44 protein-coding genes, 1 tRNA gene and 3 rRNA genes (2 of these 48 cut by a window edge) are annotated in these 57,671 nt (G+C 44.0%); 44 read left to right on the top strand and 4 right to left on the bottom strand.

Annotation, left to right across the window (positions count from 1 at the left end; all coding sequences use genetic code 11):
• A protein-coding gene (locus PWYN_RS14410; protein ID WP_036652776.1) for an O-antigen ligase family protein crosses the window boundary here: on the bottom strand, nt 1-494 show its start. The gene continues 2,302 nt to the left of window position 1, outside the view; 494 of the gene's 2,796 nt are visible here — the first part of the coding sequence; the start codon lies at nt 492-494; its stop codon lies beyond the left edge, outside the window.
• A gap of 96 nt (nt 495-590) precedes the next feature.
• Here PWYN_RS14410 and PWYN_RS14415 point away from each other — a divergent pair, with 96 nt between their 5' ends.
• The 22 genes from PWYN_RS14415 (at nt 591) to PWYN_RS28710 (ending at nt 28,774) form a co-directional block, all read left to right on the top strand.
• A complete protein-coding gene (locus PWYN_RS14415) occupies nt 591-1,394 on the top strand; it encodes an ABC transporter permease (RefSeq protein WP_036652779.1) in 804 nt (267 codons plus the stop codon).
• Entirely contained in the window at nt 1,391-2,701 is a 1,311-nt protein-coding gene (locus PWYN_RS14420) for an ABC transporter ATP-binding protein (RefSeq protein ID WP_052087957.1), read from the top strand. Before PWYN_RS14415 ends, PWYN_RS14420 begins: the two co-directional genes overlap by 4 nt.
• 4 nt (nt 2,702-2,705) lie before the next feature.
• Nucleotides 2,706-3,701 (top strand): class I SAM-dependent methyltransferase, encoded by a 996-nt coding sequence (locus PWYN_RS14425; protein ID WP_036652782.1) that lies wholly within the window; start codon nt 2,706-2,708, stop codon nt 3,699-3,701.
• Nucleotides 3,701-5,248: a hypothetical protein gene (locus tag PWYN_RS14430; protein WP_036652785.1), complete on the top strand. Its 1,548-nt coding sequence runs from the start codon at nt 3,701-3,703 to the stop codon at nt 5,246-5,248. Before PWYN_RS14425 ends, PWYN_RS14430 begins: the two co-directional genes overlap by 1 nt.
• A gap of 5 nt (nt 5,249-5,253) precedes the next feature.
• On the top strand, nt 5,254-7,572 hold the full coding sequence (locus tag PWYN_RS14435) for a glycosyltransferase (protein ID WP_036652788.1): 2,319 nt from the start codon (nt 5,254-5,256) through the stop codon (nt 7,570-7,572).
• A 31-nt stretch (nt 7,573-7,603) separates the two neighbouring features.
• The gene (locus tag PWYN_RS14440) at nt 7,604-8,746 is read left to right on the top strand and encodes an acyltransferase family protein (protein ID WP_036652790.1); all 1,143 of its coding nucleotides are present in this window, start codon (nt 7,604-7,606) and stop codon (nt 8,744-8,746) included.
• Between the two features lie 360 nt (nt 8,747-9,106).
• A complete protein-coding gene (locus tag PWYN_RS14445; protein WP_036652792.1) occupies nt 9,107-10,027 on the top strand; it encodes a glycosyltransferase family 2 protein in 921 nt (306 codons plus the stop codon).
• An 18-nt stretch (nt 10,028-10,045) separates the two neighbouring features.
• Nucleotides 10,046-10,789 (top strand): sugar phosphate nucleotidyltransferase, encoded by a 744-nt coding sequence (locus PWYN_RS14450; RefSeq protein WP_036652795.1) that lies wholly within the window; start codon nt 10,046-10,048, stop codon nt 10,787-10,789.
• A gap of 22 nt (nt 10,790-10,811) precedes the next feature.
• On the top strand, nt 10,812-11,363 hold the full coding sequence (gene rfbC, locus PWYN_RS14455) for a dTDP-4-dehydrorhamnose 3,5-epimerase (RefSeq protein WP_036652799.1): 552 nt from the start codon (nt 10,812-10,814) through the stop codon (nt 11,361-11,363).
• 43 nt (nt 11,364-11,406) lie between these two features.
• Nucleotides 11,407-12,429, top strand: coding sequence for a dTDP-glucose 4,6-dehydratase (rfbB, locus tag PWYN_RS14460; RefSeq protein ID WP_036652800.1), 1,023 nt, complete (start codon nt 11,407-11,409; stop codon nt 12,427-12,429).
• Nucleotides 12,430-12,437: 8 nt separating this feature from the next.
• The gene (gene rfbD, locus PWYN_RS14465; protein WP_036653872.1) at nt 12,438-13,301 is read left to right on the top strand and encodes a dTDP-4-dehydrorhamnose reductase; all 864 of its coding nucleotides are present in this window, start codon (nt 12,438-12,440) and stop codon (nt 13,299-13,301) included.
• 116 nt (nt 13,302-13,417) lie between these two features.
• On the top strand, nt 13,418-14,377 hold the full coding sequence (locus PWYN_RS14470) for a glycosyltransferase family 2 protein (protein ID WP_036652802.1): 960 nt from the start codon (nt 13,418-13,420) through the stop codon (nt 14,375-14,377).
• A gap of 184 nt (nt 14,378-14,561) precedes the next feature.
• Nucleotides 14,562-15,461 (top strand): glycosyltransferase family 2 protein, encoded by a 900-nt coding sequence (locus PWYN_RS14475; protein WP_052088015.1) that lies wholly within the window; start codon nt 14,562-14,564, stop codon nt 15,459-15,461.
• Nucleotides 15,458-16,864 (top strand): undecaprenyl-phosphate glucose phosphotransferase, encoded by a 1,407-nt coding sequence (locus tag PWYN_RS14480; RefSeq protein WP_036652810.1) that lies wholly within the window; start codon nt 15,458-15,460, stop codon nt 16,862-16,864. Before PWYN_RS14475 ends, PWYN_RS14480 begins: the two co-directional genes overlap by 4 nt.
• Nucleotides 16,865-17,198: 334 nt before the next feature.
• Nucleotides 17,199-18,059, top strand: coding sequence for a phosphatidylinositol-specific phospholipase C/glycerophosphodiester phosphodiesterase family protein (locus PWYN_RS14485; protein ID WP_036652813.1), 861 nt, complete (start codon nt 17,199-17,201; stop codon nt 18,057-18,059).
• A 646-nt stretch (nt 18,060-18,705) separates the two neighbouring features.
• Complete coding sequence (gene pcrB, locus PWYN_RS14490) at nt 18,706-19,425, top strand: heptaprenylglyceryl phosphate synthase (RefSeq protein WP_205622749.1); 720 nt, start codon at nt 18,706-18,708, stop codon at nt 19,423-19,425.
• A 272-nt stretch (nt 19,426-19,697) separates the two neighbouring features.
• A complete protein-coding gene (gene pcrA, locus PWYN_RS14495; protein ID WP_036652814.1) occupies nt 19,698-22,043 on the top strand; it encodes a DNA helicase PcrA in 2,346 nt (781 codons plus the stop codon).
• 74 nt (nt 22,044-22,117) lie between these two features.
• A complete protein-coding gene (ligA, locus tag PWYN_RS14500) occupies nt 22,118-24,121 on the top strand; it encodes an NAD-dependent DNA ligase LigA (protein WP_036652816.1) in 2,004 nt (667 codons plus the stop codon).
• A gap of 181 nt (nt 24,122-24,302) precedes the next feature.
• On the top strand, nt 24,303-26,030 hold the full coding sequence (locus PWYN_RS14505; protein WP_036652818.1) for an alkaline phosphatase: 1,728 nt from the start codon (nt 24,303-24,305) through the stop codon (nt 26,028-26,030).
• 11 nt (nt 26,031-26,041) lie between these two features.
• A complete protein-coding gene (locus PWYN_RS14510) occupies nt 26,042-26,731 on the top strand; it encodes an ABC transporter ATP-binding protein (protein ID WP_084146718.1) in 690 nt (229 codons plus the stop codon).
• Nucleotides 26,728-27,918 (top strand): ABC transporter permease, encoded by a 1,191-nt coding sequence (locus PWYN_RS14515; RefSeq protein WP_036652820.1) that lies wholly within the window; start codon nt 26,728-26,730, stop codon nt 27,916-27,918. The genes PWYN_RS14510 and PWYN_RS14515 overlap by 4 nt, the downstream gene beginning before the upstream one ends.
• A gap of 13 nt (nt 27,919-27,931) precedes the next feature.
• Nucleotides 27,932-28,774, top strand: a complete 843-nt coding sequence (locus PWYN_RS28710) for a hypothetical protein (protein WP_240479741.1) — start codon at nt 27,932-27,934, stop codon at nt 28,772-28,774.
• A gap of 63 nt (nt 28,775-28,837) precedes the next feature.
• Here PWYN_RS28710 and PWYN_RS14525 read toward each other — a convergent pair whose 3' ends face one another.
• Nucleotides 28,838-30,109, bottom strand: coding sequence for a molybdopterin-dependent oxidoreductase (locus tag PWYN_RS14525; protein WP_052087958.1), 1,272 nt, complete (start codon nt 30,107-30,109; stop codon nt 28,838-28,840).
• A gap of 186 nt (nt 30,110-30,295) precedes the next feature.
• Here PWYN_RS14525 and PWYN_RS14530 point away from each other — a divergent pair, with 186 nt between their 5' ends.
• Entirely contained in the window at nt 30,296-31,651 is a 1,356-nt protein-coding gene (locus PWYN_RS14530; protein WP_036652825.1) for a radical SAM/SPASM domain-containing protein, read from the top strand.
• Between the two features lie 621 nt (nt 31,652-32,272).
• On the opposite strand, the gene PWYN_RS14535 is transcribed toward PWYN_RS14530, so the two are convergent.
• Entirely contained in the window at nt 32,273-33,529 is a 1,257-nt protein-coding gene (locus PWYN_RS14535; protein ID WP_036652827.1) for an MFS transporter, read from the bottom strand.
• Between the two features lie 402 nt (nt 33,530-33,931).
• Here PWYN_RS14535 and PWYN_RS14540 point away from each other — a divergent pair.
• From PWYN_RS14540 to pssA, 12 genes are all read left to right on the top strand, one after another.
• A 16S ribosomal RNA gene (locus PWYN_RS14540) occupies nt 33,932-35,489 on the top strand.
• A gap of 95 nt (nt 35,490-35,584) precedes the next feature.
• Nucleotides 35,585-35,660: transfer RNA gene (locus tag PWYN_RS14545), tRNA-Ala, on the top strand.
• Between the two features lie 232 nt (nt 35,661-35,892).
• Nucleotides 35,893-38,820: ribosomal RNA gene (locus PWYN_RS14550) — 23S ribosomal RNA — on the top strand.
• A 125-nt stretch (nt 38,821-38,945) separates the two neighbouring features.
• A 5S ribosomal RNA gene (rrf, locus tag PWYN_RS14555) occupies nt 38,946-39,062 on the top strand.
• Together the 16S, 23S and 5S rRNA genes with 1 tRNA gene alongside form the textbook arrangement of a ribosomal RNA operon.
• A 426-nt stretch (nt 39,063-39,488) precedes the next feature.
• Entirely contained in the window at nt 39,489-40,658 is a 1,170-nt protein-coding gene (locus tag PWYN_RS14560) for a GNAT family N-acetyltransferase (RefSeq protein ID WP_036652829.1), read from the top strand.
• 359 nt (nt 40,659-41,017) lie between these two features.
• Complete coding sequence (locus PWYN_RS14565) at nt 41,018-41,479, top strand: CtsR family transcriptional regulator (RefSeq protein ID WP_036652831.1); 462 nt, start codon at nt 41,018-41,020, stop codon at nt 41,477-41,479.
• A 30-nt stretch (nt 41,480-41,509) separates the two neighbouring features.
• Nucleotides 41,510-42,034 (top strand): protein-arginine kinase activator protein McsA, encoded by a 525-nt coding sequence (locus PWYN_RS14570; RefSeq protein ID WP_036652834.1) that lies wholly within the window; start codon nt 41,510-41,512, stop codon nt 42,032-42,034.
• Nucleotides 42,035-42,062: 28 nt separating this feature from the next.
• Complete coding sequence (locus PWYN_RS14575; RefSeq protein ID WP_036652837.1) at nt 42,063-43,130, top strand: protein arginine kinase; 1,068 nt, start codon at nt 42,063-42,065, stop codon at nt 43,128-43,130.
• Nucleotides 43,131-43,166: 36 nt separating this feature from the next.
• A complete protein-coding gene (clpC, locus tag PWYN_RS14580; protein WP_036652838.1) occupies nt 43,167-45,632 on the top strand; it encodes an ATP-dependent protease ATP-binding subunit ClpC in 2,466 nt (821 codons plus the stop codon).
• 247 nt (nt 45,633-45,879) lie between these two features.
• Nucleotides 45,880-47,250, top strand: coding sequence for a DNA repair protein RadA (gene radA, locus PWYN_RS14585; RefSeq protein WP_036652840.1), 1,371 nt, complete (start codon nt 45,880-45,882; stop codon nt 47,248-47,250).
• A 15-nt stretch (nt 47,251-47,265) separates the two neighbouring features.
• On the top strand, nt 47,266-48,342 hold the full coding sequence (gene disA, locus PWYN_RS14590; RefSeq protein ID WP_036652841.1) for a DNA integrity scanning diadenylate cyclase DisA: 1,077 nt from the start codon (nt 47,266-47,268) through the stop codon (nt 48,340-48,342).
• A gap of 63 nt (nt 48,343-48,405) precedes the next feature.
• Nucleotides 48,406-49,143: a CDP-diacylglycerol--serine O-phosphatidyltransferase gene (gene pssA, locus PWYN_RS14595; RefSeq protein ID WP_036652843.1), complete on the top strand. Its 738-nt coding sequence runs from the start codon at nt 48,406-48,408 to the stop codon at nt 49,141-49,143.
• 109 nt (nt 49,144-49,252) lie between these two features.
• On the opposite strand, the gene PWYN_RS14600 is transcribed toward pssA, so the two are convergent.
• Nucleotides 49,253-49,648: a nucleoside triphosphate pyrophosphohydrolase family protein gene (locus PWYN_RS14600; RefSeq protein ID WP_036652846.1), complete on the bottom strand. Its 396-nt coding sequence runs from the start codon at nt 49,646-49,648 to the stop codon at nt 49,253-49,255.
• A 214-nt stretch (nt 49,649-49,862) separates the two neighbouring features.
• On the opposite strand from PWYN_RS14600, the gene PWYN_RS14605 reads away from it, so the two are divergent.
• From PWYN_RS14605 to PWYN_RS14645, 9 genes are all read left to right on the top strand, one after another.
• Nucleotides 49,863-50,951: a PIN/TRAM domain-containing protein gene (locus PWYN_RS14605; protein WP_036652848.1), complete on the top strand. Its 1,089-nt coding sequence runs from the start codon at nt 49,863-49,865 to the stop codon at nt 50,949-50,951.
• Nucleotides 50,952-51,030: 79 nt separating this feature from the next.
• Entirely contained in the window at nt 51,031-51,729 is a 699-nt protein-coding gene (ispD, locus tag PWYN_RS14610; protein WP_036652851.1) for a 2-C-methyl-D-erythritol 4-phosphate cytidylyltransferase, read from the top strand.
• On the top strand, nt 51,726-52,214 hold the full coding sequence (gene ispF / locus PWYN_RS14615) for a 2-C-methyl-D-erythritol 2,4-cyclodiphosphate synthase (RefSeq protein WP_036652853.1): 489 nt from the start codon (nt 51,726-51,728) through the stop codon (nt 52,212-52,214). The genes ispD and ispF overlap by 4 nt, the downstream gene beginning before the upstream one ends.
• A gap of 51 nt (nt 52,215-52,265) precedes the next feature.
• Nucleotides 52,266-53,729, top strand: a complete 1,464-nt coding sequence (gltX, locus tag PWYN_RS14620) for a glutamate--tRNA ligase (RefSeq protein WP_036652856.1) — start codon at nt 52,266-52,268, stop codon at nt 53,727-53,729.
• Nucleotides 53,730-54,253: 524 nt separating this feature from the next.
• A complete protein-coding gene (gene cysE, locus PWYN_RS14625; protein ID WP_036652859.1) occupies nt 54,254-54,946 on the top strand; it encodes a serine O-acetyltransferase in 693 nt (230 codons plus the stop codon).
• Nucleotides 54,947-54,967: 21 nt separating this feature from the next.
• Entirely contained in the window at nt 54,968-56,374 is a 1,407-nt protein-coding gene (gene cysS, locus PWYN_RS14630; RefSeq protein ID WP_036652862.1) for a cysteine--tRNA ligase, read from the top strand.
• Entirely contained in the window at nt 56,371-56,814 is a 444-nt protein-coding gene (locus tag PWYN_RS14635) for a Mini-ribonuclease 3 (RefSeq protein ID WP_036652865.1), read from the top strand. The genes cysS and PWYN_RS14635 overlap by 4 nt, the downstream gene beginning before the upstream one ends.
• A gap of 39 nt (nt 56,815-56,853) precedes the next feature.
• The gene (gene rlmB, locus PWYN_RS14640; protein ID WP_036652867.1) at nt 56,854-57,615 is read left to right on the top strand and encodes a 23S rRNA (guanosine(2251)-2'-O)-methyltransferase RlmB; all 762 of its coding nucleotides are present in this window, start codon (nt 56,854-56,856) and stop codon (nt 57,613-57,615) included.
• Between the two features lies 1 nt (nt 57,616).
• Nucleotides 57,617-57,671, top strand: the beginning of a protein-coding gene (locus PWYN_RS14645) for an NYN domain-containing protein (protein ID WP_036652869.1). It continues 470 nt past the right edge of the window; the window shows 55 of its 525 coding nt (coding positions 1-55); its start codon is at nt 57,617-57,619; its stop codon lies off the right edge, out of view.

Below are 57,671 nucleotides of genomic sequence, written 5' to 3' on the forward strand. Positions count from 1 at the left end.
AGCCTCCATGATCCAAGCCAATTCAGGAGTCCGAAGCCTACTATGAAATAAGCTATAGCAAGCAGAGCATTTTGAATGACAACATTTAGTTGCTTTTGCTTAAAGAGATATAACGTTATAATGAAAACTGCTGCATACATACTCTGAATGAACAGCATATCCATCGCCATATAGCGCGATACAGCGACAAAAAGTGATAAGGCATAGGTGACCGGAAGCAAAAGTGCGGCTACTGCCAGTACATCACGCTGCTCTAAAAGCTGGAACTTCTTATAATACAAGCCGATCCATACTAGCAACATCAGAGCACCAAGCATTGCTGACACATATAAAGGTTTCTCGAAGTCTATCAACAGTCCATTAAACAATCCTACCTGAAACGGGGTCCATAATAAAAATAGAATAAAAGCGATAACCAGAGCCCATATAGCACTAGGTATCTTTTCAACATTTCTCGACTGTAAAGCATTTTTACCGTATACTGGTTTCGACACGTTATGATCTCCTTTTTCTGTAGGTACGAGGATATTTTAGCATATGAAGGTAGAGTGAGCCAGTTCTATAAACTAAAACGAAAGAAGCGACATAAAATGTTTTTACGAACAACCTTACAAAGCATTGTTTCACATAGGTATTTGATTAAAAATTTTATGATAAAAGACTTGAAAACTAGATATGCTGGATCTGCAATAGGCTTTTTGTGGTCAGTAATTCATCCATTATCTACCCTTGCTGTATACTCTCTAGTTTACTCTTGGATGCTTAATATGAGAGTGGGTCTTGAATTTGGGACTGATAACTTTACTATTTGGCTTTTTGCTGGATTACTTCCTTGGATATTTTTTGCTGAAACTATAAGCCGCTCTACATCTATAGTGTTTGATAATGCCAACTTGATAAAAAAGACGGTTTTTCCATCTGAGGTTTTACCAGTCTCTCTTCTATTTTCTAATTTAGTAAATTTTCTGATTGGCTTTTTTATTTTGATCTGTGGGATATTTATTACGGGGGGACATATATCCATAGCCTCTTTTCTGTCTATTTTCATTTATATTATTCCTCTAATGTTGATGACTTTAGGGTTTAGCTGGTTATGTTCAAGCCTGAATGTATTTTTTAGAGATTTAGGACAAATTATTAGTGTTGTTCTTAATATTATCTTTTATGCAAGTGCTATTATATACCCACTTAATGTTATCCCCCAGCAAGCGAGGGGATGGTTTTTTTGGAATCCGTTAATTCATGTTATACAGGGTATAAGACTTAGCTTATTTAAAGGTGAGATTATAGGGGATTTAGAATTAATATATTTATATTGTTTTGCAATAGTTCTATTTATGTTAGGTCAATTTATATTTCAAAAAACAAAAAAAGGATTTGTTGATGTAATATGATAAACGATTTTGCAGTTGAAATAGACAAAGTAAGTAAGACCTACAAAGTCTATGAAAAGCCTTATCATAGACTGGCAGAAATGTTTAATTTGAAGAAGTCTCATCAGGAAATTCATGCATTAAAAGATATTTCTTTTAATGTTCTTAGAGGACGCACATATGGTATTGTGGGTCCCAATGGTTCAGGGAAAAGTACATTACTGCAAATTATTACTGGGATTCTTCAACCTTCACGGGGTTCAGTAAAAGTGAAAGGAAGAATTTCTGCATTATTGGAACTAGGTGCGGGTTTTAATCCGGAGTATACAGGAATAGAAAATATTTATTTGTACGCCTCGATTTTAGGAGTGGAAAAGGTTGAGATCGATAAAAAAATTGATGACATTATTAACTTTGCTCAAATAGGAAACTTTATTAACCGTGCTGTTAAAACATATAGTAGTGGCATGTTTGTACGACTTGCTTTTGCAGTAGCTATTAATGTAGAACCGGACATCTTAATTGTTGATGAAGCATTGGCAGTAGGAGATGAAAGTTTTCAAAGAAAGTGTTTTCGTAAATTTGAGGAAATGAAAGAAAAGGGAATAACAATACTATTCGTTACTCACAGCCTTGGGTTGGTAAAGCAATTCTGTGATGAAGCAGTATTAATTTATAAAGGTGATTTAATTACTCAGGGCCATCCTAATGATGTTATAAATGTCTACACAAAACTTATAGCTGACATGGAAGAAAACATGGGACTAAAAGAGATAATAACGGATAAAGAATCAATCGGAGAAAATATCCAAAATTCAGAAACTGAAATTGCCGAAATCCAACCAGAGCAGAGTATATCTTCTGAATTTCGTTATGGAAATGGTGAAGGGAAAATAATATCCTTTAAATTACTCGGAGAAGTAGGGAACATATCGAGGATATTTAATCAAGGAGAAAAAATTACTGTAATTATGCAAATCAAGTATGGTAAATATACTCCTTCTTCTTTAGCTGCTTATACGGTTAAGACGATATCAGGAGTTGAGGTAACAGGAACTAATACTAGTTATGAAAACATTGATCTTCTTGATAGAGAACAAGGAGATGTGTTAAGTATTAAATTCACTCAAAAAATAGCTCTGAATGCGGGAGACTACGTAGTTTCGCTGGGGTTTATCGAATTAGTAAATGATAATATCATTGTAATGGATCGCAGATATGACGTACTAACATTTAAGGTAACAGAAACTAAAAAGGCTACAGGCCTTGTTGATCCAAATGTTGATGTTTCTGTTGTTGTAGAAACTACAATTGCAAACGTGGAGTGATAAAATGAGAACATTTTTCAAAGATGATAGCAAACACTCAATTAGAAATGGAATAATTGACTTCTCTGAAAGTCTACATTACTATTCTGATCTCGATCAGGAAAAAATGAAAAACATAATTGCAAGTTCACGTATTCATGGATGGAGAAAGACGATATTTGAGGAATTCTCAGATAACAAGTTTCTTTTAGACATTATTTCTGATGAATCAAGAGCGGATTGGCAGTATCTTCTCCCACTTGATCATAATTCCATTGCTTTAGATATTGGAGCTGGATGGGGCACCATATCAATACCTTTAGCAAGAAATATAAAACATGTTGTAGCTCTTGACGGAACAATTGACAGACTAGAGTTTCTAGCATTAAGAGCATTACAAGATAAAATAGAAAATATAACCGTTGTTCATGCAGATGTATTTCAGCATCCATTCAAAAAAGAGCAATTCGATATTGTATCTTTCAATGGTGTCCTTGAGTGGGTAGGTGTTGGAGATGATGCAGATCCGATGCAAAAGCAATTGGAAGCGCTGAAGATAGCCTATGGTTTATTAAAAAAAGGTGGATATCTGTATATAGGGATTGAGAATGCTCAAGGACTTAAATATTTCTTAGGAGAACCGGATGATCATACTAATATCAAATATATTAGTTATTTAGATAGGGAAGAAGCTAATAGTCTGAGTCAAAAACACAATATGCGCCCTTACAAAACCTACACGTATTCTAAAGAGGGATATCATAATCTTCTCAAAAATGCCGGATTCGATGAAATTGAATACTACTATCCTCGCCCAGATTATAAAAAGATTGAAATGCTACAAAACTTGGGAGATTCAAATGTTTCTGATTTTGTAGTGGAATCAATTCGAAATACTAAGCCTAATGATTCAATAAACGAACGTGTTAATGATTTGGAGAAAGTACTCAATGATTACGGGAATTTAGAACCCTTTCCTGCTTCATATAGTATTGTTGCTCGTAAGGAGACTGATAAATAATGATTCCGCAAATTAAGGATTATCTAGATGTAAATTGGGATAGATTTTTTGATACAAAACCTGTTAATCTTCAAATGTTACTAATTTCAAATCCACAAGGAAAAAAAATAACGCATGGCAAATGCACGTTGCTTATTTTTAAAAATAATGAATCACAGCCTTCAATAGTTAGTAAGTTCATGAGAACAAGAGATGGTGAGGTAGGAAAAATAACTCAGGAAAATCGTTTTCTTCATGTTCTGAAAGAATGTGCGATATCACCAGATCCCCTTGATCTTGTTGAGATTAATGGGAGGATCGTAGCATTCGAACAATATAGAAATGGCACCTCGTTGAAAAAAGTAATGCAGAAAAAAGTAAATAAGCTAAGTATAAGCTCCATTGATGAAATTTTAGATGATATCTCCGATGATTTTGAAAAAACAGCTGTATTATTAAAAGTACTTAATTCCCCATTAAGAGACTCAGAATGTACTAATAATTCATATTTTGACAGAGCTATAAAAGAAGTAAACGCTTTGTATGAATTATTGGATCTCTCTAACGTGCATATTAAACAAATCAATACAATAATTGAGAGTTACAATGAAAAAGAGAAATCTAGCAAATTAGTTCATTTTGATTTTACGCCATCGAATATATTAAAAGACAACAACAGTTTTTCTCTAATAGACTTTGAATTCAGTAACCTATCAAAACATGGTTTTTTAGATCCTTATCGGTATATATTTTATTACTCTTATATGTTGTACGAACTAGGTATTTGTAACTATCAGTCCTATGAAGAAAATTTCTATGATTTTTTTAAAAAAAATGAGAAATTTAACAAATTAATTGAGGGTTTTTTTAATAAAACAATTGATGGTGATAAATACTGCGATAAAATATTTTTTGAATATATGATCTTATTTCTTTTATCGAATGTTCAATTACAAATTGATGAAACCAATTTTATTGATAAGAAATTTATAGAACAGAGTAGTAATTTAATAAATTTATCTCTTAATATAATTAATAATGTGGATATAAATATCAACTCATATAATAACAGTAGTTCTTCAGAACAGTATAATGAATTAACAAGATATAAATCTGTGATTAAGGAAAAAGATAAACAGCTAGATCATAACATCTCGTATATTGCAGAGTGTCACCAAGCAATTAAAGAAAAGGATAGCCAACTTGAAAAAAATGTGGAGTATATTTCCGAATGCCATCAAGCAATTAAAGAAAAGGATAGCCAACTCGAGAAAAATATAGATTATATTTCCAAATGCCACAAAGTAATTGAGGAAAAGGACAATCAACTTAAAGACAATGTGAAGTATATCGCAGAGTGTCATCAAACAATTAAAGAAAAAGAAAATCAACTTGAAGCGAATTTGAATTATATCGCGAATTGCCATCAAGAAATTGCTATTCAGAATGATCAGTTGCATAAATTAGAACTTGAATTGCAATTCTACAAGAAATCAAGGGTACAGCAGGTACAAAATACAACCAAAAATGAACTTATAAAAATAGTGAAAAAAATTAGAAAAAGGTGAAAAAAATGCTTGAAAAGGCATGTGATGTTGTAATTCCCGTCTATAATGCAGCTTTAGAACTTGAAGAATGTATCAACTCATTATTACTTCATACTAACTTATCCAATAACAGAATTATTATTATAAATGATTGTAGCCCAGATCCACTAGTAAATAAATATTTGGGTACAATAAACCAAAGTGAACAAATCATAATTCTCCAGAATGATGAAAATCTTGGGTTCGTTGGTACGGTTAATAGAGGAATGTCATCCTCTACGAATGATATTGTTTTGTTGAATAGCGACACAATAGTAACAAAGAATTGGTTGGATAAAATAATTGAAGTTGCATACTCTGACCCATCTATAGCTACCGTCACCCCTCTCACAAATAATGGAAGCATATGCTCTATACCTCATTTCTTAGAAGATAACCCAATTCCTTTAGGTTACACTATAGACTCTTTTGCAGAATTTATTGAGAGGACCTCATTAAGAAAATATTTCGAGATTCCTACCGCAGTCGGGTTTTGTATGTTTATTAAGAGAAATGTAATTAGTGAAGTTGGTCTATTTGACCAAGAGAATTTTGGTAAAGGATACGGAGAAGAAAATGATTTTTGTTGTCGAGTTATCGAGCATGGATATAAGAATATATTAGATGATCACACTTTTATTTTTCATAAGGGTTCTATGTCTTTCCAGGGTGAGAAACTTGCACTTCTAAAAAAGAATTTAAAAACATTAAACAAAAAATATCCTTATTATGATAGAAATATACATGAATTTATAACTAGAAATCCTTTGAAAGTAATACATGAAAATATAAATTTGCGATTAAATTCTTATGTTGATTCTCATGAAACTAAGGGAAATTTATTATTTGTACTCCATAATTTCTTTGACGAAAGTTATACTCAACCCATTGGTGGGACGGAATATCATGTGAAGGATATAGTTGAGGGGCTTGATGACTTTTTTGCCTATGTATTAGTAACAAATGGGCATGAAATTGTATTGAAACAATATTTTAAAGGTAAAATGTTGTCTAAATATAATTTCCCGTTAGAGGAACCAATCACTCTACAGCATTTTCACCACAGGGAATATAGTGACATTGTCGAGAAGATAATTAATTCTTTCGAGATTAGTATTATTCATATACATCATTTAATTAGACATACGTTTGACGTTCCTTATATTGCTAGTAAATATGGAATCAAAACTATTTTCAGTCTTCATGATTATTATTTATTTTGCCCTAGAGTCAATCTTCTAGATGTTAATAATGAGTATTGTAAAGATGTGAGATCTCAAGATAAGTGTAGCTCTTGTCTTAGAGAAACATATGGATTTCATACTACCTTCATCAATAAATGGAAAGAAGAAGTAGAAAGCATGATGTCCCGTGTGGATTTATTCGTTACTCCTTCTGAATTCACAAAGACGATGTTTGAAGAAGAATTTAATTCAATTAAAGATAAACTAATAGCTATTGAGCATGGTATTTTGAGAGTGGAATTGAATAAAGTAGATCATGAATGCAATAGTAAGTCATGGAATATAGGGTTTCTTGGAGGATTATCACCAAATAAAGGCAGCGATTTAATTTATCAACTAGTTACTAAATTTCCAAAGAACAAGGTGAATTGGCATCTTATTGGAGGGTTAGGAGATCAAAAACTCAACTTGCTTAACCAGAACAATGTCCAAAAGCATGGACCCTATGCAAGAGAAAATTTAAGCGAGATAATTAAAAATATTAACTTAGATATAATATGTTTACTCTCTCCATGGCCAGAGACGTATTCGTACACACTTACGGAAGCTTGGAATCATGGAATTCCTGTTATAGTTACTCCCGTAGGTGCGCTTAAAGAAAGAGTTGAGAAGGCCGGCGGAGGATGGGTTGCTGATTCATTATCATTAGAAGATGTAATCAGTAAGTTGAACCAGGTTATTAATAATGAAACAGAGTACTTGGATATAAAGAATAGTATTAAAAGAACTAGAATAAAAACACAGTCTGAAATGATTGAACAATATCATCAATTATATGAAGGATATTCATCTCTTCAGTATGAAAGATACAATAATGGATTTGATAATCATAGTTTAATGGGCTCTCTTAAATATTATCATCCAATATCCGATTCATCCGAATCAATAGGTCAATACAATAATCATATTCAATCTTTAGAAGCTGAATTAATAGCCATGAAAGCAACGATTGGATGGAAGGTATTAACGATTTTGCGTACAAGGAATAGATTCGCTCTAAAACTAGGGAAAAAAGGTATATATATAATATTAAGATTGAAAAACAGTATGAAGAAAAGATAATTAATACTACCAGAAGAAATAGGTGTAACTAATGATATTTGGAGGAAATGAAAGACTATCAACCATAGAAGAATTGTATGACAAGAGAAACAACTCATTTGATGTAATTCGTTTCATTTTCTCCGTATTAGTTATATATTCTCACTCTTTTATTCTTTTTAGGGGACCTGGGAATGGTGGAGATATGTTTGAACTCATTACACAAAATCAATTATCTGGGGGATCTTTGGCAGTAAAAAGTTTTTTTATAGTTAGTGGTTTTTTGATCATGCAAAGTTTAGTAGGGAGCCAATCGTTAACCCATTATTTTAAAAATAGAGCACTCCGAATTTTTCCTGCTTTTTTTGTATCACTTTTCGTGATGTCTTTTATTGTTGGACCATTGATTACTAACCTTGAATGGGCTGATTATTTTTCTTCTAAGCCAAATAGTCCTTATTCTTTTGTTTTGAAAAATATATTGATGAATATTAATGGGTATGCTTGGACAATTCGTGATCTATTTAGCAATGTACCTTTTCCGAGTTCTGTTAATGGATCTCTATGGACCCTAAAACATGAGTTCGCAATGTATTTAATATTACCTATTTTGGGTTATTTCTTCTTTCTAAGATTTAAAAGTATTTTTATGCTAGCTACTGGTATCACTGTATTATTAAGTTTTTTGAATATAAAGAAGAACTATAATCCACTGAACTTGAAGGGAGATATTTACTGGGTATTAAGCAGTAGTGAATATAACTCCTTTATACAGCTTGCCCCATACTTTTTGGTGGGCTCCCTATTATATTTATATAAGAAAGAGATTTTCTTGAATTTCAAATTTTTTCTGCTCACCGTGATAATTGCTTTTTTGAGTGTAATCGCAGGGGTTATAAATTATACTTTAATATTTGTTTTACCTTACGCTTTAATATATGTAGCTGTGAATTTTAAATTTTCTAAATTCAGGAAGTACGGAGATTTCTCTTATGGAATGTATATATATGCATTTCCTATACAACAGCTTGTAGTTTATTTTTGGCATGATGATTTAAATATTACTACTTATTTTTTAGTGAATTTCTTATTAACATTTATAGTGTCTTTTCTATCTTGGCACTTAATTGAAAAAAGAGCATTGAATCTGAAGGTAGGGGGTATCAAGTTGAAAAATGAACTAGCAAAAATGTAAAATCACAGTTATAATACTATGCATCTTTTTTTCTGGTTCAAGAACTATATAATAATGTATTAATAATAATTAAAATATTTTCGATAATTATGCATCCAAAAGCGGAGAATTATGAAAATACGTTAGATTAAGCCATCTTTGAATTCTACATATTTATATTATTAAATGTCGAATATAATTATGGAGATATCTAAGGGAATATAGCAAAAGAAGTAGAATAGGAGCGGGGATTTATTTAACTTATGCTTTATATTTTTAGTTAGCTTTTTCGGCTTCTCACTTCTTAAACCGCTATTGGGCTTTTGCTTAGGATTCTATCTCCAAAAATTTTTGCGATGAAAACTAAAGGGTGCTAATAGAATGAATATTCAAGTCTTATTATCAACTTTTAATGGGCAGAGATATATTGTCGATCAAATTGAAAGTATTCTTTCACAAACTTATAAAAATGTGAAATTATTAATACGGGATGATGGTTCAAATGATAATACTGTTAAATATATTGAGAGGTATTTAGATAAATATCCAGAAAAAATATGCCTCATAAGAGGTTCCAATATTGGAGTTATTGAAAGTTTCCTACAACTTCTGAGAAATGCGGATAGTAATAGTTCATATTATGCTTTTTGTGATCAAGATGATGTATGGTTAGATCACAAGTTAGAATCTGCTATCAAAAAAATACGTGAGGCTGATGAAGGAAAACCTATATTAGTATTCTCACCTACCTACCTGACCGATTCTAATTTACAGAAAATTAAGATATGGCCAGGAAAGCTTGCTAAACCTGCATCTTTTTATAATGCTTTGATCGAGAATATAGCTGTTGGCACTACTATAACCATCAACAATTTAGCGAGAGAGTTACTTATTTCTAAACAGCCCACTATGAATAAACTTATTATGCATGATTGGTGGTCTTATTTATGTATCTCAGCGTTTGGTGAAGTTATATATGATGAAAAACCATCTGTTTTTTATCGACAACATCAAAATAATTTGATTGGTGGAAATAAAACATTAGTAGAAGTTGTATTCAGAAAGTTGAAAAGTTATAAAACAAACAAAGGAAGTAGATTATTGCATTATCAAGCATTAGAATTTCTTAAATGTTATGGGTTTGAACTGGAAGAGGAAAAAAAACGACAACTTAATTTATTTGTGGGCCCAAGAAAAACTTATATCTCACGTATTCATTATTTAAGAAGAAGTGAGTTATATAGACAAACGTTTCAAGAAAATTTACTGTTTAAAATTTTAATAATAATTGGTTATATCTAAAAGTTTAGGGGGATTAGAATGAAAGGCATAATCTTAGCAGGTGGTACAGGCTCGCGCCTCTTCCCCTTAACCAAAGTAACTAATAAACACCTTCTTCCCGTTGGTAAATATCCTATGATTTTTCACTCTGTCTTTAAGCTCAAACAAGCTGGGGTTAACGACATTCTCATCGTAACAGGGAAAGACCATATGGGTGACGTAGTTAATTTACTAGGTAGTGGTCGAGATATGGGCGTGTGTTTTACATATAAAGTTCAGGATGAAGCTGGAGGCATTGCCCAGGCACTTGATTTGGCTGAGCATTTTGTTGGTAAAGATCAAATGGTAGTTATCCTAGGGGATAATGTATTTGAAGATGATATCACTCCTTATGTTCATAACTTTCAAGAACAGAAGATTGGTGCCAAAATTCTAATTCAGGAAGTTCAAGATCCTAAGCGATTCGGAGTGCCTGAACTTCAAGGAGAACGGATTATCTCTATTGTGGAAAAACCAGAACAACCGAAATCTAATTATGCAGTAACGGGTATTTATATGTTTGATCATAAAGTATTTGATATCGTTAAAACCCTAAAGCCCTCTAATCGAGGTGAATTAGAAATCACTGATGTTAATAATGCATATATTAATCGTAATGAACTGTCATTTGATATTCTTCAAGGTTGGTGGACGGATGCAGGGACGCATTCCTCATTAGCGCGGGCTAATGAGTTATCACAGGGATTGAACTTTGGAGATGCATTCGGCAAATTAAAACTCTAAGCATAGGGAGGAACTCTATATTATGAAAGTCACTCCTCTTAAATTACAGGGTGCAAGTATACTGGAGCCAATCGTCCATGGAGATAATCGTGGCTATTTTATGGAAAGCTACAACGAACAAATCATGCACGGATTCGGTATAAATAACCACTTCATCCAAGACAACCAATCTCTTTCCGCAGAAGTTGGAGTACTTCGTGGCCTGCACTATCAGTTAAATCCCAAAGCTCAAACCAAATTAATTCGAGTACTGTCCGGTGTTATCTATGATGTTATTGTTGATATCCGTCGTAATTCGCCAACATTCGGTCAATGGGTTGGTGTTATTTTAAGCGAGTACAATAAACGACAGTTGCTTGTACCAAAAGGTTTCGCCCACGGATTCTGCACCTTAGTTCCAAACACACAAGTGTTGTATAAAGTGGACGAATATTATTCCCCTGAGAATGATCGCGGCATATTATGGAATGATCCAGCTTTAGCTATAGATTGGCCGGTTTCGACACCGATCCTTTCAGATAAAGATCAGCGTCATCCATTATTAAAGGATGCTGAACTGAACTTTGACGTATAGCAGAAGGTAATACCATTTATTGATTAAAAAGGTGGGCGTACAAATGAAACTGTTAGTTACCGGCGGAGCCGGCTTTATAGGCAGCAACTTTGTAATATACATGCTGCAGCAGCATCCGAAATACCAAATTGTTAACGTAGATGCGTTGACCTATGCAGGGAATTTAGAGAACCTGAAATCAATTGAAGACAATCCTAATTATTCTTTCGTAAAGGCTGACATAACCGATGTACAGGCGATGGATGCACTGTTCAGCCAAGGAATTGATGTAGTGGTCAACTTTGCGGCTGAATCTCATGTGGACCGGAGTATTTTAGAGCCAGAAGTGTTTGTGAAGACGAATGTGCTAGGTACGCAAGTCCTGTTGGATGCGTCGAAGAAGTATAGTGTAACAAAGTTTGTTCAAGTATCTACGGATGAGGTATATGGATCACTGGGAGCTACGGGTTTATTTACGGAAGAGACCCCACTAACTCCGAACAGTCCGTATTCTGCTAGTAAAGCGGGTGGGGATTTACTCGTACGTGCATACCATGAAACTTTTGGGCTGCCGGTTAATATCACTCGCTGCTCTAACAATTACGGTCCATACCAATTTCCTGAAAAGTTGATTCCCCTTATGATTTCCCGTGCTCTGGCGGATCAGGCCTTGCCGGTGTATGGCGATGGGATGAACATTCGGGATTGGTTATATGTTGAGGATCACTGCAGCGCTATTGACCTTGTTATTCATGAGGGTGTGAATGGTGAAGTCTATAATATCGGTGGTAACAATGAACGGACCAATGTGCATATCGTGAACACTGTTCTACAGGAACTGGGCAAACCGGATTCACTAATTACTTATGTCCAAGATCGTCCTGGTCATGATCGCCGTTACGGCATAGATCCAACCAAAATGACAACCAAGTTAGGTTGGAAACCGAAACACACCTTCGAGACAGGTATAAAAGAGACGATACAATGGTATCTGAATAATAAAGAATGGTGGACTCGCATTCAATCGGGCGAATACCAGAAATACGCTGAGCTGCAGTATGGTAGTCGTCTAGGGGACTCCTTATAATGCCAAAGATGAAGGTACTCGTTACAGGTTCAGCCGGACAGTTAGGGCAGGATGTTGTTTTACTTCTGCAACAGGAAGGCTATGAGGTGCTTGGCTGCGATCGTCAAGAGATGGATATAACCAATCTGGATCAGTGCGTAGACATTATTGGTAGATTTGCTCCTGACGCTGTTATTCATTGCGCTGCCCATACAGCGGTAGATGCGGCCGAAAACGACATAGATGCGGCGTATCTAATTAATGCTACAGGAACTCGGAACGTCGCGCTTGCTGCCGAAAAGGTAGGATCTAAGCTGGTTTATATCAGCACAGATTATGTTTTTGATGGGATGGGAACTGAAGCCTACCATGAGTATGATAACACCGATCCGAAGAGCATATACGGTAAGTCAAAACGGGCCGGGGAGATATTGGCACAAAGCCTATCATCCAGGTATTTTATCGTCCGCACCTCTTGGGTGTACGGCAAGTATGGCAACAATTTCGTAAAGACTATGCTGAAGCTTGGTCAGGAAAAACCACTGCTTCAAGTCGTAGATGACCAAAAAGGCTCGCCGACCTACACAGTAGATTTAGCACATTTCCTATTAGAGCTTATTCAAACCGAAAAATACGGTGTTTACCACGCTTCCAACAGCGGAGCCTGTACTTGGTACGAGTTTACGGGTGCTATTTTTGAAGAGGCGCAAGATATCCTTGATTTGAACTTCACAGCCAAGCTTGAGCCATGTGATACAGAGCAGTTTCCTCGCCCTGCTCCACGTCCGCGCAACTCAGTAATGGAGCATTTGTCCATTCGGACGAACGGATTTCAGGATATTCGCCATTGGCGAGAAGGTTTAAGGGATTTTTTGTTAGAGCTAAAAGATTAAAACTTAATCTGAACTCTCGAATCGTGAATAACGGTACGGGAGTTTTTTTCTCTTTTCTGTATAATAGAGCTATAAGCTGTGTTCTGTTATTGAAACTATGAATTCGAGGAATATATATGAAAAACAAAACCGTTAGTATACATATTGTCACCTATAACAGTGCAGAGGACATCATAGAATGCCTAGTTGCAGTGTTAGAGCAGGACTACCCGATAGAGCAAGTCGTAGTTGTTGATAATGCTTCTTCGGATGGATGTGCGGAGAAAGTAAAAGTTTTCTTTAATAGCAACAACTCTGGTTCCAAAGGAACCCATCTTGTCCTCATCCAAAACCAAATCAACACCGGCTTCGCCCCTGCCCACAACCAGGCCATTTCCGTTACAAATACGGACTATATTCTAGTGCTTAACCCAGACTTAACTATTAATCCTGACTATGTGTCTAGGCTTGTAGATCGCATGGAGGCTGACCCACAAATAGGCAGTGCAACAGGAAAGCTTTTACTGAAGGCAGATCATCAAATCGTAGACAGCACAGGACTGAGAATGAACAGATCTCGTAGGGCCTTTGATCGTGGAGCTGGAGAGCCCTCTGATCACTGGAGAGAGTCAGGTCCAGTATTCGGCGTATCTGGGGCAGCGGCAATGTACTCCCGGCGTATGATTAACGATATCAGTGTCGAGGGAGAGTTTTTTGACGGTGATTTCTTTGCCTATAAAGAGGACGTGGACGTGGCTTGGCGAGCGCAATTGCTAGGATGGCAGGGATTTTTTGATGGGGAAGCCGTGGGATACCATGAGCGTGGATGGAAAGCGTCAGGTCGAGATAGTAAGCCTATGTTCATTCGTCGAATTTCATATATTAATAGATATAAGATGATATATAAAAACGAGCAGCTGCGAACTTTATTCATGACGTTAATCATATCAATACCTTATGAAATGGCTGCCCACGGCTATATGTTGCTCAAGGAACCGGGATTAATCAAAGCGTGGAAATCATTTTTTGCGCAAAGTCCTGCACTTAAGAGAAAACGGAAATATATACAAGCTAGGGCAGCGGGAAAAAATCAATAAATAACAGTATCTCATCCTCACATAATGGTTGACATCTGGTAATCTCCCCCTGAAAAGGTCACTCCTCTCAGGGGGAGATTGTGTTATAATTATTGTCGATAGATTACTATTTTGTCAGGAGAGTAATGCATTGAATGTAGATGTCAGTATAATTATCGTCAATTACAACACATGCCGCCTGACGATGGATTGCCTAAGGTCGGTTTATGAATCGGATACGAATTACTCCTATGAGATTGTTTTAATAGATAATAATTCTCGAGATGAATCGGTAGAGATGATCAGCACAGAGTATCCAGGTGTTATATTGATTGCGAATGAAGAAAATACCGGATTTGCCCGTGCCAATAATCAGGGAATAGAGATTGTCTCTGGACGTTATGTGCTGCTGCTGAATTCAGATACGGTAGTGCGGAAGGATACACTTGAGACGATGGTTGCCTTAATGGACGGAAGGCCGGATCTCGGGGCTTCTGGTTGTAAAATTATTTTGCCGGACGGGTCGCTGGACAAAGCGTGTAAAAGAGGTTTTCCTACACCGGCGGCTTCCTTTTATTATGCTTTTGGATTCAGCAGGCTTTTCCCGGATCGTCCGAGGTTCAATGGCTACCAGTTGGGTTATCTGGATCCTGATCTGGATTACCCCGTAGATTGTCTGGTGGGTGCGTTCATGCTGCTCCGGCGGGAGACGATCGAGCAAGTAGGTGGGCTGGACGAGAATTTCTTCATGTACGGTGAGGATTTGGATTGGTGCTTCCGCATTAAAGAAGCCGGCTGGGGCATTTATTATTATCCGCAGACGACCATAATTCATTTGAAGGGCGGCAGTGCCAGACGCAGACCGTTCAAGATCGTTTACGAATTCCACAGAGCAATGATTTTATTTCATAGGAAGCATTATAGTAAGCAGTACAACAGTATGATTAATGGAGCAGTATATGCAGGAGTTGGAGTAAAGTTTGCGATCTCCCTTTTGCGAAATGCATTAACCTTTCCAAGACAGGTACCTCTTCCGTCACAGAGCCTTTCTACTATCGGGCAAGCCGATTCCCGGAATGAATCAAACACAGAGGTGAGATTATGATTCGCCGTAATCAAAGGTTCTTAACACAGATTTATATGGTCGCAGACTTTCTGGTCATTCAGATGTCCTTTCTGGCAGCCTGGTGGCTCAAGTTCAAAAGCGGTTGGATGCATTTTGTGAATCCGCTGCCCGTAGAGTCTTACGCCTATTGGAGTCTTATATATGGTGGCATTTCAGTGATGATTGGTATTGTCCTGTCCCTTTATTTACCTAAGCGCAAGAAACGTTTTGTTGATGAATTTTTAAAGATCTTTCAAGTGCACATTATGTCTATCTTTTTCCTGCTCGGTCTGATGTTTTTTGTAAAAGAAATAGACATTTCCCGGGCTTACCTAGCCCTTTATATGGGATTCTTACTGCTGTCGATTATGTTATATCGATATGTGGTGAAGACGATGCTCAAATCCTTGCGTGAAAAAGGCTTCAACCGCCAATATGTTCTAATTCTTGGTGCAGGTACACTCGGTAAAAGATTCTATAATAATCTGGAACAGTATCCGGAATTGGGATATGAAGCCATAGGTTTTCTGGATGATTACCTTACTTGGGACGGGATTGAAGAACATCGTTATAAGCCAATTCTGGGAACGGTCGATCAGTTGTCCGGGATGCTTGAGATGCTGCCTGTGGATGAGGTGATATTAGCTCTTCCGCTGGATGCCCATTCCAAATACCCATCTATTATTGCCGCTTGTGAAAAGGCTGGGGTACGTACACTAATTATTCCCGATTTCTTTGATTATCTGCCAGCTAGACCCTACTTTGATAACTTTGCAGGTATGCCTATGATTAATGTGCGTGATATTCCACTGGATATGGCTGGTAATAAAATGGCGAAGCGATTATTTGATATTATATTCTCTTTATTCGCCATTATCATGATGTCTCCGGTGATGTTATTTGTTGCTTTGGGTGTGCGTTTGACCTCGGCAGGAGCGGTTATTTTTAAGCAGGAGCGAGTCGGCTTGAATCGACGCTCGTTCATGATGTATAAATTCCGCTCTATGAAGATGCAGCAGGATGGCGAAGAGGATACAGGCTGGTCAACACCGGAGGACCCACGCAGAACTCGATTTGGCACCTTTATTCGCAAGACTAGTCTAGATGAGCTGCCACAGTTCTTTAATGTCTTGATGGGGCAAATGAGCGTCGTAGGGCCCCGGCCGGAGCGTCCCTTCTATGTTCAGCAGTTCCGCGGTGAAATTCCCAAGTATATGGTTAAGCATCATGTTCGTCCTGGTATTACAGGCTGGGCTCAGAGCAATGGGTTGCGCGGTGACACCTCTATTGAAGACCGGATTAAGCATGACATTTTCTATATTGAGAATTGGTCGCTGCTGTTCGATATTCGTATTATCTTCAAAACGATCCGTAATGGGTTTAAGAATAATAACGCCTATTAAGGATCAAAACCAAAAAAAGTGGTTGACCGTTTGTGAAACAAACCGCTACGGGTTCGGAGGGTTCTTGCGATCGCTGTTAAAGCCTGATTTCTTGATTGTAAAATGATTTATAGGTTGAAAATCGGGCTTTAAAGGCGAACACTGCCGTTTCTCCAGAATCCCTCCGACCCTCCGCTCTGTTCGCTCGTAAAGTCAACCTCTGATTTTAAGATTGAGCCCTTATTAATTCTTTATCGTACATGGTGGCCTGACTTTGGTTAAAAGATCCCCGTTTTGCCTTCGGCAGAACGGGGTATTGTTTTGTTAACTAACTTAGAAAAGGAAACCACACACTATGAATGAGAAAAGACTAATTCCATCCCTCATTATTGCAGCATCACTTGTGGTATTGCTAATGATTACATTCGGAAATCAGGAGGAGGTTTCCGGAACTGACTTCCCGGAATATCGTATAGTAGCGCATGCTATGGGCGGTATTAACGAACTGCCATATACCAATACCTTTGAAGCGTTTATAGCTAATTATGAGCAGGGCACTCGTCTATTTGAAACCGATTTACTGTTGACGGGTGACGGGAAGCTGGTCGCGCGTCATGAGTGGACTACCCATATGAGTGAGATGCTCGGACAGTTGGAGATTCTACCTGCAAATAAACAAGGAGTTGTCCTGAATTATCGTGAATTCATGAATACTCCGATACAAGGAATGTATTCTCCTTTGGACTGGGAGATGATCCTTGATCTGCTGCAGCACTACCCCGATGCTTATATTGTGACAGATACGAAGGAAGCGGACCCGGTTCTGATGATCAAGGAGTTTGAAATTTTGACGGAGGCAGCCAGCCGTCGGGATCCAGCATTGCTGGAGCGTATCATTCCGCAGATTTACAGCCGTTCTATGCTGGCGCAGATCCATGAGATCCACCCTTTTTCTCATGTTATATATACTCTTTATGAATCCCAGGACAGCGATCAAGAGGTGATTGATTTTGTGAAGGATAGCGGAGTGGATGTAACCATGCCGGAAAACAGGGTCACCAGAAAATTTGTGAAGGCGCTTAAAAATTCAGGAGCACGGGTATATGTTCATACCATTAATGACGTTCAGCAAATACAGAAGTTGTCCCGGATGGGTGTGGATGGATTTTACACTGATTTTGTAGCTGAGAATGATTTGAATCCTATTCATAGATAGTGGGAAAAATGCGAAAAAATGTTCGCATTTTTTTCTGTCTGCAAATTGACAGGTATGCAATGCTAGCATAGACTAGATCTATATCTTTTGCGTGGCAGAAGACGTTTTGTCCAAATATAAAAATCTATGTGTTCCACATTATAAATTATCCTTCTATTTTGGCTCAAAACTAAAATCAGTTCTTGACAGGTGACGAGAAAGACAGAAATCCATTACGCCCAATAGAGGGGTTTTCTCCCTCTATTTCTGCACTCGCCACCCCGTTTGGGCAATTAGAGGGAATTTCGCCCGCTAATTTTGAAGATATACCTTTTTGGGACGGTATGGAAAAGAATATAGGGGTATTTTCCCTTTAATCTCATATTCATGGCGTTTCGGTCGGTATTAGCGGGCATTTTCCCCTCTAATTCACCGAAGGACTGGTCCGCAACCCGGATTCGCTACCTGTAAGACGTAGTTGCCCCAAACCCGGTGAAACATCAGGCGAAGTTAAATCGAAATCGTTCCCGGCCACAGTGACGTAAACGGAAAATCAAGCACTCATTTCGAGAAAGAGCCTCTATTTTTACGAGAAACGTCTGTCGTCCCATAAAGACGATGAAGTCGTTTCTTCTTATGCCTATATGAATATTAAGGATGGAAAAGAATGCAATCAATTCAACAAATGATCAAGCCTTGGCGGCATGTATTCAAGCTGGATCCTGATCGGCTAATTAGCGACGAAGATCTCCAGTCCGTCTGCTTGTCGGGCAGCGATGCCATCTTAATAGGAGGCTCTACAGGAGTAACCTATGAGAATACCGTGGATCTTCTAACCAGAGTACGGCGGTATAAGCTTCCTTGTGCTCTTGAGGTTTCTCATTTGGAAGCTGTTGTGCCGGGGTTTGATTTGTATATGATTCCTATGGTGCTTAATTCACCGGAACCGGCTTGGATACTCGGCCACCATCGACAGGCTATTGAACGGTACGGGAGTTTCATTCCATGGGAAAGGCTGCTTACAGAAGGTTATATTGTGCTGAATGATGACTCATCCGTGGCGCGTCTGACAAGTGCGGAGACTGAACTTACCGCAGAAGCAGCCGCAGCTTACGCACAAATAGCCGATAAGCTAATGAAGCTGCCGATTGTTTACCTGGAGTATAGCGGCAGGTTTGGAGATATGGATACGGTGCAGACTGTCCGAGAGAATGTGGAATACAGTCAGCTCTTCTATGGCGGCGGCATAACCGGTGAAGCTGAAGCAACGCAGGCTGCAGCCCTTTGCGACACCGTTGTTGTTGGCAATATCATCTACCGTGATATACAGCAGGCACTGCGTACTGTGGCGGCTGTCAAGATGACGAAACCTCTCACTTATTTATAGTAGTTTTATGAAGAGCACTTAGTGGATTGAACTTAAAAAATTGACAAAAAGGTTGGAAGTAACGGAGGGGAATTTTGGGACTGGAAGAGCGGTAGCGTCCGCCTTTGTATCCGGATTTCAGCCGCTAAAAGCGGTACAAATCAAGAAATCTGGAGACAACAGCGGCTGGAAGTACAACATTCACCGTAGTTACGCCCCAAATTAAAGTGGATAAATGTTAAGTTCAACTTATATAGTGGATTAATTTACAACTGGAAAGGAGCATGTCCTACATGCAACCTGTTAACATACAAGAAGCCGTTAGTCGTCTGAATCCCCCTCAGCGGCAGGCGGTAGAAATCACCGAGAATCCTCTGCTGATTATGGCTGGAGCGGGCAGCGGCAAGACACGGGTACTTACACATCGCATAGCTTCGTTGATTGCCACCCGCAAGGCTCCGCCTTGGGCGATTTTAGCCATAACGTTTACCAATAAAGCCGCAAGAGAAATGCAGGAACGGGTATCCAAATTGGTTGGACCCGAGGGCCGGGATATTTGGGTATCTACGTTTCACTCCATGTGCGTACGTATTTTGCGGAAGGATATCGAACGTATCGGCTTTACCTCCAACTTTTCCATCCTGGATTCTACAGATCAATTGTCCGTTGTTCGCAATTGTATGAAGGAACTGAACATCGACACCAAAAAGTTCGAGCCGAAGGCCGTACAAGCTGTAATCAGCGCATCCAAAAATGAACTCATCACCCCTGCTCAGTATGAGCAAAAGGTCGGAGATTACTTTGAAGGCCTTATCGCTAAGGTTTATAAAATGTATCAAAGACGCCTGAAGAGTAACAACTCGCTCGATTTTGACGACCTCATTATGAAGACCATAGAATTGTTCCAAGAAGTCCCGGAGGTACTGGATTTCTATCAAAAGAAGTTCAAGTATATCCATGTGGATGAGTATCAGGATACGAACCGGGCTCAGTATATGCTGTGCAAGATGCTGGCGGATAATCACCACCGTATCTGTGTGGTAGGAGATAGCGATCAATCGATATACCGTTGGCGCGGTGCGGATATCACCAATATTCTTAACTTTGAAGAAGACTATCCAGAAGCTAAGGTTATTCTGTTGGAACAGAATTATCGCTCTACCTCCAACATATTGAATGCCGCTAACGGAGTGATCGCTCTGAATACCGGACGTAAGCCCAAGAAGCTATGGACGGATGCGGATGAGGGGCCGAAGATCAAGGTGTACCGTGCAGACTCCGAGCATGATGAAGGGTATTTTGTAACCGGGGAAATCAGCAAAAATGTGAAAGAGGGCAGTGCTTACCAAAATCATGCCATTCTTTACCGAACCAATGCCCAATCACGGGTAATTGAGGAAATCCTGATTAAATCTGATATTCCTTATCAAATTGTGGGCGGCATTAAGTTCTACGACCGTAAAGAAATTAAAGATTTGCTAGCGTACTTACGCCTGCTGTCCAACCCTGATGATGATATTAGCTTAACCCGGATTATCAATGTTCCGAAGCGCGGTCTGGGCGACACCACAGTAGGTAAGCTGGCAGCAGCTGCGGGAGAGCGTGGAATCTCTATCTTCCGTGTTTTACAAACCGTGGATGATCTCGGTTTTGCCGGACGGACTCGTAACATGCTGGTTGAATTTTACGATATGATTGAAGCCCTGCACCGGATGGTAGAATTCCTGTCCGTGACGGAGCTGACGGAAAAAATTCTTGAGATGTCCCAGTACCGTCTGGAACTGCAAAATGAGAATACACTCGAATCCCGCTCACGGCTGGAGAATATCGATGAGTTCCTATCGGTGACCATGGAGTTTGAGAAAAATAATGAAGACAAATCACTGGTTTCCTTCCTTACCGATCTGGCCCTCATTGCGGATATTGATAGCGTGAATGATGAGGAAGAACGCAGTGATGCCGTTGTGCTTATGACGATGCACAGCGCGAAGGGACTGGAGTTCCCGACTGTATTTATTGTCGGCATGGAGGAAGGAGTATTTCCTCACAGCCGGGCCTTTCAGGATAATGACGAGCTGGAAGAGGAACGTCGTCTTGCTTATGTAGGGATTACCCGAGCCGAGAAGCAGCTGTTCCTCTCTTGTGCACGGATGCGTACACTGTTCGGACGAACAACGGCAAATGCGCCATCCCGCTTCCTGGAAGAGATCCCGGAAGAACTGAAAGAAGACACGGTCATGAACTCCGATCGCTTCCGGCGTGGAGGAACTGAAGTGGGCGGCGCCTATGGCGGACGTGGCTTTGGAGGTGGAAGCCGTGGCAACTTTGGCGGAGGGAACACTTCTACGGCCACACGAAACGGAGCAGGTTCCACTGGAGGGACCGGACCTCTTGCAGCAGGCCAGAACCGCGTGGTTGTTACCACTGGAGGACCTCAGCGTACTACGGGAACCGGAGCTACTGCATCATCCGGTGGTTTTAATGCGGGTGATAAGGTGTCTCACGGCAAGTGGGGCATCGGGACGGTGGTATCTGTCAAAGGAAGCGGCAACGATACGGAGCTGCAGATTGCTTTCCCCGCACCGGTTGGCATAAAGCGACTGCTAGCTGGGTTTGCACCGATTACCAAAGTGGAATAGCGGCTAATGGGGTTAACTGCCTCACTTTTGGAACACGATAAGGATAGGAATATATGGACGGAGGGTGTCCCTGAATGGACCAGATGCACACTTGGGTGGCTGAATTAAATAAATATAATTATCACTATTACACATTAGATACGCCGCTGGTTAGTGATAAAGAATACGACGCTATATATGATAAGCTTGTTGCCCTAGAGGCGGAGACGGGCACAGTCTTACCGGATTCTCCTACGCAACGGGTCGGAGGCGAATTACTCAAAGGCTTCACCCCACACCGTCATCTGGCTCCGCTCTGGAGTCTGGATAAAGCACAGAATATCGAGCAGCTTCGGAGCTGGAATGTCCGTGTGCATCGACTCGTGAATGAATATAATACTAGAAACCCTGAAAATCCACTGCCCGATCCATGTTATGCAGTAGAGCTGAAATATGACGGCTTGACCCTAAATTTGACCTATCGGGACGGTGTTCTTGTCCAGGCGGCGACCCGGGGTAACGGTGTCACAGGTGAAGGAATCCTAGCCCAAGTGAAAACGATCAAATCTGTTCCGCTGACGATTCCGTTTGAAGACGGTGTGATTGAAGTGCAGGGGGAGGGAATTATGAACCTGTCTGTTTTGGCAGATTATAATACCCGAGCGGCTGAACCGCTTAAAAATGCGCGTAATGGCGCCGCCGGTGCGCTCCGCAACCTTAATCCAAAGACAACAGCAAGCCGCCGGCTCAACGCGTTCTTCTATAATATAGGGTATGCGGATGGCGTGGAGTTCGCCGATCATCAGGAAATGATGGATTTTCTGCGGAACAACCGGTTTAAGGTGAATCCCTATCTTACGTATTACAGTAATTTTGACGATGTTACCGAGCAGCTCGCGGAGATCGAGGAAAGCCGTTCCGGTTTGGATTATCTTATTGACGGGGCAGTTATCAAGATTACGGATTTCCGTACAAGAGAAGCTCTGGGTTACACGGATAAGTTCCCTCGCTGGGCGGTAGCCTATAAGTTCGAAGCGGAAGAAACGACAACTATATTAGAGTCTGTCAGCTGGAATGTAGGACGAACGGGTAAAGTTACTCCGCTTGCACGAGTGGAGGCAGTAGAACTTGCCGGAGTTACGGTACAGAACTGCACACTGAACAATGTCGGGGATATTGAGCGTAAGAACTTAAAGCACGCATTGGGTACACGCGTCTTCATTCGGCGTTCCAATGATGTAATCCCTGAAATCCTTGGCAAGGTAACGGAAGAGAGTGATGGCGGAGAAATCATTTTCCCAGAGAATTGTCCGTCCTGCGGATTCCCGTTGGAGATGCGCGGTGCACACCTCTTTTGCAATAATAAGCTGGATTGTAAGCCGCAAATTATCAGCCGAATTACGCATTTTGCTTCACGGGATGCCATGGATATTGAGACCTTCAGCGAGAAGACGGCTGGACAGCTTCATGAAGAACTTAATGTGCGTGAACCGGCTGATCTCTATGAGCTAACCTTTGAGCAGTTGTTGAAGCTGGATCGCTTCGGCGACAAGAAAGCCAGCAACTTGATTCAGGCGCTGGAAGACAGCAAAGGCCGCGACCTTGCTTCATTTCTCTATGCTCTAGGTATTCCGAATACCGGGAAAGCAACGACTAAGATGTTGGCGGAGCATTTCCGTGACCTTACTGCTGTAATGGAGGCTAGTGCCGAAGAACTCACTGGATTACCGGATATCGGGGGTATTGTTGCGGAGAGTATCGTTAGCTATTTCAAAGATCCTTTTGTGGTCACAGCGATCAACCGTATGCTGGCACTCGGAGTAGAGGCTAAGGCCCCGGAAGCTCCGCGTCCGGTAAGTACAAATTCCTTTTTTAGCGGGAAGACTGTAGTCCTTACGGGTACATTGCACAAGCTCACACGCGATGAGGCAGCTGAACGTCTGGAAGCATTGGGTGCAAAAGTGAGCGGAAGTGTCTCCAAGAAAACGGATCTTGTGATCGCCGGAGAGAAGGCGGGAAGCAAGTTGGCTAAAGCACAGCAACTGGGCATTCAAGTTATTGAGGATGAAGATGAGCTGCTCCGCCTGCTGGAAAGTTAGAGAACAAGAAGCGAAACAATTTCATATCCCCATACAACGTCCCGGTTCACTTTCGTTTAGCAGCGAATAGAGCCGGGACGTTTTGCGTTTTGAAAATTTAATACAAACAACGGCTTGTTTTGATCATTCGTTAACCTTTGAGAGGTAAGCTTGATTAGATCTCGACAATAAGGAAAGGGGAATGAAATTGAATACATTCATGAAAAGTATGATTGTTGGCGGAATTGCTGTAGCCGTTGTATCAAGTACTACCCTTGTGGGAGCAGCACAGAATCCGAAAAAGGAAGTAATTCCTGCTAAGGCTACATCCAAGAACCTTATCGTTCTGATCGGCGATGGTATGGGTGCCGCTCAAGTCTCCGCCGCACGCTACTACCAGCAGTATACGAAGGGAATCAGTCACCTTAATATTGACCCTTACTATGTAGGGCAAGCCACTACATATGCGGATCGTGGTGAGGACGGAGGCAAAATTGTTTCAGGAATTGTTACGGATTCCGCTTCTGCGGGGACGGCTTTTGCAACAGGTCATAAAACATACAACGCGGGGATCAGCGTCTCTAACGAAGATGTATCGAAACCCTTTGCTTCTATAATAGAAGCGGCTGAGGTTAACGGCAAAGCCACAGGACTGGTTACAACAGCCCGGATCACCCATGCAACCCCTGCCGTCTATGCTTCCCATGTCCGCAGTCGTGATAATGAGTCTGCTATTGCCTCTCAATATCTCGATAGTGGTGTCGATGTCCTGTTGGGCGGAGGCAAGCAGTTTTTTGTAACGAAAGAGGAGAAGGGTAAACGGACGGATAAAAACATCCTAGCGGACTTCCAAGCCAAGGGTTATACCCTGGTTGAGAATACGGCCAGTCTGAACGCTCTTCCATCCCAAACTACCAAAGTACTCGGTTTATTCGGCAACTCCCACGTAGCTTATGTTCCTGATCGTACTGCTGAGATTCCAAGCTTGGCTGCAATGACCTCCAAAGCGCTGAACATCCTCTCGACAGATAAAGACGGCTTCGTGATGATGATCGAGGGTGGCCGTATCGACCATTCCGGACATGCTAACGATTTGCCGACACTGGTACAGGAAGTACTGGATTTCGATGCCGCATTCAAAACAGCGATTGAATATGCCAAAAAAGATGGCAACACATCCGTTGTCGTCACCGCAGACCATGAAACGGGCGGACTCTCCCTATCCCGAGATAATATTTATGAGATCAATATCGACCTTTGGGATAAACAAAAGCACTCTTCCGAAAGTTTAGCAGCTGCACTGGAAGCCGCGAAGACACCAGAGGAAATCCGCAGTATCGTAACTGCAAATACTTGGATTACTGATTTATCGGATGAAGAGGTTAAGCAAATTATGGCGGGTGACGGCTCCTCTTATAAACGTGAGGGGGCATACAATGCTGTAATTTCGAAGCGTCTGCTGGTGGGTTGGTCCGGTCATGGACATTCGGCGGTTGATGTAGGTGTGTGGGCATACGGCCCAATAGCGGATAAGATCAAAGGCCAAATAGACAACACACAAATTGCCACTGTTGGAGCAAGTATTATTGGAGTTGACCTCGCCAAAAGTTCTAAAGAGCTGCAATCAAAATATTTATTTCCTAAATTTAAAGTCAATCGCGAGAATGTAGTGCTTTACCCTGCTGAAGCATTAGTAACTGCATTAGGCGGTACCTTCAAGGGAGACACCTCTGCAGTCAACCTTTTGGTAGGGAAAAACACTGTCACTGTAAACTTGACTGCGCAAACTGCTGCCTTTAATGGTGCGGCTGCTTCCTACACCGTAGACATCGATAATGGCAAATTGTATTTACCGCTTGTTGCATTTAGCCAATTGACGGGCAAAACGCTGCTTTGGGATGCGTTGTCCGAACGGATTATATTGCGATAGGGGGAAATGTTTTGCTGCAAATTCGCAGTCTAGAGAAAGAGTTTAGAGTCGACGGCCGCACCGTCCCGATTCTGAATATTCCCGAATGGTCCATCGCCAAGGGTGAGAAGGTAGCGATCACGGGACCCAGCGGCTCCGGCAAGAGCACTTTGCTTCACTTGATCAGCGGGATCCTGCGGCCGGATAGGGGAGAAATTTATATAAATGAAACTCCCCTGCATAAGCTGAAAGAGGCGGAGCTGGATAAACTTCGAGCTTCCCAAATCGGTTATGTACTGCAGGATTTCCATCTTATACCCTCACTTACCGTAGAAGAAAATGTAGAAATTGCCCTGAAGTGGCGTTTGTCGGCTAAGCAAAAAAAGGATTTGATCGGGGGTTGGTTAGAGAAGGTGGGGCTGCAGAATCGCAGCACCCACCTTCCTTCCCAGTTATCCCGTGGTCAGCAGCAGCGCGTAGCCATTGTACGCGCTCTTGTTAATGATCCGCCACTTGTATTAGCAGATGAGCCTACCGGGAGCTTGGATTGGGAAACGGCGGATGAAATCTCGGAGCTTTTATTGAATTTAAGTGCTGCGGAAACGAAGACCTTAATCGTTGTAACCCATGATTTGAATATGGCGCGGCGGTTTCCTGTCTGTCTTGATATTTACGATGTGAATCGTATTCGAGGGTCTAAGCAGGAGGCGAGCATGGCATGAGTCTTTTTAAATTTACGCTCCGTAATGTTCTGCACCGGCGGTTTTTATCCTTGCTCACTATCAGCGCAGTTGCGGTTACCGTTGCTTTTATCTTATTGGTGTCACTGGCCCAAGACAGCGTGGAGCAGGGAGCGGAAAAGGGTTACGGTCCGTTCGATCTTGTCATCGGCGCCGAGGGGAGTGAAACCCAGCTTGTCTTGAACGCGTTCTATCATATCGGAGCTCCCACAGGTAATATTCCGCTGACTGTTCTGGAGCAAGCCAAGGCGGATGAAGGGGTGGATAAGGCCTACGCTATGACTACTGGCGATAACTATAATGGATTTCCGGTAGTTGGCATAGATCCCGAATACTTCTTAACTCGGTATGGTGACCGACACCTTGAGCAGGGCTCTATTTTTCGAAATACGGGTGAAGCTTTAGTCGGATCTTATGTAGCAACATCGCTAGGTCTTCAGGTTGGAGATACCTTCACCGGAGCGCACGGTCTTGTACAGGAGGAGCATGAAGATGAACACGAAGATGAACATGGAAGCTTCACATACACCATTGTTGGCATTCTGCCTCATCTGAACACTCCTGATGACCGGGCCATTTTTACGACAGTAGACTATGCTTGGGCTGTACATGGCTTGGAGGATAAGAACAAAGAGATAACTGCTATATTGGTGAAGCCTGGTAGTCTGCTTGGGGCACATGATTTAAAAGAAACTTTAGACGGGTCCAATGGAGTCCAAGCCGCTTACACCAGTAAGGCTGTATCCGATGTTGTAAATGCTGTGGATCAAGGCTCGCGTCTGGTTGGTGTGCTGACCTCTTTGTGTGTCGTTTTAGCTGCAATTTCTATTGTTTTGTCCTTGATTGCTGCGGTAGGCGAGCGAACCAAGGATGCAGGTTTATTGCGTCTTTTGGGTAAATCTAAAGGTTATGTGTGGATAACGTTGACCGGCGAGGGTTTGTTGATTACGACAACCGGACTGGTAATAGGTCTATTGCTAGGACATCTGGGAGCTTATATATTGAAAGATATTGTATTTGCTCAAGCGGGGATTCAAATCGATCCGTTTCATTTGTCGGATAATCACCTGAGGATAGTGATAGGAACCTTGTTGATTGGACTGATGTCCTCTGTAGGACCCGCATTCAGAATGTACCGGCTTAGCCCTTTAGCTCTTTTTAAATCTTAGGAGGGTTGTTCTTTTGAAAATAAGGGGAATAAGGCTGAGTCTTTGGGTAGCGGCAGTGGCTATCCTGCTCCTTCTTCAGGGATGCGGACAGGATAAGCAGGCCCCAAATGAAGGGGAATCCTTCGCAGCGGCTAGTGAGCTTACTGAAAATGAAGTTCATGCCACAATCAAGTCAGTATCACCGCAGACTTTAGCAACGGCTACGCACGAAGCTCCGAGCGATGAGAAAGCCATACAGGATAAGGTTAAAGTGGCGAGTCCAACCTCTTCACCGCAGCCTTCTTCGGTTCCTGAGGTGATTTCAGTACCTTCGACAAAACCTACGGCTGCGCCTATAACTGCACCATCAGCTGCACCATCAGTTGCACCGACATTGACACCAAAGAGATCAACGGTTGCGCAGACTTCACTGACTTCACCTACTGTAAAGCCCACATCGTCCTCTGAACCGAAAGCTAGCCCAGTAGGCACCGTGAAACCAAATATACAGGGTATAACAGGAGTCGGATGGTCGGAGTTCTTTGACGGTGAAGATCAGACCCGGCCTTCAGAACGCTTCTGGGATCTCCATGGCAGTGAAGTTACCATAAAAGGCTTTATGGGAGAGGTACTCTCCTTTGATAAACATTGGTTCCTGCTCATTCCGGAGCCGGGTGCTGAGTGTCCCTTTGATAATGGTGACGAAACGTATTGGAATAAGATTATGATCGTATTTGTTCCTGAAGACGTTAAGCTGAGATATAAATCAGGTCCCTTACAGATTACTGGACGTTTGGATGTGGGGATCAAAATCGATGATTCTGGATATAAGACGATGTTCCGCCTTTATGATGCCTCCTTCAAAGAAATCGAATAGAGATAGCAAAAAAGCCTCCCGCTGATGAACTCAGTTGGGAGCTTTTTGTTGTCCTTAGACACATCAGATTTTTTTGGCACCAGGCAACCAAGCATCGATATCATAACCCCGCTGTTCCCAATAGCCGATATGATCCCCCTCAATTAGTTCGATCCTATTCAGCCATTTTACAGACTTATAAGCATACATTTTTGGGACTACCAGACGAACAGGGCCCCCAAGCTGATTTGAAATCGGCATCCCGTCATGCATCACAGCAACCATGATATCCGCCATACGTGCTTGCTCCATGGTTAGGGAATCTGTGTAAACCCCGTCACCGGAATAGAGCTTCACAGTTGCAGCCGTTTTCTGAACACCAGCCATATCCAATAGTGCAGTGAGAGGGATGCCTTCCCAAGTATTTTTATAGACAGACCAGCCGGTAACACAGTGAAAATCACTGACCTGTACTTCACGCTTCAACTGAACGAATTGCTCCCAATTCCAGCTCAGCTTCTTATCCACTAGACCATCCACAGTAAAAGACCAATTGTCATTATTAAAAGAAGGGATGTCTGTAACCGTATATACGCGATAATGTCCGTCCGCTCCCCCACCAATCGGGGGTGAAGACTGCGGTAGAGGTACGGGTTCGGGGAGCAGTGTGTTCGCATTATCTGCCACATAGTCTTCCAAGCTTGGCGGTTTGAAGGATTGACCCACCCAACGTGTAAATGTAGGTCCCAAGGTTAATGCCATACCTGCCCCCACGGCAACTTTGATGAAACCCCGACGCGTATAAAAAGGTTGCGGATGGGAAGGGGGGAGGGTGTCACGACCAACTAACTTTCCTGTATTCTCTTCCAGATCACTATCAGGAACAATGGATCTTTTTTGCGGTTCCTTGAGCCATTTCGTCCGGGTGATGGAGTGGTAGATGATCAACGGAAGTCCGATCCAAGTCAGTAGGTCATGGATGAAAAGTGCTGCATTCGCTGCCCGGGGTCCAGCCATTTTGAACTGCCACAGTACTAAGCCTGACAAGATCCACCCTATAAGCAACCCCAGGACAACAAGTACATTGGCTTTTTGCGAGGTACGTCCTTTAAGGCGTTTCCAATGCTTAGCAGCGAGCAGCAAATAATAAATAACAGGAAGCAGTAACACTAGTCCGATTACGATGTGCCCCCACTTCAGCCACACACGGCCTTCCCCGAGTAATTCCCGCCAGAACCCGCCAAGCAGCATTAGACCGCTAAGAGCCAAGAACAGAACCAGCCAGGCATTCCATGCATGAATGGAGAGCAGTTTCTTCCCGTAACCCTTGCGAATACGAGCTAACCCTTTTTTCACCGGGATGTCCTCCTTCAGTATGTTCGAGTCGATTGTTCAACTTTTAACTAATTGTACCGCAAAAACTGTTCCATGAATAATGTTGCTGAACGTGACCACAGTCATTGATTTTTAGCAAAGAGAAAGGCATCATTATAAAGTTCTAAATGAAGTTTAAACTGAAACAGTAGGGATGGGGAACAATCGATGAAACAAGAAGTGCAATGGAAACCATCGCGTTTTAACGCGCGAACAACAGTGGATGACGGGGGACTCATGCTGTACAACAGCTATACGGGTGCCATCGCGGCGTTTTCGCCGGAGGAGAGCAGCAGAGTTATTGAATTGCTTTCCGGACCGGATGACCCTGTTCCTGATGGGGATTGCACTTTACACGAGGATCTCCTGGAGCACGGGTTTTTAGTTAGTCAGGATACGGATGAACTGCGGCGGGCGTTATATTTGCATCAGTCGATGCACCGTCAAGACAGCATGCACCTTGTGCTTCTAGCTACAGAGGCGTGTAATTTCCGCTGTAATTATTGTTATGAATATTTCCCGAGAGGAACGATGAAGAGTACGGTAACATCGGGACTCGAAAAATATATAGCCTCTCAAGTATCCACCTTAAACCGTCTGACGATTAGCTGGCATGGCGGCGAACCTCTTTTGGCTCCGCAAGTGATAGAGAGGCTGTCGCAATCTTTCATCGAATCCTGTGATCGTAATGGAGTCGTTTATGGGGCAGAAATATCCACTAACGGATACTTTCTGGATCGTGAAATGTTCGACAAGCTATTGGACTGGCGTGTAGAACGTTTTATGGTTACTTTGGACGGGGATGCGGAAGTACACAACCAGCGTCGCGCATTGACCGGCGGTGGAGATACTTATCAGCGGATAGTAGACAATCTGGTTTCCTTAAAAGCAGTGGATCGACCTTTTGAAATTAACCTGCGCGTGAACTTCGATAACAGCAACCTTGAGGCTGTAACTGAGTTTATTCCTGTTCTAAAAGATCTTTTCGGTGATGACCCGCGTTTCAAAGTCTACTTCCGTCCCGTGGGATGTATGGGCGGCGAGAACGATCTGAACCTTTCCGTATGTGATGATATCACCAAGGATACGAAGATTTGGGAGTTCAACGAGCAGGCGATTGCTCAAGGATTAACCGTAAGTTCTTTTATATCTGATATTCTTCTGCCTACAGGAGCTGTATGTTATGCGGCTAAACCGAACTCGTTGATTGTGGATTCAGACGGCCAGTTGTACAAGTGCTCCGTAGCCATTGACCAGGAGAATAACCAGCTTGGAAGTATTAATGAAGACGGAACTCTAGATCTTGATCTAGATAAAATGGCCCTGTGGACCACCTCAGGTGAAGAGACCGACAGCAACTGTCAATCGTGCTTCTTCCGTCCTTCTTGTCAGGGCAATCATTGCCCGTTGTACCGTATGCGCACGGGAAACCGCCCTTGTTCTTATGAGAAACGGCAGATCAAGCAGACACTTCGGACCATTTGGCTGCAAGGTAAAGCTGAGGAGCAAGCTTCTAATGTGTAAAGGTTAAGGAATGAAGCTCCTAGGCAAGAGCCTCATATGAGGGCTTTTAAGGAGGTGAAATAAATGAAAGTTATTCGTCCTGCAGTTCAACCAACTGCGATTACTACTGGCCGTGTCTCCAAATCGGTTCCAGGCAGCCTCAGCTAATTCGTCTATGTAGACCGTGACGAGACTGACCCCAAGGAGCTAAGGCGCATACCGAAGGACAACTTTTACTCGTACAGGGATGTTATACAAAGTAACGGAGAGCAATTATATTCGTAACACAAAGCAGGGAGTAATCCTAACAGTACGAGGGCATGGTAAACAGGTATTTTGGGGGGGCTTCCCGGTGCCTGTTTTATTGTGTTTTTCTTTTAAGTGTAGAAAGTGCAACTATTAACGAATACTTACCGCGCGTCGGTTGTTTAGATGTAGTTTATGCAGTTATTTGTCTGGTTTTTGGTGAGTATAGGTGTTTTTTTAATTTATAGTTGTACTGAATACACTTATCGCACGTGGAGTTGGTCATATGCTCCAAATAGGTGTAGAAAGTGCAACTAAAGTAGGCTCATCCTTCCCTGCATAGGAGAAGTGATGAGCCTTTTCTTTTGTAGATTGAAGTACGTTATCCCCTAATCATTAATCGGCAGCCCATTCCTCCAGCTTATCGTCATCTGGCAGCAGCAGGGCTAATAACCCCAATAGCGGCAGGAAACCGCAGGCAACAAACACCTTCGTAATCCCTATATAATCGATAAGATTGCCGATGACCAAAGATCCGATGCCCCCTAGCCCAAATGCGAGTCCGGTAATCAGACCCGAGATGGTACCGATATTCCCTGGATACAGCATTTGTGCATATATGACTGTAACCGAGAAGCTGGACAGTAGGACAAAGCCGCCGATCAATAACAGGACACCAGCCCAGAACTGGTTAACAAAAGGCAACACCAATGCAAACGGAACGGTTCCTACCATTGACATAAGGATTAGATTCCGACGTCCGAATCGGTCTGCCAGCGGCCCGCCGAAGAAGGTACCCACAGCCCCAGCAGCCAGATACATGAAGATATACACTTGAGCATTATCTAGAGACATTTTGTAATTATCCATTAAGTAGAACGCATAGTAACTACCGATAGAAGCTCCGTACCAAGATCGAACGAATACCAGAAAAACAAGAATGATCGTTGCATTCAAAATACTTTTGCTACGGGCGGGATCGATTTTACGGACAGATGATTTCTTGCGGAAGGTATAACCGTCTTTAAGCATATCTCGGTACCAGCGGGCTACGTAAGTCTGAACCGCTACCCCGGCTGCTGCGACTATGGTGAAACTTAACGCTCCCATTTGCCCGAAGGGGATGAATATCCACTTAGTCAGCATCGGCCCCAATGATTGACCTGCATTTCCACCTACCTGAAATATGGATTGAGACAGTCCCTTGCGCAGACCGGCAGCCATGTGAGCGACACGCATGCCTTCCGGATGAAATGTAGCCGAACCCACTCCAATGAGCATTACAGAGATTAGGACGAGTGTATAATTGCCGGCATAAGCTAAAAGCATTACTCCCGCGAACGTGCAGCACATTCCTAACGGAAGCAGAATCGGTCGAGGCTTGCGGTCTGCGGCATACCCAATAACAGGTTGGATCACGGATGATGTCATATTAAGGGCGAAGGAGATCCAGCCTACTTGAGCGAAGGATAGCAGCATGTTTTCTTTTAGAATCGGGAAGATCGCCGGAATGACAGCTTGAATGGAATCATTGAATAAATGAACAAAGCTAACGGCCAGTAAAATACGGTATATCGTTGCCTGCTGCAAATTACGGGACTCTGTATCCTCAACCCCTTTCGGGGAAGCAATGGGTGTTGAGTTATTTTTCATTTTAGCTCCTTCTCGTACTATATAATGAGTCTATGAATGTATGAACTTTCAATAACCCTATTTTAGCCACTTGTGATGCATTATGGAAACCTAAATGTATAGTTATTATGGAAACTGGGTCGGTAAGATTTATTTATCAAAAAAGGGTTGCAAAGATTCAATCCGCATGGTATATTATTTCTTGTGCTTATGAGGCATCGTTGATGTGAAGCAAACGCGATGAAGAAATAAGTTGACGAAATACAATGAAATATGTTATACTATGATTCCTGTGCATGAGAGAAATAACTCGATTGCAGAGACAAGTTCTTTGAAAACTGAACAAATGGAACGCGTTAATTTTTAATAGATTCATTTAATGAATCGTCAGTTTCAAAATGAGCAATCGCTCTTTCTAAATACAATTTGGAGAGTTTGATCCTGGCTCAGGACGAACGCTGGCGGCATGCCTAATACATGCAAGTCGAGCGGAGTGATTTTGAAAGCTTGCTTTCAAAATCATTTAGCGGCGGACGGGTGAGTAACACGTAGGCAACCTGCCCCTTAGACTGGGATAACTACCGGAAACGGTAGCTAATACCGGATAATTTCTTTCCTCACCTGAGGAGAGAATGAAAGACGGAGTAATCTGTCACTGAGGGATGGGCCTGCGGCGCATTAGCTAGTTGGTGAGGTAACGGCTCACCAAGGCGACGATGCGTAGCCGACCTGAGAGGGTGAACGGCCACACTGGGACTGAGACACGGCCCAGACTCCTACGGGAGGCAGCAGTAGGGAATCTTCCGCAATGGGCGAAAGCCTGACGGAGCAATGCCGCGTGAGTGATGAAGGTTTTCGGATCGTAAAGCTCTGTTGCCAGGGAAGAACGTCCGGTAGAGTAACTGCTATCGGAGTGACGGTACCTGAGAAGAAAGCCCCGGCTAACTACGTGCCAGCAGCCGCGGTAATACGTAGGGGGCAAGCGTTGTCCGGAATTATTGGGCGTAAAGCGCGCGCAGGCGGCTATTTAAGTCTGGTGTTTAAACCTTGGGCTCAACCTGAGGTCGCACTGGAAACTGGGTGGCTTGAGTACAGAAGAGGAAAGTGGAATTCCACGTGTAGCGGTGAAATGCGTAGATATGTGGAGGAACACCAGTGGCGAAGGCGACTTTCTGGGCTGTAACTGACGCTGAGGCGCGAAAGCGTGGGGAGCAAACAGGATTAGATACCCTGGTAGTCCACGCCGTAAACGATGAGTGCTAGGTGTTAGGGGTTTCGATACCCTTGGTGCCGAAGTTAACACATTAAGCACTCCGCCTGGGGAGTACGGTCGCAAGACTGAAACTCAAAGGAATTGACGGGGACCCGCACAAGCAGTGGAGTATGTGGTTTAATTCGAAGCAACGCGAAGAACCTTACCAGGTCTTGACATCCCGATGTAAGCATTAGAGATAGTGCCCCTCTTCGGAGCATCGGAGACAGGTGGTGCATGGTTGTCGTCAGCTCGTGTCGTGAGATGTTGGGTTAAGTCCCGCAACGAGCGCAACCCTTATGCTTAGTTGCCAGCACATTATGGTGGGCACTCTAAGCAGACTGCCGGTGACAAACCGGAGGAAGGTGGGGATGACGTCAAATCATCATGCCCCTTATGACCTGGGCTACACACGTACTACAATGGCCGGTACAACGGGCTGCGAAATCGCAAGGTGGAGCGAATCCCAACAAAGCCGGTCTCAGTTCGGATTGCAGGCTGCAACTCGCCTGCATGAAGTCGGAATTGCTAGTAATCGCGGATCAGCATGCCGCGGTGAATACGTTCCCGGGTCTTGTACACACCGCCCGTCACACCACGAGAGTTTACAACACCCGAAGTCGGTGGGGTAACCCGCAAGGGAGCCAGCCGCCGAAGGTGGGGTAGATGATTGGGGTGAAGTCGTAACAAGGTAGCCGTATCGGAAGGTGCGGCTGGATCACCTCCTTTCTATGGAGAATCGTTTCCTGTAACGGAAACATTCGAACAGAAGCGTAAGCTTCTAAAAAACGCGTATCCATTTGTTCAGTTTTGATGGAATTTGAGGGGCCATAGCTCAGCTGGGAGAGCGCCTGCCTTGCAAGCAGGAGGTCAGCGGTTCGATCCCGCTTGGCTCCACCAATAAACCATCTATTTTGTATGTCTAAAATAACTAAAAATGCAAGAAACCGTCTGTAATTTTAACGGTAATATTCGTTAAGATTTAACAGAAACTTGATCCTTGAAAACTGGATACCGAAACGAATTTGCGTTTTAGAACATCTTATTACTGTAATTTGTGCAAACAAGTGAAGTGAAATTATGGCTTAGCGGAGATTTTCGATTGTGTAAACAAACGAAACATCAAAGCGTTGGTTAAGCTAATAAGAGCACACGGAGGATGCCTAGGCGCCAGGAGCCGACGAAGGACGTGGCGAACAACGAAACTGCCTCGGGGAGCTGTAAGCAAGCTTTGATCCGGGGGTGTCCGAATGGGGAAACCCAGCTGTGGTAATTCGCAGTTACTCATACCTGAATACATAGGGTATGTAGAGGCAGACCAGGGGAACTGAAACATCTAAGTACCCTGAGGAAGAGAAAACAATAGTGATTCCGTCAGTAGCGGCGAGCGAACGCGGAACAGCCTAAACCAAGGGGCTTGCCCCTTGGGGTTGTGGGACGTCTCACATGGAGTTACAAAGGAATACAGTAGATGAAGAGGTCTGGAAAGGCCCGCGATAGAGGTAAAAGCCCTGTAATCTAAACTGTGTTCTCTCCGAGACGGATCCCGAGTAGTGCGGGGCACGTGAAACCCCGTATGAATCCAGCAGGACCATCTGCTAAGGCTAAATACTACCTGGCGACCGATAGTGAAACAGTACCGTGAGGGAAAGGTGAAAAGCACCCCGGAAGGGGAGTGAAATAGAACCTGAAACCGTGTGCTTACAAAAAGTCAGAGCCCTATCTATGGGTGATGGCGTGCCTTTTGTAGAATGAACCGGCGAGTTACGTTTAACATGCAAGGTTAAGTCGAGAAGACGGAGCCGCAGCGAAAGCGAGTCTGAATAGGGCGATTTGAGTATGTGGACGTAGACCCGAAACCGTGTGATCTACCCCTGTCCAGGGTGAAGGTGCGGTAACACGCACTGGAGGCCCGAACCCACGCATGTTGAAAAATGCGGGGATGAGGTGGGGGTAGCGGAGAAATTCCAATCGAACTCGGAGATAGCTGGTTCTCCCCGAAATAGCTTTAGGGCTAGCCTCGGTATTAGAGTAGTGGAGGTAGAGCACTGATTGGTTGCGGGGCCCGCAAGGGTTACCAAGATCAGTCAAACTCCGAATGCCATATACTTATTGCCGGGAGTCAGACAGTGAGTGCTAAGATCCATTGTCGAAAGGGAAACAGCCCAGACCATCAGCTAAGGTCCCCAAGTGTGTGTTAAGTGGGAAAGGATGTGGAGTTGCACAGACAACCAGGATGTTGGCTTAGAAGCAGCCACCATTGAAAGAGTGCGTAATAGCTCACTGGTCGAGTGACTCTGCGCCGAAAATGTAACGGGGCTAAACACACCACCGAAGCTATGGCTAGATACTAAGTATCTGGGGTAGGGGAGCGTTGTATATACGTTGAAGGTATACCGTGAGGAGTGCTGGAGCGTATACAAGTGAGAATGCCGGTATGAGTAACGAAAAGATCAGTGAGAATCTGATCCGCCGAAAGCCCAAGGTTTCCTGAGGAAGGCTCGTCCGCTCAGGGTAAGTCGGGACCTAAGGCGAGGCCGAAAGGCGTAGTCGAAGGACAACAGTTTGAAATTACTGTACCACCGTAATCCGCTATGAGCGATGGGGTGACGCAGGAGGGTAGTGACGCGGACTGATGGAAGTGTCCGTCTAAGCAGTGAGGCTAATGTGTAGGCAAATCCGCACATTATTAGGCCAGGCTGTGATGGGGAGCGAAAATTGTAGTAGCGAAGGTCATGATCTCACACTGCCAAGAAAAGCCTCTAGCCAGGAGAAGGTGCCCGTACCGCAAACCGACACAGGTAGGCGAGAAGAGAATTCTAAGGCGCGCGGAAGAACTCTCGTTAAGGAACTCGGCAAAATGACCCCGTAACTTCGGGAGAAGGGGTGCCCCGGTAGTGTGAATAGCACGAGGGGGCCGCAGTGAAAAGGCCCAAGCGACTGTTTAGCAAAAACACAGGTCTGTGCGAAGCCGCAAGGCGAAGTATACGGGCTGACGCCTGCCCGGTGCTGGAAGGTTAAGGGGAGCGGTTAGGAGCAATCCGAAGCTGTGAACCGAAGCCCCAGTAAACGGCGGCCGTAACTATAACGGTCCTAAGGTAGCGAAATTCCTTGTCAGGTAAATTCTGACCCGCACGAATGGCGTAACGACTTGGGCGCTGTCTCAACGAGAGATCCGGTGAAATTTTAATACCTGTGAAGATGCAGGTTACCCGCGACAAGACGGAAAGACCCCATGGAGCTTTACTGCAGCTTGATATTGAATTTGGGTACGATCTGTACAGGATAGGTGGGAGCCAGAGAAGTAGGAGCGCAAGCTTCTGCAGAGGCGACGTTGGGATACCACCCTGATCGTATCTAGGTTCTAACCTAGTGCCCTAATCGGGTACGGGGACCGTGTCAGGCGGGCAGTTTGACTGGGGCGGTCGCCTCCTAAAGAGTAACGGAGGCGTTCCAAGGTTCCCTCAGAATGGTTGGAAATCATTCGAAGAGTGCAAAGGCATAAGGGAGCTTGACTGCGAGACCTACAAGTCGAGCAGGGACGAAAGTCGGACTTAGTGATCCGGTGGTACCGCATGGAAGGGCCATCGCTCAACGGATAAAAGCTACCCTGGGGATAACAGGCTTATCTCCCCCAAGAGTCCACATCGACGGGGAGGTTTGGCACCTCGATGTCGGCTCATCGCATCCTGGGGCTGAAGTAGGTCCCAAGGGTTGGGCTGTTCGCCCATTAAAGCGGTACGCGAGCTGGGTTCAGAACGTCGTGAGACAGTTCGGTCCCTATCTGTCGTGGGCGCAGGAAATTTGAGAGGAGCTGTCCTTAGTACGAGAGGACCGGGATGGACGTACCGCTGGTGCATCAGTTGTTCCGCCAGGAGCATGGCTGAGTAGCTACGTACGGACGGGATAAGCGCTGAAAGCATCTAAGCGTGAAGCCCCCCTCAAGATGAGATTTCCCAATTAGTAAGACCCCTTGAAGACGACGAGGTAGATAGGTTGGAGGTGGAAGTGCAGCAATGCATGGAGCTGACCAATACTAATCGGTCGAGGGCTTATCCAAATATCTAAACGCAGATTTGTTTCGGATTCAGTTTTCAGGCGATCAAGCCTGAGCAAGATGTCGACCTTTATGGTTTGATATTTTCTCGCAGCGATTTCGAGAAGCGCAAGCTTCGAAAAATCATGTTTGGTGGCGATAGCGGAGGGGTTCCACGCGTACCCATCCCGAACACGACCGTTAAGACCTCCAGCGCCGATGGTACTTGGACCGAAGGGTCCTGGGAGAGTAGGACGTTGCCAAGCACATGAGACCACTGTTGATTCATTCAACAGTGGTTTTTGTGTTTTCTTTTTACCTGTGGAAATGCTGTGGATAAATTGCAGAAAAACACAGAAAACTTACAAACATGTGGATACATCTTTTAATCGACCCAAAACGCCAAATATGTGGGTATAGCAGGGTTCTGCGGGTATTTTTTTATGAAAAACACAAGTAATCCACGGATCAATGTGTATAGGTGAATGGGGTTGTGGATACATTCTTCTAAGATGTTGATAATTCGTCTGGCGGGTGTTCTTTACGCCGATTAATTTGAAACTTAAAACAGAGCCTGTTGATAACTTTTTCTATGAATAACTGGATGGTTTGATCTTTTGCACAAGTGGCCTTGCGCATCTGGATCTGCATCCATAGAATAAGAATAAATACATATTAATGAGGTGACATTTTTGAAGATCAGGCAGTTGCTTCCCGAGGAATTTGAATCCAGTATCAGGTTGTCTGAGTATGCTTTTCAGTACACTCTTTCAGAGAAGGCTAGAGAAAAGGCGCAGAAAAGATTCAAACCCGAGCGGGTATGGGGTATTTTTAATGAGGGAGAGCTAAGTGCTAAGTTGACATTACTGCCTCTGCAAGTATTCGTACAAGGGAGAGTCATTCCAATGGGTGGTATTGCAGGTGTGGCGACCTGGCCCGAGAACCGTAGACAAGGTCTTGTGGCTAAGTTGCTTACGCATGCGCTTGAAAAGATGAATGATTCTGGACAACTGTTATCCTTCTTACATCCGTTCTACGTACCCTTCTATCGTAAGTTTGGTTGGGAAATCTACTGTGAATATAAGAAATACACTATTCCTGTTGCAAAATTTCCGCTGAAGACCGAGATTGAAGGCAAAGTAAAGCGTGATGTGAATGATATTAATGTAATGAGTATTTTATATACTGAATTTGCCTCCAAGTATAACGGGACATTGGACCGTAGCCAGGACTGGTGGGAGAATGCAATTGTGAATGAGGAAGGCCATGATGCGGTTTTTTACTCAACGTTAGGTAAGCCAGAAGGTTATGTGCTGTATAAAATAGAGAACAAAGAGCTGATTATTGATGAGTTCATCTATTTAAATGAGCAAGCCCGCCGAGGATTGTGGAGCTTTCTATGCAATCATGACTCCATGATTTCTCAGGCTTTGCTGAAGTTGGTTCCGGCTGACGATTGCCTTCCCTACTTACTTCCTGATCCGCGCATTCCTCAAGAGAATTTTCCTTACTTTATGGCGAGAATTGTGAATGCTAAAGCATTTGTGGAAGGATATTCTTTTGCTGAAGGAGTTCAGGGTAAGGCTACACTTTGTATTAAGGATGATTATGCTCCGTGGAATGCCGGATTGTGGGAGTGGAATGTGTCAGGTGAAGGTCAATCGTCCCTGGTGCGTTCTGAGGGTGATTCTTCCCAAGCGGATTTGATCTGTGATATTGGAGCATTTACGGTTCTTTTGCTTGGCTATAAACGCCCAGAGGAGATGTACCGTTTTGGAGCTTTGACGGGTGACCCTTCTGCGGTATCCTGGTTGGAAAAGGCTGTTCCGCGGGCACAAACCGCTTTATTGGACTATTTTTAAATAGATAGGGTGTCATTTCATTGTTCAAAATGAAAAAATAAGAGGCATCCTCTTGGCATTCCCAGAGAATATGCTATAATATTAAATAAGTCAAAGAAAGTCAAAGTCAACGGAGTCAACAACTGGACAATAAGGAAATGCTAATAACCTAATTAATACCCACTGAGTATGTGAAGTACCGTGAAGTGGTCACACTAAGAAGGTCGAATGCACAAATATCAAGGAATGATTTCAGTTCATACGGTTAATTAGTAGCCTGGATTCGAAATTTTACTCTTTGGTTAAGCTTCCTTATAGGTTCTCGCCTTACAGGCGGTTGGTCGGTTGGACTCTAAGCTTATAACACTGGAGGATGAGTGATGCGTAATATCTCCGATATTATCGAACAATATCTGAAGAATATTTTGCATGAAAGTCCTGAAGGTACGGTGGAAATCCAGCGTAATGATCTGGCGGACCAGTTCTCCTGCGTACCGTCACAGATCAATTATGTTATTAGTACGCGCTTCACTTTGGAAAAAGGCTACCTGGTGCAGAGTAAACGCGGCGGCGGTGGTTATATTCGGATACAACGCTTTGAGCTTCCTCAGAATGTGGCGTTGTATGCGCATCTTAATCACACGATAGGCAGTGAAATTGACCAAAGTGCTGCAGAGGGGCTGATTTATCAGCTGGAGGAAGCCTGTTTTCTAAGCGAACGGGAAGCGTGTCTCTTACGTGCCGCCGTTTCCCGGGATTGCCTGACCATCAAGCTTCCGTACCGGGATGAGGTTCGTGCCAAACTTATGAAGGCGATGATCATTTCGTTATTGGGTAAATAATTGTCAATCTAAGGGAGGGACTCCGCCGTTATGCTCTGTCAGGAATGCGGTGTCAAGCAAGCAACACTCCACTTCACCAAAATTGTGAATGGGGAGAAAACAGAATTTCATATTTGTGAGAGCTGTGCTCGAGAAAAGGGTGAATTAATTCCAGGAACCCCGGGAGGCTTTTCCATCCACAGTCTGCTGTCGGGATTGCTCGACCTGGAAGGCCCGGGCAAAGAAAAGTCAGCCGCATCCAAGATTGCACAAACGCAAGCCTGCGTGGAATGTGGTATGACTTATTCCCAGTTCAGTAAACTGGGGCGCTTCGGTTGCAGCTCCTGTTATAAATATTTTAACAGTGGTTTGGATCCTCTCTTCAAGAGGGTACACGGAAGCACCTTGCATGTCGGAAAAATCCCCAAACGAGCCGGTGCACAAATTGTGGTAAGGCGGCAGATTGAGGAAATGAAGCAGGAACTCGGAATAAGTATTTTGCAGGAAGAGTTCGAGAAGGCTGCCGAGCTTCGGGACCACATACGCCGACTTGAAAAAGAAATTGCACAAGAGTAAAGTCTTTGATATATAGGGAGGACACGATATGCCAAGTCTTCGGTTCACCGAACAAGCACTCAGCGACTTTATGCGCAGTGGCGGCGGAAGCCATTCCGAGATTGTCATTAGCAGCCGTGTTCGGATCGCCCGCAATTTGCAGCACATTCCTTTTCCACTGCTGGCTTCATTAAAGCAATCAGAAGAGGTACTGGAGCAGCTTACTCCCGTATTTGGCGGAGAAGAGGCGACGGAATACGGTTCTTTTCAGTTGGTGAAACTTGTTGATTTAGAGGATCTGGATAAAAAGGTATTGGTGGAGAAGCATCTCATCAGCCCTAGTCTGGTCAATGAATCAAAGGGTGGGGCCGTCATGCTGAATGAAGATGAGTCCGTCAGTATTATGATTAACGAAGAGGACCATCTTCGCATACAATGTTTGTTTCCGGGCTTTCAGGTTCAAGAGGCCTGGGAACGTGCAACAGCTATCGACGATATTTTTGAAGAAACTGTTAATTATGCTTTTGATGATAAAAGAGGTTATCTAACCAGTTGTCCCACGAATGTAGGAACAGGACTTAGGGCTTCGGTTATGATGCATCTACCTGCTTTGGTAATGAGCCACCAGATCAATCGTATCCTGTCTGCGGTTAACCAAGTGGGCTTAACGGTAAGAGGGATTTACGGAGAGGGCAGTGAGGCGGTCGGGAATATTTTTCAGATTTCCAACCAGATCACACTGGGCCAGTCCGAAATCGAAATTATAGACAATCTTCAAAGTGTAGTTATGCAAATTATAGAACATGAACGAAATGCACGTGAACGTCTGCTTGCCGATTCCGCGCTGCGAATAACTGATCGAGTAATGCGCTCCTACGGTATTTTATCGTATGCAGCTGTACTTGAGCTCAAGGAATCGGCACAGCGATTGTCTGATATACGGTTAGGAGTTGACCTGGGTATACTTCAAGGCCCTTCAGTTTCAATAATGAATGAGCTGAACGTGAAGACGCAGCCAGGATTTCTGGAGAAGATGTTCGGCGATGAAATGAGCACTACCGAAAGAGATATGTACCGGGCGAAGCTGCTCAGGGAAACTTTGGGAACCAAAAATTAATTATAGATATTTATTATTCATGGAGGTGCAGGAGATATGATGTTTGGAAGATTTACGGAACGGGCACAAAAGGTGCTGGCGCTGGCGCAGGAAGAAGCCGTACGTTTGGGACATAACAATATCGGCACAGAACATATTTTGCTCGGTTTAATTCGTGAAGGAGACGGCATTGCTGCAAAGGCATTGATTGGTCTGGGTCTTGGTCTTGAAAAAATTCAAGATGAAGTAGAGCAATTGATCGGCAGAGGCCAGGAACAACCTACGAACATTGCTTATACTCCACGTGCCAAAAAAGTTATTGAGCTGTCCATGGACGAAGCCCGCAAGTTGGGACATACGTATGTAGGTACAGAGCATATTTTACTCGGACTTATCCGTGAAGGAGAAGGCGTAGCTGCCCGCGTTCTGAATAACCTTGGAATCAGCTTGAATAAAGCCCGTCAACAGGTTCTGCAGCTTCTGGGCAGTAACGATTCCGTATCTAGCCACAGTGGGGCGCCTGTCAACGTTAGCACACCAACGCTGGATGGTCTGGCGAGAGATCTAACGGCTTATGCCAAAGAGGGCCATCTAGACCCTGTTATAGGCCGCAGCAAGGAAATTGAACGTGTTATTCAGGTCCTCAGCCGACGTACCAAGAATAACCCAGTGTTAATTGGCGAACCTGGTGTTGGTAAAACAGCTATTGCTGAAGGATTGGCGCAAAAGATTGTTAATAACGAAATACCGGAAACACTGCGTGATAAACGTGTCATGACGCTGGATATGGGTTCAGTGGTGGCAGGTACGAAATACCGCGGTGAATTTGAAGACCGTCTCAAGAAAATTATGGATGAAATCCGTCAAGCGGGCAACATTGTACTCTTTATTGACGAGCTGCATACCCTAATCGGTGCTGGTGGCGCAGAAGGTGCAATTGATGCCTCCAATATCCTTAAGCCAGCTTTGGCTCGTGGAGAATTGCAATGCATAGGCGCGACAACTTTGGATGAATACCGTAAATATATCGAAAAAGATGCTGCATTGGAACGTCGCTTCCAACCGATTCGTGTCGATCAGCCTTCACCAGAGGAAGCGGTACAAATACTGTTCGGATTGCGTGACCGTTACGAAGCCCATCACCGGGTTAAAATTACAGATGAAGCTATTGTGCAAGCTGTGAAGCTGTCCGATCGTTATATCCCAGATCGTTTTCTGCCGGATAAAGCGATTGATTTGATCGATGAAGCGGGCTCCAAGGTAAGACTGAACTCCTATACGATTCCACCGAATCTTAAGGAATTGGAAATGCGTCTGGATGATATCCGCAAGGAGAAGGACTCTGCTGTACAAAGCCAGGAGTTCGAGAAAGCAGCTGCCCTTCGTGATACGGAACAAAAAATCCGTGAAGAGCTGGATACCACTAAGAACCAATGGAAAGAAAAACAAGGTCGTACGGATTCCGAAGTGACACCGGAAGATATCGCACAGATCGTGGCTAGTTGGACGGGCATTCCAGTAAGCCAGTTGAAGGAAGAAGAGACGGACCGCCTGCTTAATATGGAGTCTTTGCTGCATCAACGTGTTATTGGTCAAGATGAAGCTGTCAAAGCAGTAAGCCGGGCACTTCGCCGAGCACGTGCAGGACTTAAGGATCCGAAACGTCCTATGGGTTCCTTTATCTTCCTCGGACCTACAGGTGTTGGTAAAACTGAATTGGCTCGCGCACTCGCAGAGGCCATGTTCGGTGATGAGAATGCCGTTATTCGTATCGATATGTCAGAATACATGGAGAAACACTCTACCTCACGTCTGGTTGGAGCGCCTCCAGGGTATGTTGGATATGAAGAAGGCGGACAGTTAACTGAGAAAGTTCGTCGTAAACCTTACTCCGTTGTACTGCTCGATGAAATTGAGAAGGCTCACCCGGAAGTATTTAATATTCTCCTGCAAGTACTTGAGGACGGTCGTCTGACCGATTCCAAGGGACGGGTTGTTGATTTCCGGAATACACTCATCATCCTAACCTCTAACGTGGGAGCGCAAGCTATCCGCAAAAACTCGACACTTGGCTTTACGGCAGTACAAGATGCGGGCGCGGATTACGGTAACATGAAGGGCAAAGTAATGGAAGAACTGAAGAAGAGCTTCCGTCCCGAATTCCTTAACCGTATCGATGAGATTATCGTCTTCCACTCCTTGGATGAGAAACATATTGCCGAAATCGTTACTCTTATGTCTGAAGAGCTGCGCAAGCGTCTGAAGGAATTTGATGTTGACTTCTATCTCACGGATCAAGCAAAGGCCTTCCTCGCCAAAGAAGGTTATGATCCTGCTTTTGGTGCCCGGCCTCTACGCCGCGCTATTCAGAAGCACATTGAGGATAGACTTTCCGAAGAGCTGCTAAAGGGTAACATTCAAAAAGGTGACTCACTTAACATTGATGAAGTCAATGGTGAGCTTGTAGTCACGAAGATTGAAGCTGTAACTCAAGAAGCTGAAGTGCAAGCAGAAAAGGAATAACTGACATTAGAAAGTCCTCGAACCGATTTGGTTCGGGGGCTTTTTTATGAATCCATTTCTTGGTTTGGTATTAATCCACTTATTAAATAACCTTTCGTTGAAGGGACAGAAATGGTAAACTTTGAAGGAAGATAAAAATATCCACAATTTTAAGTTTGAACATCATAGAGCATTGAGAATTGTGAAATAATGTAGTAAGCCGGAGGTAGCTGGTTGATTCCTCCGCCTTCAAATCGAAGGAGAACACATGGCTAAAGTAAAAACTAAATTTCAATGCACGGAATGTGGTTATGAGTCGGCAAAATGGCTCGGTAAATGCCCGGGATGCCAGGCATGGAATTCCATGGTAGAGGAAGTAGAAAGCAGTGCCGTCAAAACCCAAGGAATGAATGCTCCTATATTTCAGAGTAAAGAAAAGGCGCAATCGATCATAAATATAGAAAGCGACAAGGAGCCTCGTATTCTTACCGGCATCGGAGAACTTAACCGTGTGCTCGGCGGAGGCATCGTTCCAGGCTCACTGGTGCTGGTAGGTGGAGATCCCGGCATCGGTAAATCGACACTGCTGCTGCAGACTTCGCATGCTCTGACTGTGCAAGGTTTGCGGGTCTTGTATATATCTGGTGAAGAGTCGGTACGCCAGACAAAGCTTCGAGCTGATCGTTTGGGTGCCCTTTCCGCTGAATTATACGTACTCTGTGAGACCAATATGGAAAGCATCGAGGAAGCAATTGAGCAGATTAAGCCTCAATTTCTTGTCATCGATTCCATACAAACAGTTTATATGCCGGAGGTAACAAGTGCTCCGGGCAGTGTGACGCAGGTGAGGGAATGTACGACAAGATTTATGCGTATTGCCAAAATTCGCGGGATTGCTACGGTGCTTGTCGGGCATGTCACTAAAGAAGGCGCGATCGCTGGCCCGCGGCTGCTTGAGCATATGGTTGACTGCGTACTTTATTTTGAAGGAGAACGTCATCATACGTATCGATTGCTCCGGGCTGTGAAGAATCGTTTCGGTTCCACGAATGAGATTGGCATATTTGAAATGGGTGAGATCGGACTGACAGAGGTGGATAATCCCTCGGAGCTATTCTTGTCCGAACGTCCTTTGGGAGTGGCTGGATCAACGGTTGTAGCCAGTATGGAGGGTACGCGCCCGATACTCGTAGAGCTGCAGGCCCTTGTTGCTTCCACACACTTTCCTTCACCTCGGCGGATGTGTACGGGCATGGACCACCAACGTATGGCACTTATTATTGCCGTGCTTGAGAAACGCATGGGAATGTTCCTTCAGAACCAGGATGCATATGTCAATGTAGCCGGCGGGGTGAAGCTGGATGAGCCTGCCATCGATTTGGCAGTTGCCATTAGTATCGCTTCCAGCTTTCGCGATATTCCGACGAAGCCATTCGATGTTTTTTTCGGTGAAGTAGGGCTAACCGGTGAGGTTCGAGGAGTCTCGCGCGCGGAAATGCGTGTGAAAGAGGCTGCAAAGCTTGGCTTCCGGCGGGTGATCATGCCCGAGAAAAGCTTGAAAGGCTGGAAGCACCCAAAGGATATACAGATTATTGGTGTCAGCACTGTAGCAGATGCACTATCGGTCGCGTTAGATTAGGGGGCACAGGAAATAATGAAAGAATACAACCAACTGGATAATATGAATGACTTGCTCAGGCTGGCAGCGCCTGGGACACCTTTTCGGGAGGGTCTGGAGAATGTGCTTCGCGCAAAGACTGGAGCACTGATTGTTGTCGGATATAGTCCGGAGGTGATGGAAGTTGTCGATGGCGGATTTTCCATTAACTGCGACTTTTCGCCCAACTACTTGTATGAGCTGGCCAAAATGGACGGAGCAATTATCCTTAGTGAAGATTTAAAGAGGATATTGTACGCCAATACACAGCTGATTCCGGATTCCTCGATTTCATCCATTGAAACGGGAATTCGTCACCGAACAGCAGAACGTGTAGCCAAACAAACGGGTAAACTAGTGGTATCCATTTCACAAAGGCGGAATATAATCACCTTATACCAGGGCTCTATCCGCTACGCACTGAAAGAAATCGGGGCCATTCTAGCGAAGGCAAATCAGGCCATCCAGACGCTTGAGAAATATAAAGCCGTCCTGACTCAAGGACTTACCAATCTGTCCGCGTCAGAGTATGAGGGAGCTGTGACTGTACCTGAAGTAGTGGGTGTGATCCAGCGTGTAGAAATGGTTCTTCGAATTAAGATGGAAATTAAGCGTTACATCAATGAGTTGGGCAATGAAGGCCGATTAATTAGCATGCAAATGGAAGAACTGGTTGGAAATACAGAGGAAGAAGCATGGCTTCTTTACAGAGACTATGCAAGAGAAGAGGAAGAAGAAGAGATTCGGGAAATTATTGCCGGACTAAAAAGAGCCAGTGATGAAGAACTGATGGACGACAACCATATCGCTCGTCTTTTAGGGTATTCTCTAACGGCTGTTACATCAGAGGAAGCGGTAACGCCACGGGGATATCGTCTTCTGAATAAGATACCGCGGCTGCCAAATGTCATCATTCATAATTTGGTGGAGCGTTTTGAAATGCTGCCGAATCTAATGCGGGCGAGCATAGCGGAACTGGATGAAGTGGATGGTATAGGGGAAGTTCGTGCACGCAACATTCAGGACGGACTAAAGCGATTGCAAAAGCAAGTTCTTATTGACAGACAAATGTAAATATCATACAATCACGTAATGTTGGAGACGTTAAAGGCTCAATGAAAGTATAGAGGTGACGAAATGATAACAAAATCAATTCCGAGTCTGTTTACCATAGGTAATCTGATGCTTGGAATGTTTGCAATCATGATGGCGTTTGACGGTAAGCTCAGCATGGCCGCTATTATGATTATTATTGCAATGCTTTTAGACGGGCTGGATGGACGTGTCGCCCGCGCGCTTGGAGTGGAAAGTGAATTTGGCAAGGAGCTGGATTCTCTATCCGATGTTATTTCATTTGGCGCAGCACCTGCTTTTATTATGTATGTTACAAGCCTAAATGACTTGAATCCAGCTTTAGCTTGGACAGTAACTGCAATTTTCCCGGTTTTTGGAGCTTTACGCCTGGCCCGTTTTAACGTTCGGCCTGGGATTCCCGGGTATTTTATAGGTTTGCCGATTCCGGCTGCTGGTGGCGTGTTAGCGACATTAGCGCTGTTTCATAACGATGTTTCTGCCCCATTTATGATTGTTGCTACATTGCTTTTATCTTATCTGATGGTCAGCACTGTTAAATATCCAAATTTCAAAAAAATTGGATTACCCAAAAAGGCGGTTGTAGGTGCACCTTTAGTTATTGTAGTTGCGGTAGCAGTTGCAGTGGTTTTTCCTGAGCAAATTGCCAAGTTGATCTTTGTTCTTCTGGCTCTGTATGCCTTGTACGGTCTAAAGCAAAATGTGGATAGAATGACAGCCAGACGCCGTCACCGCCGCAGAAGACGTTCTGAAGAGAAGCTATATCACTCTAAGAACGGCTAAGCATAAATCTATATTCACTCTAATAAAATATGGGTACATTATAAAAAGGCTCTGCCATCCGATGAGGATGGCAAAGCCTTTTTTTGTGCAGAGATCATAGAAGATACTCTTAGGAAAGATTAAATAGTCCGAGCGTGGCACATTTTTGTGATTCCTTGACCACAACCTCGTCCATATCGATATTGAGTAAGTTGCATAACGCTGACATGTAGAATAGTTCACGACCGAGTTCGGAACCGATGACTTCGCGGCAGTTCTCACACAGTTCCCCTTCCACGTGAGTACCAGCCGTTTCCTTTGCCTGTTCGAGAGTATCACCAGGCTCAAAGACCTGCTTGGATGCATGCAGTTCGATACAACCGCATTCGGTGACTGCTTTAACGACGGCACGGTTGACAGAAGCGCTGCTTTGTCCATTTTTGGACAGGACATCCAGAAGACTTCGGTGACGGAGCAGCAATTCGGAAACTTGATCCTGAAAGGCCTGTAAACTTGGTGCGCTCATTATTCATTCACCCCTGGGTTCATAATTGAGTTCATTATATGCCACTCCACCTCATCTTTTCAACAAGGAATAAGGCATACACAAGACTTTATCTCCAAGAAGACCATTTATGTTAGAAAAAATACGAGTTGTACGATTACCGTCCTAAAAATTGGAACATACTGGTGAGGAGTAGACCAACTTGGTTGGAAGAATAAAGGAGGTGCGTAAAGAAATGTGGAAAAAAGTAATATTGTCTTTTGCCGGATTGTGCGGGGGATGGTTCGGTTATTCGTTATACCATATGGCAGTAAACGGATTTCCTGCTGGAATGGAACGATTATCTGCGGGTCTGCCAGTGGAAGGAAGCATTGTGTTTGCGATGCTGGGTGCCATTATCTTTTTGTTTGCTGGAACTCTGTGCGCGGAATGGGGAGGAACAAAGCTCCAAGAGGCAGTCCTGCATACTTCTCGTATACCAATGAATGATTTGGCCGCGGGAGTAACGGGACTCATAGGAGGACTTTTGTTGTCGCTCCTGCTTTATCCTAGTATGACCTGGATGGGAACAGCGGGACAGCTGCTTCAGGTGGTTCTAACTGTAGCGTGCGGTTACATAGGGCTGCGTGTAAGTCTGGCAAAAAAAGAAGAATTAGCATCTTTATGGACAAGCGGACGTTGGGGTCCCCCTGTAGAGCCTGAAGGTCGCGGCTTGGAAGAACACAAAATTTTAGATACAAGTGTCATTATTGACGGGCGAATTGCCGACATCTGCAAGACGGGATTTATTGAGGGTACGATTGTCATTCCGGAATTCGTACTCGAAGAACTACAGCATATTGCCGATTCATCCGATTTGCTTAAGCGTAATCGCGGGCGGCGCGGGCTGGACATACTCAACAAAATCCAGAAAGAGTTGGATGTAAAAGTATTGATCTATGAAGGGGATTTCGAGGAAATTTCCGAGGTAGACAGCAAGTTGGTGAAGTTAGCCAAGGTTTTGCGCGGTAAAGTTGTTACAAATGACTTCAACCTCAACAAAGTATGCGAGCTGCAAGGGGTATCTGTTCTTAATATCAACGACCTTGCTAATGCTGTAAAGCCGGTTGTTCTGCCGGGTGAGGAAATTATAGTTCAGGTCATTAAAGACGGTAAGGAACATGGTCAAGGTGTTGCTTATCTAGATGATGGGACTATGATTGTAGTGGAAGGCGGACGTGAATACATCGGCACAACCATGGAGGTACTGGTTACAAGTGTTTTACAGACCTCTGCAGGCCGAATGATCTTCGCCAAACCGAAGCTATTGGAAAAAGCACAATAGAACCGTCAGTAGAAGGGGTTGGAAATGCCTGCTAAACACGTTATGATAAGGCTATATGGGAAAGACAGGAGCCTTGATCATGTCAAACAGTGTTGGCGTCGTCATTGTGGCGGCAGGCAGAGGAACACGTATGGGGACGGCGGAGAGCAAGCAGTTTTTGCTGCTGCAGGACAAGCCGATTGTCGTTCATACGCTTGAAATATTTCAGCAGCATGAGCTGATCTCCGAGATCGTACTGGTTACCGGTGAAGAGGATATAGATCGCTGCAAGGAATGGATCGCAGACTATAAGTTGGACAAGGTAATCGCTGTTATAGCAGGGGGTACCGAACGGCAGCATTCCGTTTATAAGGGGCTGCTGCAACTTGGAACCCAGTGGGTAATGGTCCATGACGGGGTTCGCCCCTTTGTTCAACCCGAACAAATCGAAACCTGTTTCAGGCGTGCCGAGCAGGTTGGGTCATCTGTGCTGGCTGTACCCGTAAAAGATACTATTAAGCAGGTGGACGGCGCGGGCAGAGTAGTGTCAACGCCGGATCGGCGAAGTCTGTGGGCGATTCAAACCCCGCAGACTTTTCGTCTTTCTGAATTAAAAGTCGCCTATGAATTAGCAGAACGGGAAGGTTATGTCGGAACAGACGACGCAAGCTTAGCAGAACGGGCGGGGATCTCAGTTTCTGTAGTGGAGGGAAGCTACAGTAACATTAAGATAACTACTCCGGAGGATTTAGACTTTGCGGAATATACTAGAAGATCAAGAGGAGATGGACAATCATGATTGCTGTAGGACAAGGCTTTGATGTACATCAGCTTGTAGAGGGACGCCCATGTATCATTGGTGGTGTCACAATCCCTTACGAGAAGGGACTGCTGGGTCACTCGGATGCAGATGTACTTTTACATGCAGTGACCGATGCCATTCTGGGCGCACTTGGTCTGGGTGATATCGGCAGGCATTTTCCCGACACAGATGAGGCGTTTAAAGATGCAGACAGTCTTAAATTGTTGGAACAGGTCTGGGAAATGGCTCTTCAAAAAGGCTATCGCCTAGGGAACATAGATAATACCATTATTGCTCAAAGACCGAAAATGGCGCCTTACATTCCGCAAATGACGGAAATTATAGCCCGGGCATTGGGTGCGGATCCATCCAAGGTGAATGTGAAAGCAACCACTACGGAACAGCTTGGCTTCACAGGACGGGGCGAGGGCATTGCTGCCCAATCTATTGTCTGTCTGCTTCAAGATGTGATATCATCTTGAGATGGAAGATTACGACTAGTAGTTTTAAACATATGAAGCGGAGGGATTGAAATGGCGGATGAAGTCCGGGTGCGGTATGCACCAAGCCCTACGGGACATTTACATATCGGAAATGCCAGAACGGCTCTATTTAACTATCTATTTGCCCGTAATATGGGCGGTAAGTTTATTATTCGGATCGAAGATACCGATGTGAAGCGCAATGTTGAAGGCGGCGAAGAAAGCCAGCTGAAGTATTTGAAGTGGCTGGGCATGAGCTGGGATGAGAGTGTTGATGTAGGCGGAGAATACGGCCCTTATCGGCAGACTGAACGGCTTGATTTATACCGTGTTCATACGCAGGACTTGCTGGATCGTGGCTTAGCCTACCGTTGCTACTGCACGGAAGAAGAGCTGGAAGCAGAGCGGGAAGAACAAACTGCACGAGGAGAGACACCGCGTTATTCTGGTAAGCACCGTGATTTGACGGAAGAGCAGCGCCAGGCATTTGAGAACGAAGGCCGTATTGCGAGCATTCGCTTTAGAGTTCCAGAGGACCGCACTTATACTTTCGATGATATCGTGAAAGGCAGTATTTCCTTCCAAACTAAGGAAATGGGCGATTTTGTTATCGTGAAAAAGGATGGCATTCCTACTTATAATTATGCGGTTGCTGTTGATGATCATCTCATGAAAATCTCTCATGTTCTCCGTGGGGAAGACCATATTTCAAATACACCTCGTCAGCTTATGATTTATGAAGCCCTAGGCTGGGAAGCGCCCTTGTTTGGCCATATGACGCTAATTGTTGGGGATAACCACAAAAAGTTGAGTAAACGTGATGAGTCTGTTATTCAATTCATTGAGCAGTATGATGGATTGGGTTATTTGCCTGAAGCGATGTTCAATTTCATCTCTCTTCTAGGCTGGTCTCCTGAGGGAGAAGAGGAAATATTCAGCAAAGAAGAACTTATCTCTATATTTAATACAGACCGTTTATCTAAGAGCCCGGCCGTGTTTGACACAAACAAACTGGCGCACTTAAATAACCACTATATCAAACATACTGATCTTGGGCGGATTGCTGCACTAGCCATTCCGCATTTGCAGAAGGCTGGACGATTACCTGAGAAGCTTAACGAGGAAGAAGAGGCTTGGGCTAAGAGCCTTGTTGCACTTTATCAAGAGCAAATGACTTCTGCTTCAGATATTGTAGGTTTGTCGGAGATGTTCTTCCGTAGTCACTTGGAGCTGGATTCTGAAGGGGCTCAGATTCTTGCTGAGAGCCAGGTCCCGGAAGTTCTATCTGCATTACTTGCCAAAATTGAAGGAACTGAAGAATTCACTTCTGCTCATATGGCAGTCCTGATTAAGGAAGTGCAGAAAGAGACCGGACACAAGGGCAAGGCATTATTCATGCCGATTCGCGTGGCCTTGACGGGGCAAACCCACGGTCGTGATCTTAATGTGACGATTGCGTTATTAGGCAAAAACCGTGTTGTTGAGCGCCTGAAATCACAGATTAAAGGGGCTTAAGAATGTGTTAAAGGTACGGAGACCCTCTTGTCAGTCCCTACCCTTTTAGTTAAGATAGAAGAATATTAGAATAGCATTGATCAGGAAAAGTACGTGTACAAGGGCAGATGCCAGAGAGAATAACCAGGAAAAGGTCTTCCTTTTCAGGCTGAGAGTTATTCATTTGTCCACCGCGGAACATGCGCCTGTGAGCTGCACGGTTGAGCGAGTCTCAGTAGAGACCTGTTAGTTCGTGCCGGGAACGTTGCCGTTAAAGACGCCAAGTGGGACGATATTAATTCTATTGCTAGTACTAGCAATAGAATTAATATCGTCCAAGCAGAGTGGGACCGCGTTTAAACGTCTCTGCAGCATTATGCTGCAGGGGCGTTTTTTGTTGAAATTTAAGGGGAATTAATTAATTTCAGCAAACAACAACAAACCTGGATTTGCTGCATATTCATTTATGAGACAGATGGGCTGAAGAATACCTTCTTTGTGTACCTGTAAACAGGAGGCAAGGAATCAGGAAGAGGGGAACCGTGATGTTTAACAATATCAAGTCTGACATTCGGGCAGTATTTGACAATGATCCGGCTGCGCGCAGTTGGTTTGAAGTCGTATTCACCTATGCGGGGCTGCACTCTGTTTGGTGTCACCGGGTAGCCCACTTTCTTTTTAAGCATAAATGGTATACGCTGGCGCGGATGGTATCGCAAATTAGCAGGTTCATGACGGGTATTGAGATTCATCCCGGAGCTGTTATTGGCAGTAGGCTCTTCATTGACCATGGCATGGGGATTGTTATAGGGGAAACCTGTGAGATTGGTGATGACGTTATTATTTATCAGGGTGTCACCCTTGGGGGAACGGGTAAAGAAAAGGGAAAACGGCATCCAACGGTTGGCAACAATGTAGTTATTGGTTCGGGTGCAAAAGTGTTAGGTTCGTTCCGTATAGGCGATAATTCAAATATAGGCTCCAATGCGGTTGTTCTGCGCGAGGTACCTAATAATAGCACTGTAGTAGGCAACCCGGGACGTGTGGTAAAGCGCAATGGGGAGCGAGTGTCCGATCGGTTGGACCATGCCAAGATGCCCGACCCGCTTGTCGATTCTCTTCGTTTTTTGCAAAAAGAGATTGAAGAGCTGCGTGAACGGCTAGGCTCGGAAGATAAGCAAAAAACGGAACAAAGAAGAATAGAAAGCCAACAGTACATTGGAGACTATGAAATTTAGACAGAAAGGATGGGTAACAGCATGGCTTTACAAATATATAATACGATGTCTCGAAGTAAGGAGCCTTTTCAACCTCTCGAGGCTGGCAAGGTAAAAATGTATGTATGCGGTCCGACCGTTTACGGTTATATGCACATCGGGAATGCTAGACCCGTTATTGTCTTTGATTTAGTCCGTAATTATTTGGAGCAGCTTGGCAACGAGGTGCGGTTTCTTACAAATTTCACAGATGTGGATGATAAGATGATCCGTAAAGCGGAAGAGATGAATATTACTGTGGCAAAGGTTGCAGAAATATTTATTGATGCGTACCGTGAGGATATTGAAGGCCTCGGAGTAAAACCGGCTACTATGAATCCGCGGGTAACGGACAGCATGGACCTAATTATTGACTTCATCAAAGAACTGGAGCAAAAAGGGCATGCATACGAAAATGGCGGTGACGTATTCTTCCGGACTTCCACCTTTGAAAGCTATGGCAAGCTGTCTCGGCAGAATCTGAAGGAGCTGCAATTTGGAATTCGTGTGGATGTAGACTCGCGAAAAGAGAACCCGGAGGACTTTGTGCTGTGGAAAGCGGCGAAGCCGGGCGAGGTTTCCTGGAACAGCCCTTGGGGAGAAGGACGTCCCGGCTGGCATATTGAATGCTCAGCTATGGTTCGGGAATTTCTTGGCGATACCATAGACATCCATGGTGGTGGACAGGATCTGCAATTCCCTCATCATGAGTGCGAATGTGCACAGACCGAAGTGCTAACTGACAAGCCGATGGCAAACTACTGGATGCATAATGGATTTATTAATATCGGTGATGAAAAAATGTCGAAATCGCTCGGGAACGGCATGCAGGTTAAGGAAATTCGCCAGCGCTTTAAGGCAGGACCCATCCGTTATTTCATGCTTTCAACCCACTACCGCAACCCACTTAATTTCTCGGAAGAAGCTTTGCTTTCTGCAGAGAAAAGTGTTGAACGTATTTCAGTAGCAGCAGCCAACGTGAAACACCGTCTTGAACTGAATAGCAGTAGCGCTGAATCTGAAGTCAGCAGTGAAATAGAGGCCAAGATGTCTGAGATTCTTCAACATTTCCATGATAGAATGCAGGATGATTTTAATACACCGGATGCGATCACAGCTGTTTTTGATTGGGTCAGTGTAGCTAACGGACTGCTGGCTGGTGAAGTTGCTGCCGCTGCTGATCTTACAGCATTACTGAAGGCTTTTGACGAAATGAATTCGGTGCTCCGTTTGACGCCCGAGCTTACGGAGGAAGTGGCAGGAGAAGAAGTAGAGCGGCTTATTTCTGAGCGGATAGAGGCTCGTCAGAATAAAAATTGGAGCCGATCCGATGAAATTCGGGACGAGCTTAGTGCTATGGGTATCCTGCTTGAGGATACGCCGCAGGGAATGCGGTGGCGGAGAAAATGAACAGTGAGAATCCCCAAACTCCAGCCGTAGACGGATGGTTCCCTTATGAACCATCCAAGCCAGTAAAGCTGATTTCGCCTATTGTCTTAGCCTATATAGGAGATGCAATTTATGAAGTGGCGGTGAGGCAGTATCTGATTTCCCTTCCGAATCTGCGCCCTAATCATTTACATCGTTCAGCTACGGGTCTTGTATCCGCCAAAGCACAATGCACGATACTTCAATTTCTAGATAGCTCTATGCTTACGGAAGAAGAACGGGATGTAGCACGTCAGGGACGTAATGCTAAATCAGGAACCGTACCTAAAAATGCGGATGTGGCAGAATATCGCCATGCGACGGCTTTTGAATGCTTAATTGGTCATCTATACTATACGGGTCAGCAGGAAAGAATACAGAAACTAGTGCACAGTGGAATTGAATTTATGAATAGCCGGTAAGCAGTAACCGTCGGAATATACAACTGGAGGAATAAAAAGATGGAAGAAGATCTGAAGACAGAAGAAGAAATATTGGCCGGTAAGCATTCAGTGTTAGAAGCCATGCGTGCAGGCCGTACAATCAATAAAATATGGATCGCTGAAACGGCACAAAAGCATTTAACAGCACCTATTATTGCTGAAGCAAGAAAGGCCGGGATTGTTATTCAGCATGTTGATAAGCGGAAGCTTGACCAACTTGCACCGGATGTTCAGCATCAAGGGGTAGTTGCGCAGGCAGCACCATATGCATATGCAGAAGTTGAGGATATTCTAGCTGTAGCTGCAGCCAAAGGTGAAGCGCCATTTCTTTTACTCCTGGATGAAATTGAAGATCCTCATAATTTGGGTTCAATTCTGCGTACGGCTGACTGTACTGGCGTTCATGGCGTTATCATCCCTAAACGGCGCTCCGCTCAGATCACTGCCGCGGTATCGAAAACATCAGCTGGTGCAGTAGAGTATGTTCCAGTAGCTAGAGTCACTAACCTCGGACAGACGATAGATCGTCTCAAAGAAATGGGGATTTGGGTTGTTGGAACAGATGTGGATACAGATCAAGATCTGTTTGGGTCTGATATTTTCACGGGACCTGTAGCAGTAGTGATCGGGAATGAGAACAAAGGCATGGGTCGTCTGATTCGGGAAAAATGCGATATTTTGCTTAAATTACCGATGGCCGGAAAAATAAATTCACTGAATGCATCTGTAGCTGCCGGTGTTATTATGTACGAAGTCGTACGGCGTCGGCGACAGGGATAATATGGTTGACTGGCGGGACGTGCTTCTTGTGGATGGTTATAACATGATTGGCGGCT

Source organism: Paenibacillus wynnii (assembly GCF_000757885.1).
Lineage (GTDB): Bacteria > Bacillota > Bacilli > Paenibacillales > Paenibacillaceae > Paenibacillus_AQ > Paenibacillus_AQ wynnii.

Excerpts from the sequence above, each read along its gene's own strand:
- PWYN_RS14470 (WP_036652802.1), top strand. The coding sequence starts at position 13,418 with ATGAAAAACAAAACCGTTAGTATACATATTGTCACCTATAACAGTGCA.
- clpC (WP_036652838.1), top strand. The coding sequence starts at position 43,167 with ATGATGTTTGGAAGATTTACGGAACGGGCACAAAAGGTGCTGGCGCTG.
- gltX (WP_036652856.1), top strand. The coding sequence starts at position 52,266 with ATGGCGGATGAAGTCCGGGTGCGGTATGCACCAAGCCCTACGGGACAT.
- PWYN_RS14445 (WP_036652792.1), top strand. The coding sequence starts at position 9,107 with ATGAATATTCAAGTCTTATTATCAACTTTTAATGGGCAGAGATATATT.
- cysE (WP_036652859.1), top strand. The coding sequence starts at position 54,254 with ATGTTTAACAATATCAAGTCTGACATTCGGGCAGTATTTGACAATGAT.
- pssA (WP_036652843.1), top strand. The coding sequence starts at position 48,406 with ATGATAACAAAATCAATTCCGAGTCTGTTTACCATAGGTAATCTGATG.
- disA (WP_036652841.1), top strand. The coding sequence starts at position 47,266 with ATGAAAGAATACAACCAACTGGATAATATGAATGACTTGCTCAGGCTG.
- rfbC (WP_036652799.1), top strand. The coding sequence starts at position 10,812 with ATGAAAGTCACTCCTCTTAAATTACAGGGTGCAAGTATACTGGAGCCA.
- PWYN_RS14505 (WP_036652818.1), top strand. The coding sequence starts at position 24,303 with ATGAAATTGAATACATTCATGAAAAGTATGATTGTTGGCGGAATTGCT.
- rfbB (WP_036652800.1), top strand. The coding sequence starts at position 11,407 with ATGAAACTGTTAGTTACCGGCGGAGCCGGCTTTATAGGCAGCAACTTT.
- ispD (WP_036652851.1), top strand. The coding sequence starts at position 51,031 with ATGTCAAACAGTGTTGGCGTCGTCATTGTGGCGGCAGGCAGAGGAACA.
- PWYN_RS14605 (WP_036652848.1), top strand. The coding sequence starts at position 49,863 with ATGTGGAAAAAAGTAATATTGTCTTTTGCCGGATTGTGCGGGGGATGG.
- PWYN_RS14450 (WP_036652795.1), top strand. The coding sequence starts at position 10,046 with ATGAAAGGCATAATCTTAGCAGGTGGTACAGGCTCGCGCCTCTTCCCC.
- ispF (WP_036652853.1), top strand. The coding sequence starts at position 51,726 with ATGATTGCTGTAGGACAAGGCTTTGATGTACATCAGCTTGTAGAGGGA.
- PWYN_RS14515 (WP_036652820.1), top strand. The coding sequence starts at position 26,728 with ATGAGTCTTTTTAAATTTACGCTCCGTAATGTTCTGCACCGGCGGTTT.
- PWYN_RS14570 (WP_036652834.1), top strand. The coding sequence starts at position 41,510 with ATGCTCTGTCAGGAATGCGGTGTCAAGCAAGCAACACTCCACTTCACC.
- PWYN_RS14565 (WP_036652831.1), top strand. The coding sequence starts at position 41,018 with ATGCGTAATATCTCCGATATTATCGAACAATATCTGAAGAATATTTTG.
- cysS (WP_036652862.1), top strand. The coding sequence starts at position 54,968 with ATGGCTTTACAAATATATAATACGATGTCTCGAAGTAAGGAGCCTTTT.
- PWYN_RS14430 (WP_036652785.1), top strand. The coding sequence starts at position 3,701 with ATGATTCCGCAAATTAAGGATTATCTAGATGTAAATTGGGATAGATTT.
- PWYN_RS14530 (WP_036652825.1), top strand. The coding sequence starts at position 30,296 with ATGAAACAAGAAGTGCAATGGAAACCATCGCGTTTTAACGCGCGAACA.
- PWYN_RS14440 (WP_036652790.1), top strand. The coding sequence starts at position 7,604 with ATGATATTTGGAGGAAATGAAAGACTATCAACCATAGAAGAATTGTAT.
- PWYN_RS14475 (WP_052088015.1), top strand. The coding sequence starts at position 14,562 with ATGGATTGCCTAAGGTCGGTTTATGAATCGGATACGAATTACTCCTAT.
- PWYN_RS14420 (WP_052087957.1), top strand. The coding sequence starts at position 1,391 with ATGATAAACGATTTTGCAGTTGAAATAGACAAAGTAAGTAAGACCTAC.
- PWYN_RS14415 (WP_036652779.1), top strand. The coding sequence starts at position 591 with ATGTTTTTACGAACAACCTTACAAAGCATTGTTTCACATAGGTATTTG.
- PWYN_RS14535 (WP_036652827.1), bottom strand. The coding sequence starts at position 33,529 with ATGAAAAATAACTCAACACCCATTGCTTCCCCGAAAGGGGTTGAGGAT.
- pcrB (WP_205622749.1), top strand. The coding sequence starts at position 18,706 with ATGCAATCAATTCAACAAATGATCAAGCCTTGGCGGCATGTATTCAAG.
- PWYN_RS14600 (WP_036652846.1), bottom strand. The coding sequence starts at position 49,648 with ATGAGCGCACCAAGTTTACAGGCCTTTCAGGATCAAGTTTCCGAATTG.
- PWYN_RS14435 (WP_036652788.1), top strand. The coding sequence starts at position 5,254 with ATGCTTGAAAAGGCATGTGATGTTGTAATTCCCGTCTATAATGCAGCT.
- PWYN_RS14635 (WP_036652865.1), top strand. The coding sequence starts at position 56,371 with ATGAACAGTGAGAATCCCCAAACTCCAGCCGTAGACGGATGGTTCCCT.
- radA (WP_036652840.1), top strand. The coding sequence starts at position 45,880 with ATGGCTAAAGTAAAAACTAAATTTCAATGCACGGAATGTGGTTATGAG.
- rfbD (WP_036653872.1), top strand. The coding sequence starts at position 12,438 with ATGAAGGTACTCGTTACAGGTTCAGCCGGACAGTTAGGGCAGGATGTT.
- ligA (WP_036652816.1), top strand. The coding sequence starts at position 22,118 with ATGGACCAGATGCACACTTGGGTGGCTGAATTAAATAAATATAATTAT.
- rlmB (WP_036652867.1), top strand. The coding sequence starts at position 56,854 with ATGGAAGAAGATCTGAAGACAGAAGAAGAAATATTGGCCGGTAAGCAT.
- PWYN_RS14485 (WP_036652813.1), top strand. The coding sequence starts at position 17,199 with ATGAATGAGAAAAGACTAATTCCATCCCTCATTATTGCAGCATCACTT.
- pcrA (WP_036652814.1), top strand. The coding sequence starts at position 19,698 with ATGCAACCTGTTAACATACAAGAAGCCGTTAGTCGTCTGAATCCCCCT.
- PWYN_RS14575 (WP_036652837.1), top strand. The coding sequence starts at position 42,063 with ATGCCAAGTCTTCGGTTCACCGAACAAGCACTCAGCGACTTTATGCGC.
- PWYN_RS14425 (WP_036652782.1), top strand. The coding sequence starts at position 2,706 with ATGAGAACATTTTTCAAAGATGATAGCAAACACTCAATTAGAAATGGA.
- PWYN_RS14480 (WP_036652810.1), top strand. The coding sequence starts at position 15,458 with ATGATTCGCCGTAATCAAAGGTTCTTAACACAGATTTATATGGTCGCA.